The sequence below is a fragment of the Amycolatopsis sp. NPDC003731 genome, assembly GCF_053586895.1.
On the sequence record NZ_JBSFNC010000026.1, the window covers coordinates 6,930 to 62,018 of the forward strand.

General features: G+C 73.0%; 59 protein-coding genes and 1 pseudogene (1 of these 60 cut by a window edge). 33 read left to right on the forward strand and 27 right to left on the reverse strand.

Annotated elements, in window-relative coordinates:
- The 3 genes from ACWDN5_RS13650 to ACWDN5_RS13660 form a co-directional block, all read left to right on the forward strand.
- Positions 1-944: hypothetical protein (locus tag ACWDN5_RS13650; protein WP_449676505.1), on the forward strand; the 944-nt coding region annotated here is incomplete at its 5' end.
- An 88-nt stretch (positions 945-1,032) separates the two neighbouring features.
- Positions 1,033-1,581 carry a hypothetical protein gene (locus ACWDN5_RS13655; RefSeq protein WP_449676506.1) on the forward strand — a complete coding sequence of 183 codons (549 nt, stop codon included), beginning with the start codon at positions 1,033-1,035 and terminating at the stop codon, positions 1,579-1,581.
- Between the two features lie 18 nt (positions 1,582-1,599).
- Entirely contained in the window at positions 1,600-2,004 is a 405-nt protein-coding gene (locus ACWDN5_RS13660; RefSeq protein ID WP_449676507.1) for a VOC family protein, read from the forward strand.
- 25 nt (positions 2,005-2,029) lie between these two features.
- Here ACWDN5_RS13660 and ACWDN5_RS13665 read toward each other — a convergent pair whose 3' ends face one another.
- From ACWDN5_RS13665 to ACWDN5_RS13675, 3 genes are all read right to left on the reverse strand, one after another.
- Positions 2,030-2,428 carry an ATP-binding protein gene (locus ACWDN5_RS13665; protein ID WP_449676508.1) on the reverse strand — a complete coding sequence of 133 codons (399 nt, stop codon included), beginning with the start codon at positions 2,426-2,428 and terminating at the stop codon, positions 2,030-2,032.
- Between the two features lie 86 nt (positions 2,429-2,514).
- Complete coding sequence (locus tag ACWDN5_RS13670) at positions 2,515-3,300, reverse strand: GAF and ANTAR domain-containing protein (RefSeq protein ID WP_449676509.1); 786 nt, start codon at positions 3,298-3,300, stop codon at positions 2,515-2,517.
- Positions 3,301-3,339: 39 nt separating this feature from the next.
- Positions 3,340-3,840 (reverse strand): substrate-binding domain-containing protein, encoded by a 501-nt coding sequence (locus ACWDN5_RS13675; protein ID WP_449676510.1) that lies wholly within the window; start codon positions 3,838-3,840, stop codon positions 3,340-3,342.
- Positions 3,841-3,850: 10 nt separating this feature from the next.
- On the opposite strand from ACWDN5_RS13675, the gene ACWDN5_RS13680 reads away from it, so the two are divergent.
- The 5 genes and pseudogenes from ACWDN5_RS13680 (at position 3,851) to ACWDN5_RS13700 (ending at position 7,036) form a co-directional block, all read left to right on the forward strand.
- Complete coding sequence (locus tag ACWDN5_RS13680) at positions 3,851-4,432, forward strand: hypothetical protein (protein WP_449676511.1); 582 nt, start codon at positions 3,851-3,853, stop codon at positions 4,430-4,432.
- 90 nt (positions 4,433-4,522) lie between these two features.
- Entirely contained in the window at positions 4,523-4,645 is a 123-nt protein-coding gene (locus ACWDN5_RS13685; RefSeq protein ID WP_449676512.1) for a hypothetical protein, read from the forward strand.
- A 17-nt stretch (positions 4,646-4,662) separates the two neighbouring features.
- Positions 4,663-4,974: pseudogene (locus ACWDN5_RS13690) on the forward strand (glycoside hydrolase family 3 N-terminal domain-containing protein); the annotation flags it as partial.
- 285 nt (positions 4,975-5,259) lie between these two features.
- Entirely contained in the window at positions 5,260-5,838 is a 579-nt protein-coding gene (locus tag ACWDN5_RS13695; RefSeq protein WP_449676568.1) for a TetR/AcrR family transcriptional regulator, read from the forward strand.
- A 655-nt stretch (positions 5,839-6,493) separates the two neighbouring features.
- On the forward strand, positions 6,494-7,036 hold the full coding sequence (locus tag ACWDN5_RS13700) for a hypothetical protein (protein WP_449676513.1): 543 nt from the start codon (positions 6,494-6,496) through the stop codon (positions 7,034-7,036).
- A 12-nt stretch (positions 7,037-7,048) separates the two neighbouring features.
- Here the strand turns inward: ACWDN5_RS13700 and ACWDN5_RS13705 are convergent, their stop codons facing one another.
- Positions 7,049-7,651, reverse strand: coding sequence for a response regulator (locus tag ACWDN5_RS13705; RefSeq protein WP_449676514.1), 603 nt, complete (start codon positions 7,649-7,651; stop codon positions 7,049-7,051).
- Positions 7,648-8,769, reverse strand: a complete 1,122-nt coding sequence (locus ACWDN5_RS13710; RefSeq protein WP_449676515.1) for a sensor histidine kinase — start codon at positions 8,767-8,769, stop codon at positions 7,648-7,650. Before ACWDN5_RS13710 ends, ACWDN5_RS13705 begins: the two co-directional genes overlap by 4 nt.
- Positions 8,770-8,923: 154 nt before the next feature.
- Between ACWDN5_RS13710 and ACWDN5_RS13715 the strand changes: the two genes are divergently transcribed.
- The 4 genes from ACWDN5_RS13715 (at position 8,924) to ACWDN5_RS13730 (ending at position 15,595) form a co-directional block, all read left to right on the forward strand.
- Entirely contained in the window at positions 8,924-9,808 is an 885-nt protein-coding gene (locus ACWDN5_RS13715) for an ABC transporter ATP-binding protein (protein ID WP_449676516.1), read from the forward strand.
- A gap of 13 nt (positions 9,809-9,821) precedes the next feature.
- The gene (locus ACWDN5_RS13720) at positions 9,822-10,541 is read left to right on the forward strand and encodes an ABC transporter permease (protein WP_449676517.1); all 720 of its coding nucleotides are present in this window, start codon (positions 9,822-9,824) and stop codon (positions 10,539-10,541) included.
- Between the two features lie 29 nt (positions 10,542-10,570).
- Complete coding sequence (locus ACWDN5_RS13725; protein ID WP_449676569.1) at positions 10,571-12,007, forward strand: alpha/beta hydrolase; 1,437 nt, start codon at positions 10,571-10,573, stop codon at positions 12,005-12,007.
- 426 nt (positions 12,008-12,433) lie between these two features.
- On the forward strand, positions 12,434-15,595 hold the full coding sequence (locus tag ACWDN5_RS13730) for a hypothetical protein (protein WP_449676518.1): 3,162 nt from the start codon (positions 12,434-12,436) through the stop codon (positions 15,593-15,595).
- 9 nt (positions 15,596-15,604) lie between these two features.
- Here ACWDN5_RS13730 and ACWDN5_RS13735 read toward each other — a convergent pair whose 3' ends face one another.
- The 5 genes from ACWDN5_RS13735 to ACWDN5_RS13755 all read right to left on the reverse strand — a co-directional run bounded on the left by ACWDN5_RS13735 (position 15,605) and on the right by ACWDN5_RS13755 (position 19,563).
- Positions 15,605-16,243: an RICIN domain-containing protein gene (locus ACWDN5_RS13735; RefSeq protein WP_449676570.1), complete on the reverse strand. Its 639-nt coding sequence runs from the start codon at positions 16,241-16,243 to the stop codon at positions 15,605-15,607.
- Positions 16,244-16,255: 12 nt separating this feature from the next.
- Positions 16,256-17,281, reverse strand: a complete 1,026-nt coding sequence (locus tag ACWDN5_RS13740; protein ID WP_449676519.1) for a glycoside hydrolase family 27 protein — start codon at positions 17,279-17,281, stop codon at positions 16,256-16,258.
- 250 nt (positions 17,282-17,531) lie between these two features.
- Positions 17,532-17,954 carry a hypothetical protein gene (locus ACWDN5_RS13745; protein WP_449676520.1) on the reverse strand — a complete coding sequence of 141 codons (423 nt, stop codon included), beginning with the start codon at positions 17,952-17,954 and terminating at the stop codon, positions 17,532-17,534.
- A gap of 47 nt (positions 17,955-18,001) precedes the next feature.
- Entirely contained in the window at positions 18,002-18,466 is a 465-nt protein-coding gene (locus ACWDN5_RS13750) for a hypothetical protein (protein ID WP_310970112.1), read from the reverse strand.
- 113 nt (positions 18,467-18,579) lie between these two features.
- The gene (locus ACWDN5_RS13755) at positions 18,580-19,563 is read right to left on the reverse strand and encodes a phosphotransferase family protein (RefSeq protein ID WP_449676521.1); all 984 of its coding nucleotides are present in this window, start codon (positions 19,561-19,563) and stop codon (positions 18,580-18,582) included.
- A 112-nt stretch (positions 19,564-19,675) separates the two neighbouring features.
- Between ACWDN5_RS13755 and ACWDN5_RS13760 the strand changes: the two genes are divergently transcribed.
- The 8 genes from ACWDN5_RS13760 (at position 19,676) to ACWDN5_RS13795 (ending at position 26,963) form a co-directional block, all read left to right on the forward strand.
- A complete protein-coding gene (locus ACWDN5_RS13760) occupies positions 19,676-20,122 on the forward strand; it encodes a hypothetical protein (protein WP_310970114.1) in 447 nt (148 codons plus the stop codon).
- A gap of 25 nt (positions 20,123-20,147) precedes the next feature.
- A complete protein-coding gene (locus tag ACWDN5_RS13765; RefSeq protein WP_449676522.1) occupies positions 20,148-21,338 on the forward strand; it encodes a sensor histidine kinase in 1,191 nt (396 codons plus the stop codon).
- Positions 21,338-21,988: a response regulator transcription factor gene (locus tag ACWDN5_RS13770; protein ID WP_310970117.1), complete on the forward strand. Its 651-nt coding sequence runs from the start codon at positions 21,338-21,340 to the stop codon at positions 21,986-21,988. The genes ACWDN5_RS13765 and ACWDN5_RS13770 overlap by 1 nt, the downstream gene beginning before the upstream one ends.
- Positions 21,985-22,485, forward strand: a complete 501-nt coding sequence (locus ACWDN5_RS13775) for an RDD family protein (RefSeq protein ID WP_449676523.1) — start codon at positions 21,985-21,987, stop codon at positions 22,483-22,485. The genes ACWDN5_RS13770 and ACWDN5_RS13775 overlap by 4 nt, the downstream gene beginning before the upstream one ends.
- 63 nt (positions 22,486-22,548) lie before the next feature.
- Complete coding sequence (locus ACWDN5_RS13780) at positions 22,549-24,240, forward strand: alpha/beta fold hydrolase (protein ID WP_449676524.1); 1,692 nt, start codon at positions 22,549-22,551, stop codon at positions 24,238-24,240.
- An 80-nt stretch (positions 24,241-24,320) separates the two neighbouring features.
- Positions 24,321-24,701 (forward strand): hypothetical protein, encoded by a 381-nt coding sequence (locus ACWDN5_RS13785; RefSeq protein WP_449676525.1) that lies wholly within the window; start codon positions 24,321-24,323, stop codon positions 24,699-24,701.
- 184 nt (positions 24,702-24,885) lie between these two features.
- Positions 24,886-26,199 (forward strand): GH25 family lysozyme, encoded by a 1,314-nt coding sequence (locus ACWDN5_RS13790; protein WP_449676526.1) that lies wholly within the window; start codon positions 24,886-24,888, stop codon positions 26,197-26,199.
- A 23-nt stretch (positions 26,200-26,222) separates the two neighbouring features.
- Complete coding sequence (locus ACWDN5_RS13795) at positions 26,223-26,963, forward strand: D-Ala-D-Ala carboxypeptidase family metallohydrolase (RefSeq protein ID WP_310970122.1); 741 nt, start codon at positions 26,223-26,225, stop codon at positions 26,961-26,963.
- A gap of 51 nt (positions 26,964-27,014) precedes the next feature.
- Here ACWDN5_RS13795 and ACWDN5_RS13800 read toward each other — a convergent pair whose 3' ends face one another.
- Entirely contained in the window at positions 27,015-27,971 is a 957-nt protein-coding gene (locus ACWDN5_RS13800) for a helix-turn-helix domain-containing protein (protein ID WP_449676527.1), read from the reverse strand.
- Between the two features lie 140 nt (positions 27,972-28,111).
- On the opposite strand from ACWDN5_RS13800, the gene ACWDN5_RS13805 reads away from it, so the two are divergent.
- On the forward strand, positions 28,112-28,567 hold the full coding sequence (locus tag ACWDN5_RS13805; protein ID WP_449676528.1) for a hypothetical protein: 456 nt from the start codon (positions 28,112-28,114) through the stop codon (positions 28,565-28,567).
- Positions 28,564-29,418, forward strand: coding sequence for a DUF1963 domain-containing protein (locus tag ACWDN5_RS13810; RefSeq protein WP_310970127.1), 855 nt, complete (start codon positions 28,564-28,566; stop codon positions 29,416-29,418). Before ACWDN5_RS13805 ends, ACWDN5_RS13810 begins: the two co-directional genes overlap by 4 nt.
- Here ACWDN5_RS13810 and ACWDN5_RS13815 read toward each other — a convergent pair.
- The 5 genes from ACWDN5_RS13815 to sigC all read right to left on the reverse strand — a co-directional run bounded on the left by ACWDN5_RS13815 (position 29,415) and on the right by sigC (position 35,309).
- The gene (locus ACWDN5_RS13815) at positions 29,415-29,603 is read right to left on the reverse strand and encodes a hypothetical protein (RefSeq protein ID WP_449676529.1); all 189 of its coding nucleotides are present in this window, start codon (positions 29,601-29,603) and stop codon (positions 29,415-29,417) included. The two genes, ACWDN5_RS13810 and ACWDN5_RS13815, sit on opposite strands and share 4 nt — an antisense overlap.
- A gap of 79 nt (positions 29,604-29,682) precedes the next feature.
- Positions 29,683-32,967 carry a S8 family serine peptidase gene (locus ACWDN5_RS13820; protein WP_449676530.1) on the reverse strand — a complete coding sequence of 1,095 codons (3,285 nt, stop codon included), beginning with the start codon at positions 32,965-32,967 and terminating at the stop codon, positions 29,683-29,685.
- Positions 32,964-34,061, reverse strand: coding sequence for a CU044_5270 family protein (locus tag ACWDN5_RS13825; protein WP_449676531.1), 1,098 nt, complete (start codon positions 34,059-34,061; stop codon positions 32,964-32,966). The genes ACWDN5_RS13820 and ACWDN5_RS13825 overlap by 4 nt, the downstream gene beginning before the upstream one ends.
- Positions 34,058-34,675, reverse strand: a complete 618-nt coding sequence (locus ACWDN5_RS13830; protein WP_310970132.1) for an RNA polymerase sigma factor — start codon at positions 34,673-34,675, stop codon at positions 34,058-34,060. Before ACWDN5_RS13830 ends, ACWDN5_RS13825 begins: the two co-directional genes overlap by 4 nt.
- Positions 34,676-34,742: 67 nt before the next feature.
- On the reverse strand, positions 34,743-35,309 hold the full coding sequence (gene sigC / locus ACWDN5_RS13835; RefSeq protein WP_449676532.1) for an RNA polymerase sigma factor SigC: 567 nt from the start codon (positions 35,307-35,309) through the stop codon (positions 34,743-34,745).
- 62 nt (positions 35,310-35,371) lie between these two features.
- On the opposite strand from sigC, the gene ACWDN5_RS13840 reads away from it, so the two are divergent.
- The 6 genes from ACWDN5_RS13840 to ACWDN5_RS13865 all read left to right on the forward strand — a co-directional run bounded on the left by ACWDN5_RS13840 (position 35,372) and on the right by ACWDN5_RS13865 (position 42,882).
- On the forward strand, positions 35,372-36,103 hold the full coding sequence (locus ACWDN5_RS13840; RefSeq protein ID WP_449676533.1) for a zf-HC2 domain-containing protein: 732 nt from the start codon (positions 35,372-35,374) through the stop codon (positions 36,101-36,103).
- Positions 36,104-36,311: 208 nt separating this feature from the next.
- Positions 36,312-36,536, forward strand: a complete 225-nt coding sequence (locus ACWDN5_RS13845; RefSeq protein WP_310970135.1) for a hypothetical protein — start codon at positions 36,312-36,314, stop codon at positions 36,534-36,536.
- 175 nt (positions 36,537-36,711) lie between these two features.
- A complete protein-coding gene (locus ACWDN5_RS13850) occupies positions 36,712-38,049 on the forward strand; it encodes a PepSY-associated TM helix domain-containing protein (RefSeq protein WP_449676534.1) in 1,338 nt (445 codons plus the stop codon).
- The gene (locus tag ACWDN5_RS13855; protein ID WP_449676535.1) at positions 38,046-38,660 is read left to right on the forward strand and encodes a DUF5134 domain-containing protein; all 615 of its coding nucleotides are present in this window, start codon (positions 38,046-38,048) and stop codon (positions 38,658-38,660) included. The genes ACWDN5_RS13850 and ACWDN5_RS13855 overlap by 4 nt, the downstream gene beginning before the upstream one ends.
- 70 nt (positions 38,661-38,730) lie before the next feature.
- A complete protein-coding gene (locus tag ACWDN5_RS13860) occupies positions 38,731-40,641 on the forward strand; it encodes a cytochrome c oxidase assembly protein (protein WP_449676536.1) in 1,911 nt (636 codons plus the stop codon).
- A 12-nt stretch (positions 40,642-40,653) separates the two neighbouring features.
- Complete coding sequence (locus tag ACWDN5_RS13865; protein ID WP_449676537.1) at positions 40,654-42,882, forward strand: heavy metal translocating P-type ATPase; 2,229 nt, start codon at positions 40,654-40,656, stop codon at positions 42,880-42,882.
- Positions 42,883-42,993: 111 nt separating this feature from the next.
- Here the strand turns inward: ACWDN5_RS13865 and ACWDN5_RS13870 are convergent, their stop codons facing one another.
- The gene (locus ACWDN5_RS13870) at positions 42,994-43,563 is read right to left on the reverse strand and encodes a sigma-70 family RNA polymerase sigma factor (protein ID WP_310970140.1); all 570 of its coding nucleotides are present in this window, start codon (positions 43,561-43,563) and stop codon (positions 42,994-42,996) included.
- Between the two features lie 135 nt (positions 43,564-43,698).
- Here ACWDN5_RS13870 and ACWDN5_RS13875 point away from each other — a divergent pair, with 135 nt between their 5' ends.
- The 3 genes from ACWDN5_RS13875 to ACWDN5_RS13885 all read left to right on the forward strand — a co-directional run bounded on the left by ACWDN5_RS13875 (position 43,699) and on the right by ACWDN5_RS13885 (position 46,415).
- The gene (locus ACWDN5_RS13875) at positions 43,699-43,905 is read left to right on the forward strand and encodes a heavy-metal-associated domain-containing protein (protein ID WP_310970142.1); all 207 of its coding nucleotides are present in this window, start codon (positions 43,699-43,701) and stop codon (positions 43,903-43,905) included.
- A 15-nt stretch (positions 43,906-43,920) separates the two neighbouring features.
- Positions 43,921-44,073: a hypothetical protein gene (locus tag ACWDN5_RS13880; RefSeq protein ID WP_310970143.1), complete on the forward strand. Its 153-nt coding sequence runs from the start codon at positions 43,921-43,923 to the stop codon at positions 44,071-44,073.
- Positions 44,074-44,204: 131 nt separating this feature from the next.
- Positions 44,205-46,415 (forward strand): heavy metal translocating P-type ATPase, encoded by a 2,211-nt coding sequence (locus tag ACWDN5_RS13885; protein ID WP_449676571.1) that lies wholly within the window; start codon positions 44,205-44,207, stop codon positions 46,413-46,415.
- A gap of 12 nt (positions 46,416-46,427) precedes the next feature.
- Here the strand turns inward: ACWDN5_RS13885 and ACWDN5_RS13890 are convergent, their stop codons facing one another.
- The 5 genes from ACWDN5_RS13890 to ACWDN5_RS13910 are packed head-to-tail and all read right to left on the reverse strand — an operon-like array spanning position 46,428 to position 51,003.
- On the reverse strand, positions 46,428-47,333 hold the full coding sequence (locus tag ACWDN5_RS13890; RefSeq protein ID WP_449676538.1) for an acetamidase/formamidase family protein: 906 nt from the start codon (positions 47,331-47,333) through the stop codon (positions 46,428-46,430).
- 25 nt (positions 47,334-47,358) lie between these two features.
- A complete protein-coding gene (locus ACWDN5_RS13895) occupies positions 47,359-47,673 on the reverse strand; it encodes an NIPSNAP family protein (protein ID WP_449676539.1) in 315 nt (104 codons plus the stop codon).
- 20 nt (positions 47,674-47,693) lie between these two features.
- Entirely contained in the window at positions 47,694-48,170 is a 477-nt protein-coding gene (locus ACWDN5_RS13900) for a nuclear transport factor 2 family protein (RefSeq protein ID WP_449676540.1), read from the reverse strand.
- Positions 48,167-49,897: a CocE/NonD family hydrolase gene (locus tag ACWDN5_RS13905; RefSeq protein ID WP_449676541.1), complete on the reverse strand. Its 1,731-nt coding sequence runs from the start codon at positions 49,895-49,897 to the stop codon at positions 48,167-48,169. The genes ACWDN5_RS13900 and ACWDN5_RS13905 overlap by 4 nt, the downstream gene beginning before the upstream one ends.
- On the reverse strand, positions 49,894-51,003 hold the full coding sequence (locus ACWDN5_RS13910; protein WP_449676542.1) for an FAD-dependent oxidoreductase: 1,110 nt from the start codon (positions 51,001-51,003) through the stop codon (positions 49,894-49,896). The genes ACWDN5_RS13905 and ACWDN5_RS13910 overlap by 4 nt, the downstream gene beginning before the upstream one ends.
- 101 nt (positions 51,004-51,104) lie before the next feature.
- On the opposite strand from ACWDN5_RS13910, the gene ACWDN5_RS13915 reads away from it, so the two are divergent.
- Positions 51,105-52,007, forward strand: coding sequence for a LysR family transcriptional regulator (locus ACWDN5_RS13915; protein ID WP_449676543.1), 903 nt, complete (start codon positions 51,105-51,107; stop codon positions 52,005-52,007).
- A gap of 20 nt (positions 52,008-52,027) precedes the next feature.
- Here ACWDN5_RS13915 and ACWDN5_RS13920 read toward each other — a convergent pair whose 3' ends face one another.
- The 4 genes from ACWDN5_RS13920 to ACWDN5_RS13935 form a co-directional block, all read right to left on the reverse strand.
- Positions 52,028-52,288: a hypothetical protein gene (locus ACWDN5_RS13920; protein WP_449676544.1), complete on the reverse strand. Its 261-nt coding sequence runs from the start codon at positions 52,286-52,288 to the stop codon at positions 52,028-52,030.
- 298 nt (positions 52,289-52,586) lie between these two features.
- Positions 52,587-53,120, reverse strand: coding sequence for a pyridoxamine 5'-phosphate oxidase family protein (locus ACWDN5_RS13925; protein WP_449676545.1), 534 nt, complete (start codon positions 53,118-53,120; stop codon positions 52,587-52,589).
- 2 nt (positions 53,121-53,122) lie between these two features.
- Positions 53,123-53,623: a winged helix-turn-helix transcriptional regulator gene (locus ACWDN5_RS13930; protein WP_449676546.1), complete on the reverse strand. Its 501-nt coding sequence runs from the start codon at positions 53,621-53,623 to the stop codon at positions 53,123-53,125.
- A gap of 39 nt (positions 53,624-53,662) precedes the next feature.
- Positions 53,663-54,496, reverse strand: coding sequence for an alpha/beta fold hydrolase (locus ACWDN5_RS13935; protein ID WP_449676547.1), 834 nt, complete (start codon positions 54,494-54,496; stop codon positions 53,663-53,665).
- Between the two features lie 99 nt (positions 54,497-54,595).
- Here ACWDN5_RS13935 and ACWDN5_RS13940 point away from each other — a divergent pair, with 99 nt between their 5' ends.
- Positions 54,596-54,979, forward strand: coding sequence for a winged helix-turn-helix transcriptional regulator (locus ACWDN5_RS13940; protein WP_449676548.1), 384 nt, complete (start codon positions 54,596-54,598; stop codon positions 54,977-54,979).
- Between the two features lie 26 nt (positions 54,980-55,005).
- Here ACWDN5_RS13940 and ACWDN5_RS13945 read toward each other — a convergent pair whose 3' ends face one another.
- A protein-coding gene (locus tag ACWDN5_RS13945; RefSeq protein ID WP_449676549.1) for a TetR family transcriptional regulator crosses the window boundary here: on the reverse strand, positions 55,006-55,089 show its end. Its footprint extends 531 nt past the window's final position; the window shows 84 of its 615 coding nt (coding positions 532-615); its start codon lies off the right edge, out of view — the gene reads right to left on this strand; it ends in the stop codon at positions 55,006-55,008.

A 55,089-nucleotide genomic window follows, 5' to 3' on the forward strand; every position in this document is an offset into this window, starting at 1 on the left:
CGGCGGGTTCGCCGCGGGCGGGCGTGCCGGCCGGTCAGGACCCGGTGGGTTCGTCGCGGGGGAGCGTGTCGGCCGGTCAGGACGCGGCGGGTTCGTCGTGGGTGGGCGTGTCGGCCGGTCAGGACCCGGTGGGTTCGTCGTGGGTGGGCGTGTCGGCCGGTCAGGACGCGGCGGGTTCGTCGTGGGTGGGCGTGTCGGCCGGTCAGGACCCGGTGGGTTCGTCGTGGGTGGGCGTGTCGGCCGGTCAGGACGCGGCGGGTTCGTCGTGGGTGGGCGTGTCGGCCGGTCAGGACCCGGTGGGTTCGTCGCGGGGGAGCGTGTCGGCCGGTCAGGACGCGGCGGGTTCGCCGCGGGCGGGCGTGCCGGCCGGTCAGGACCCGGTGGGTTCGTCGCGGGGGAGCGTGTCGGCCGGTCAGGACGCGGCGGGTTCGTCGTGGGTGGGCGTGTCGGCCGGCCGGGACGCGGCGGGTTCGTCGCGGGCAACCGTGCATGCCCTCCCGCACCGAGGCCGGCGGACTCCGGCGCGCCGGCTGTTCCGGTACGCGGCTGCGGTCGTGGCGGCGGCTTTGGTGGCGGTGACGTGGGTGGTGACCGCCTCCGGCGGCGACCCCGGCCGGGTGGTGGCCGAGGCACCGCTGAGCCGCCAGCCGGCCGCACCGGCCGGGGCCGGCGGGCAGGTGCAGGTCGTCGACGACGGGTCCGGGACGGTGCGGCTGAAGGTGCGGCTGACCGGGATGCCGGCCGCGGAGGGCCTCTACGAGGTCTGGCTCTACGACGGCGTGAACACGATGATCCCGCTCGGTGTGACGGCCGGGGCCGACCTCGAGGTCGCGGTTCCGCCGGGGCTTTCCCTGAGCCGGTTCCCGGTGATCGACGTGTCGGCCCAGGCGCTGGGGCAGCAGGAGCACGGGACGAGCATGCTGCGCGGGAGCGTCCGTGCCTGATCGCCGGGAAACTTCCGCACGGCTGCATCCGATCCGGGGCCCCGGCTCGTATCCCGGGTGTCCAGTCCTCATCGGGAACGGAGTCATCATGCGCGTTCGGATGCTCGGGATGTCCATCGTGGCCGCGGCGGCGCTGGCCGGCGTGGCCGCGGCGCCCGCCCAGGCGGCGCAACCGGCCCACGCCGTCTCGCACCACCACCCGTACCACTTCGGGAAAGGCCGGACCGACCTGACGCTCGACCCGGCGGCCGCGCAGGCGCTCACTTCGCTGGGAGTCAAGGTTTCGCCGGTCCTGGCCCGGGTGAGCCACCCGGGCGGCAAGACGGTCTTCGGGTTCACCATCGTCGGCAACCCCGAGGACGGCACCATCGAGCACCTCGGCGGGCTGCTGCTGCGCGCGGGCGGCAGCTGCCTGTACCTGACCAGCTACACCATCGAGCTCGGGCGCGGGGTGGTGAGCGGCCGGATCGACTTCCGGACCCGCGCCGACCTGTTCACGATCGGCGCGGCGACCCCCGCCGGGGTCACCTTGGCGTTGACGGCACCGGCCGCGGCGCTGCTGAACAAGACGTTCGGCGTCAGCGCGTTCACCGCCGGACTGGTCATCGGCTACGGGAACCCGATGATCCGCAAGTGACCGGAAGGAAAGGGCACCATGGACACACCGGGTCTGCACGCCTACCTCAGCTACCGGGACGCGGCCGCGGCGCTCGGCTGGCTGACCGCGACGGGGTTCGCGATCGTGTCCCGTGTGGACGGTGCCGACGGCGGCGTCGTCCACGCGGAGGTCGGGTTCGGGGCGGTCGTGCTGATGATCGCCACCGCGGACGCGGACTACGACCGGCCGCGGTTGCTCGGCCGCAGCACCGGGGACGGGCTCTACCTGTGGTTCGACCGGCCCGGATCGGTGGACGGCTGGTTCGGCAGCGCCGTCGCGGCGGGTGCACGGGCGGTGATCGCGCCGGAGGACACCGAGTGGGGGACGCGCCGCGCCCGCGTGCTCGACCCGGAGGGCAAGGAGTGGAGCGCCGGGACCCATCGCCCGGGCACGACCTGGTGAGGGCTCTCCTCCGCCGGTGGCCCGGTCAGCGCGGGCGGGTCAGGTCGATCTCGGCCCACACCGTCTTGCCGGTGGGCCGCTGAGACTGACCCCACGACACGCTCATGCCGGCCACCAGCTTGAGCCCGTGCCCGCCCTCGGCGGAGGGCGGCTGCGGGCAGGCCGGATCGATGCACGTGTCGTCGACCTCCACCGAGAGCCAGTTCGGCTTGCGCAGCAGCCGGACCTGGCGGGGCGGCGACCCGTGCCGGAGCGCGTTCGAGGCCAGCTCGTCGACCACCATGAGTGCGTCGACGCGCTGGTCTTCGGGCAGGTCCTGCAGCAACCGGTCGGCCCAGGCGCGCACCCTCGCCAGCTCGGCGAGGTCGTCGGCGACCTCCAGCGCGATCACCCGCAACGAGTCGTCCAGCTGCTCGGTAGGCATCGAGGCCCTTCCTGTCCGTCGAGACGAGTCCGTGTGGGCCAGTGACTACCCGCTCGCCGCGGCGATCAACCCGCCCGCCGGAGAGTTCAGCCGGTGGGCAGGTCGATCTCGGTGTGCCGGTCGGCGAGCGTGCGGGCGAGGTCGGCGAGCTTGACGTTGAGGTCCTGGGACGTGCGCCGCAGGACGTCGAACGCGTCGTCCGCGGAGACGCCCCGGCGCGCCATGATGATGCCCTTGGCCTGGCCGATCACGTCCCGGCTGTCGATGGCTTTGCGCAGGTGGGTGGCCTGCAGCTCGGCTCGGGTGACGGCGTCGGTGGCGGCCAGGGCGAGGGAGGCGTGGGTGGCGAGCAGCAGCAGGACGTCGCGGTCGGCGGCGTCGAGTCCGTGGCGGTCGCGGGAGTAGACGTTGAGCGCGCCGCTCGTCTCGCCGGCCGGTGGCCCGCTGATGAGGGCGGTGGACAGCACCGAGCCCATCCCGAGTTCCGTGGCGGCCGGCGCCCAGCGGGGCCAGCGCGGTTCGGCCGTGAGGTCGGGGGCGATCGCGACGGCCGGGCCGCCGGGTTCGGCGGCATCGACGCAGGGGCCTTCCCGGAACCGGTACTGCAGCCGGTCGAGTTCGGTGGCGACCTCGTCGGTCTCGGCGGGGGTGTGGAAGCCGCCGTCGGCGTCGAGCAGCGTGAAACTGGCGAGGTCGGCGTCCGGGACCATCACCGTGGTGGCTTCGAGCACCCGCTGCAGGACGTCTTCGACGGTCGGGGCGGTGAGCAGGGTGCGCGTCAGCTCGGCGAACTGCCGGGCCAGGGGCCCGGGCGCGAGGAGGTCGGAGACGAACGCCTCTTTGTCGCGCCGCCAGTCCTGGTCACTGCTCATGCCGGTCTCCCCGAGTCGCTGCGGAAGACGGCTGTGTGCTCAACCATCGCGACGACCAACGTAGCCCGCCGAGCCGCCGGCCGCTACGAGCGACGGTTTCCGGCCGGCAACGGTCGCCCGGGTGGCGGCGGGCCGGAGGTGCGGCGCCGCACCAGTTCGGTGGGCAAGGACACGTTCTCCGGCTTCGGATCGCCGCGCAGGAGGGCGAACAACAGCTCGGCGGCCAGCTGTCCTTTTCGGACCATCGGCTGCGGGATGGTGGTCAGGCCGCGGGGATCCGGCCTCCGGCGCATCGTCGAAGCCGACCACCGAGACGTCCTCGGGGACCCGCAACCCGCGCTCGGCCGCTTCGAGCACGGCGATGGCCATCGTGTCCGAGGTGACCACCGCCGCCGTCACGTCGTGGCCGGCCAGGAGGCTGTGCGCCGCCGGGACGCCCGCGGTGAGGTCGAACCCGCCGGCCTCCACCACCGGCAGCCGGTCGAAGTCCAGGCCGGCGGCTTCGGCGGCCTCCTGGTAGCCGGTGATCCGTTCGCGCACCACGCGTTCGGTGCAGGCGGCGCGCGTCGACCGTCTCGCGGAAGCCGTCCGGCACCAGGCGTTCGGCGATCATCCCGAGCCGGCGGTGGCCCAGGCCGAGCAGGTGCTCGACCTGGGTGCGGGCGGCCTCGCGGTCGGGGATGCCGACGAGCGGAACGTCCGGCAGGTGCGGGGCGTCGACGACCACGATCGGGAGGCCGCGCGACCGGAGGGTCAGCAGCGCGGGGTGGTCGTCGGGCAGGCTGTGCACGATCACGCCGTCCACCAGGCCGCGCAACGCTGCCTGGCCGTCGTCGTGGGGGAGCGGCAGGCACCGGGTGGAGGGGTCGGTGAAGGCGTATTCGAGGGTGTCCATCAGCATCACGCCGACCGCGCCGCGGCGGCCGGAGCGGAGGCCGGCGCCGACGGCGTCGGGCCCGGCGTACCCGAGCCGGGCGCCGGCCCGCGTGCCCCGCCCCACCAGGTCACGAAGCCACGGTTCGGGCTGCAGCGCACCGGCGACCGGCAGCAGGACGGCATGCGCGTCGCGTTCGCGGCGGCCGCCAGGATCGACTCGCGCTGGGCCGTCGAGAGCTTCTCCGGCCGGCCGTAGGCGTAAGTCGGCCGCGGACTTCGCGGCGTTCGCCGCCGACCTGGACGACCTCGCCGGGGAGCCGCTGCTGTTCGCGGTCGACCAGGAGCCGTGGGGGATCACCCGGCTGCACGACCTGGTGCCGCTTTCCCGGACGCCGGCACCCTGGCCGGGCTGCCCGACGAGGAGATCGCCGCGGCCGCCGTCGCGCGCGCGCCCGCGCGCTCGGGGTGAGCGTGTTCCTCTCGCCGGTGCTCGACGTCCTCTCCGGCCCGGACCCGTGGCTGACCGGCCGGACGCTGCCCTTCGGCCACGACGAGGCCGGGCGCATCGGAGCCACGTTCGTGACGGGCGTCCAAAGTGCCGGTGTGCTCGCGGTCGCGAAGCACTTCCCCGGCCACCCCGAGCTCGCCCTGGACCCGGCGTTGCACGACACGGCGCTGAAAGAGTCCGTCCCGGCGAACCTGACCCCGTTCCGCCGGGCGGTGGCGGCCGGCGTCGGCGCGATCATGACCGGCCCGGTGGTGGTGCCGGCGATCGACCCGGCCGAACCCGCTTCGACCTCGCCGGCGACGGTGGAGGTGCTGCGCCGCGACCTCGGCTTCACCGGCCTGGTCGTCAGCCGACGACCTGGACACCCCGGCCACGACCAAGGGCCGTCCGGTGCGCGAGACGGTACTGGCGGCACTCGCCGCGGGCGCGGACTTCCTTCTGCTCCCCGGCGGCCCGGAGGTGGTCCGCCGCGCGGCCGGCCCCTTCGCGCGGGGGATGGCTTGACCCCGGTTCGGTCACCTCGTGCGGTAGCATCGATGTGGAGATCATCTCCAGTTGCTACGGCGGGGGAGCGCGTGACTGCCGAGAAGCCGCTGCGGGCCGACGCCCAGCGCAAGCGCGAGGCCCTGCTCGCCAAGGCTCGGGAGGTCTTCGACGCCGGAGGTTTCTTCGACCTGCGCTTCGACGACTTCGCCCGGCTGGCCGGCGTGGGCACCGGCACGCTGTACCGGCACTTTCCCACCCGGGAGGCGCTCGCCGAGGCGGTCTACCGCGGGGAAGTCGCCACGCTGTGCGAGCGCGCCCGCCGGTTGCAGGCCACGCTGCCCCCGGCCGAGGCCTTGGCGACCTTCCTGCGCAGCATGGTCGACCACATCGACGCCCACGCGGGCCTCGCCCGAACGCTGGCCACGCTGTGGGCCGATCGATCGGGTGCCCTCGCCGAAGGCAGCCGCGCGCTCGAAGAGGCGGTCGTCGACCTGGTGGCCGCCGCGGTGCGGGACGGCAGCGTCCGCGACGACGTGGACGCCGGCGCCGTGCTGATGGCCCTGCACGGCATCGGCGCGGCCCACGACCGTCCCGGCTGGCGGACCGAGGCCGACGGTGTCATCACCCTCGTGCTGGACGGGCTGCGCCGCCCGCGCGACGACGGATAGCTCGGAGCTCCGCCGAAGAAGCCGGTGTGTCACCGACGCAATGGCTCCCTGGCCGCCCGTCGGATGACGCCGTCCGGACGAGCCGATCAGGCGTTGGTTTCGTCCGGGTCTGCCGCCTGGAGGGCGGGCCGCGACCTCGACGCCCGCGGAGGAACTCACGCGCGGCGGGGGAGGGGCACAACGTGACGCGGCGGCGACCGGAGGCGCGCGTGGGCCTGTTGGAGGGCCGGAACACCATCGAAACCGGCACCGTCTTCGTCGACGCCGCCGGGCGGGGCCTGGGCGAACCGACCTCCGCCGGCCCGGACGGCGCGCCGCCGAGCTCGAAGTCCCGCGCGGCGATTTCGCCCGGTCGCCGCCACGGTCTCGGTGACCACCACGCTGCGAGCCGACCTCCCGGTCATCGCCGACGGCGTCCGATCCTCGACCCGCGACCGGCTCTTCGGCGACGACCGCTCGCGCTGGTACACCGCCGTGGGCCATCCTGTCCTTCTCCCGCGCGAAGACCTGACACGCCCCGGCCGGCGACGCGGCCCGGTGCGTCACCCCGATCGGCGGCGGCGCGTCACTCGCGCTCGTGACCCACGAGGAGAGGATGCGGCCGCTATTGCTCACCGGCGCTGCGGCCGGGAGCCCCGGCGGTCACGATGGACGGGTGACGCGGTGGACGGTGGGCAAGCGCTTCCGGCAGGTGCTGGTGTTCCTGCACGTGGCGGTGTCGGTCGGCTGGATGGGGGCGGGCGCGGCGAACGTCGTGCTCGCGATGACGGCCGGCTACACCGGGGACGCGGCGGTGCGGCGGGTGTCGTACGTGCTGATCGAGCGGATCGACGATTTCGTGGTCATCCCGGCCGCGTTCGCCACGCTGGCCGGAGGCGTGGTGCTCGGCCTGGTGACGAAGTGGGGGGTCACGCGGTTCTGGTGGGTGCTGGTGAAGCTGGTCCTCACGGTGGCGGTGATCGGCTACAGCACGTTCGGTCTCGGGGTCTGGGTCGAACAGAGCATCGCGGCGGCCGGTTCCGGGGTCGAGAGCCCGGTGGCCGGCCGGCTGGCCTACGGGGCCGGGCTCAACATCCTGGCGTTCTTGTTCATGACGTGGTTGTCGGTGGCCAAGCCCTGGGGCCGCACCCCGTGGGCGCGCCCGCGACCGGCCGGGCGAAGCCGGGCCCTCGCTCCGGCGACGTCCGTGCACCGGTGACGGCCGGGGCGGTCACAGCCAGTCGTGCTCGTGGGCGTAGCGGGCCGCTTCGTGGCGGGTGCGGGTCTGGGTCTTCTGCATCGCGTTGGACAGGTAGTTGCGCACCGTGCCCTCGGCCAGGTGCAGCCGGGCCGCGATCTCGGCCACCGAATACCCCTCGCGGGTCGCGCGCAGGACGTCGAGCTCGCGTTCGGTCAGCGGGCAGTCGTCGACGACGGCGAGCGCCGAGACGTCCGGGTCGATCCAGCGCTTGCCCGCGTGCAGGGTCTGGATCACCGCCGTGATGTGCGCCGGTTCCGCGGCCTTGCTGACGAACCCCTGGACGCCCAGCTTCAGCGCCTTGCGCAGGACGCCGGGGCGGGCGTGCCGGGTCAGCATGAGGACGACCTGCTCCGGGCGGGCCCGCCGGATTTCCGCGACGGCGCCGAGACCGTCCACCGCCGGCATTTCGAGGTCGATGACGAGCACGTCGGGGCGGTGCCGCAGGGTGGCCGCCACCGCCTGCTCGCCGTCTTCGGCCTCGGCGAGCACGGTGATCCCGCCCTCCAGCGGCAGCAGCGCCGCCAACGCCTTGCGCAGCAGCGCTTCGTCGTCGGCGAGCACCACGGTCGTCATCGGACGGCTCCGTCGAGCTCCGGGAACGCCACCGCCGTCAGGAACCGGCCGTCCTCGTGCGACACCTCGAGCTCTCCTCCGTTCTCCGCCAGCCGGTGCCGCAACGCCGAAAGCCCGCCGGGCGGACCGGGTTCGCCCGCGCCGTCGTTGACGATGGCGATCCCGGTGCGGCCGAGCGTGATCCGGACGTGCCGGGCTTCGGCGTGGCGCAGGATGTTCGTCGTCGTCTCGCGCAGGACCTGGCCGAGCAGCTCGCCGACGCGGGCGTCCGGCTCGGCTTCCCGTTCCAGGCGCACGTGGATGCCCGCCGCCTCGAACAGGTTCTTCGCGTTCTCCAGCTCCGCGGACAGGTTGAGCCGCCGCTGCGCGTAGGCGAGCTCCTTGGTCTGGACGATCGTGTCGCCGACGAGCGTGTGCACCTCGCGCAGCTCCTCCCGCGCGCGGTCCGGGTCGGCGTCCAGGAGCTTCTCTGCCAGCGCCACCTTCAGCTTCACCACGTGCAGCGTGTGCCCCTGGATGTCGTGCAGGTCGCTCGCGAAGCGGACGCGTTCCCGGGCGACGGCCAGTTCCGCCTCCCGCTCGCGGGACTGCTCCAGCTCGGCGACCAGGTCGAACAGCCGCTGGGTGGCGAACATGAACCCGGTGGAGAGCAGCACGGCGATCGCCGGGACGGCCACGAACTGCACCAGCCGCGGCCCGGTGGCACCGGGGTGCACGAGCACGTTGGGCAGGCCCAGGGCCGCGACCAGCGCGGCGACCCCGAAGAGGGCCGCGAGCCGGTGGCGGCGCAGCGGGGGGACGAGGAACGACCCGACGACGGACACGCCGAAGAACGCGCCGGTGTCGTCCGTCAGCGCCCCGGCCAGCCAGACCACCGCGGTGACGGCCAGGCTCGGCCGCGCGACGCGCAGGTAGTCGCCCGCCGTCCAGCGTTCGGCCGTCGCCAGCGCCGCGACGAGCCCGACGAGCTGGATGCCGGCGTGCCACCACGACCGGGCGGTGAGCCCCAGCAGGAGCACGCCGACGAAGGCGAGCGGCGGCACCGTCGTGAGGAGGTTGAGCCGGCGCAGCCGGTCCTGCACGGCTCCGCCGGACCACCTCCGGCGGGTCTCGGTCATGGTCCTCCGGGGTCGGCGTGGTACCCGCCAGCATGCCGCACCGGCCGGGGCCCGACCAGTGACGCCACGTCATGCTTCCGGGGCCGGAATGTCACGGTGCGGTGGTGACGCGAGCGCACTGCCGCCCCGCCGCGACCGGCGCTGGAATGGCGGCATGTCCACGACACCGGTCATCGACGTCGATCGCCTCACCCTCACCTACGGCGGCTTCCCCGCCGTGAAGGACCTTTCGTTCCAAGTGGAACGCGGAGAGCTGTACGCCCTGCTCGGCACCAACGGCGCCGGGAAGACCTCGACCCTGGAAACGGTCGAAGGCCACCGCACGCCGACCTCGGGCGCCGTGCGGGTGTTCGGGAAGGATCCCCGCGACCGCGCCGCCGTCCGCCCGCGGATGGGGATCATGCTGCAGGAGAGCGGGTTCTCGCCGGATCTGACGGTGCGCGAGACCGTCGGCCTGGTCGGGCGGCTCACCCAACGCTCCGACGACGTCGGGCGCGTGCTCGGCGTCGCCGGCCTCACCGGCAAGGCCGGGACCAAGGTGGGGCAGCTGTCGGGCGGCGAGAAGCGGCGGCTGGACTTTGCCACCGCCGTGTACGGCACCCCCGAGCTGGTCTTCCTCGACGAACCGACCACCGGCCTGGACATCCAGTCCCGCGACGCGCTCTGGGACGCGGTCGACCGGCTGCGCGAGGACGGCTCGACCGTCGTGCTGACCACCCACTACCTCGAAGAGGCCCAGCAGCGCGCCGACCGCATCGGCCTGATGCACCAAGGCGCCTTCCACCGCGAGGGCACGGTCGCCGAGCTGACCCGGACCCTGCCCGCGACCATCCACTTCGGACTGCCGCCGCACGCGCCGGCGCCGCCGCTGCTGGCTTCGCGGGGCGGCGACGGCAAGTTCCTCGTGGAGACCTTCGGCCTGCAGAAGGACCTGCACACGCTGCTCGGCTGGGCCGAGGACCACGCCGTCGAGCTGCAGGACCTGGCGGCCGGGCCGACCCGGCTCGACGACGTCTTCCGCGCCATCGAACACTCCTGAGAGAAGGACTCCCATGCTCACGATCGCTCGTGGCGAGCTGATCCAGATCTTCCGCAACCGCCTGGTGCTGGTCACCGCCCTGGTGCTGCCGGCCGCGCTGAGCGCGTTCTTCGTCGCCAAGCACGACTTGTTCACCGACGGGGCCGGCATCGGCTACATCGCGACGCTGGCGCTGTTCTTCGTCGCCGGGATCGGCCTTTACACGACGTCGGTGACCACGCTGGCCTCCCGCCGCCAGAACCTGTTCCTCAAGCGCCTGCGCTCCACCGCGGCGGGCGACGCCGGCATCCTCGGCGGACTGCTGCTGCCGATCACCGTGCTCTCGGTGCTGCAGATCGCGGTCATCCTCGGCGTGCTGGCCGGGGTCGCCGGGAAGCCGGCGAACCCGCTGCTGCTGACCGCCGCCGTGGTGGCCACCGTGGTCATGATGCTGGCGCTGGGGCTCGCCACGGCGGGGCTGACGAACTCGCCTGAGCACGCGCAGGTGACGACGTTGCCGGTCAGCATCGGCGTCCTCGCCGTGTCGGGCTGGGTCGGCCTCACCGGCACCGGCGACCTGACGTTGCTCAAGCGCCTGCTGCCCGGTGGTTCGGCGACCGAGCTGGTGCTGAACGCCTGGAACGGCGGCGTCCCGCTCGCCGGCTCGCTCGTCCTCTTCGCGCCGACGCTCGCCTGGGTCGTCGTCGCCGTCGCGCTGGCCGCGCGGCTCTTCCGCTGGGAACCGCGCCGCTGAACCGCGGCCGGACGAAAGGAACAACGATGCTGCGCAAAACCCTGCTCACCACCGCGGTCGCCGTGCTCGGCGCGACGGCCGTGTCCCCGGTGTCCGCCGCGACCGGCCCGGCCTGGGGACCGTGCCCGGCCGGTGCTTTCCCGGTCCCGGACCTGCAGTGCACGACGATGAAGGTGCCGCTGGACTACGGCGACCCGGGTGGCCGCACGATCGATCTCGCCGTGTCGCGCATGCCGAGCAAGCACCCGGAGAAGCGCCGCGGCGTGCTGTTCACCAACCCGGGTGGCCCCGGCGGCGAGGGCCTGGACTACCCGCAGGTGCTGAAGTACCTGAAGCTGCCGGAGAGCGTGCTGGACGCCTACGACGTCATCGGGTTCGACCCGCGGGGCGTCGGGCGCAGCACGCCGGTGACGTGCAACCTGACGCCGGAGCAGCTGGCGATCGGCAACCTGCCCTACGCCGGCGGCCCGGCCGACGTCGTGAAGCAGGCGAAGCTGGCGAAAACCGAGGCACAGCAGTGCCGGGACGCCGCCACCGGCCCGATGCTGCCCCACGTCACCACCGCGAACACCGCACGGGACATGGACCGCATCCGGGCCGCGCTGGGCGAGCCCAGGGTGTCCTACCTCGGTGCGTCCTACGGCACGTACCTGGGCGCGGTGTACGCGACGATGTACCCGGACCGCAGCGACCGCATCGTGCTGGACAGCAATCTCGGCCCGGACGGCTACGACATCACGGCGATGCGCGCCTTCGCGCGGGGCATGGAGGACCGCTTCCCGGACTTCGCGAGGTTCGCCGCGGCGCACCCGGAGTACGGCCTCGGCCGCACACCGGCCGAGGTGACGGCCAAGTTCCACGAGCTGGCGGCGCGCTTGGACCGCACCCCGGTGGCGGAGGTGACGGGCTCGGTCTTCCGCGGCTTGACGTTCAGCGGCCTGTACGCGACGGACCTGGCCCCGCTGGCGGCGGATTGGCAGGCCCTCGACCAGGGCCGGCCACCGAAACCGGCGCCCGTGTGGGGCTCGGTCGAGAACCTCTTCGCCTCTCGGTTCGCGGTGATCTGCGGCGATGCGGCGTGGCCGCGATCGGTGGCGACGTACCAGCTGAACGTGGCGGTCGACCGCCTCCGCTACCCCCTGCTCGGCGCGGCCACGGCGAACATCTCGGCGTGCGCCTACTGGGCACCCCCGAAGGAGCAGCCGGTGCGGATCACCGGCCACGGCCCGGCGAACGTCCTGCTGGTGCAGAACGACCGCGACCCGGCAACGCCGTTGGTGAACGCGGTCAAACTGCGCGCGGCATTCGGCGAGCGCGCCCGGATGGTGACGGCCGACCAGGGCGGCCACGGCGTGTACCTGGGGCCCAACCAGTGCGCGAACACGGCGGTGACGAACTTCCTGGCGACGGGGGAGCGGCCGGTGCGTGACATCCACTGCGCGGCCCAGCCCGGCGGGGGTTCCTGAGGGACCGCTTCCCCCGGTCACCATTCGGGGTGCTGACCCGCAGTGTCGGGTTCGGTGGACGGTCGCGAGCGTCGGGCCAGGCTGCCGTTGCGCGCTGATGAGGAAATCGGCGGTGTGGCCGGGCCATAGCGGCTCGGACTGCGGATTGGATAGTCGAACGCGGGGAGTCGCGCACTCGGGCGGTCGAGCGGCGCGGCGAGTGACCTGTCGAGCTGAAGCTGGGCAACCGCGCGCACCAGGCACCGTGCGTGAGGCGGGGGAAAGCGGGTGAGGGAAACCTCGAGGAAGAACAGTTTGATTTACCCTCTATCGTGGTTCTGATCTTACTTTGAGTATGCCTTCTTGGCTGCAGTGGGCCCCTGGGGGCACCAACGGGTGACATTCGCCGTTCTTTCAGGGGCCCACTGTGCGTGGGTGTTTCGCCGTGTGGAACAGCCGCTCGGCGCAGCAGCTGTCGCCGGACTGGACTGCGTCGCGCCCGCTCGGGCACCGTACGACGCAGCAGTCCTGCTGGGGTGGCGCACCAGTGTCGCGTTCGCGGGACAGCAATCCCCCGAATGGATCGTTGAAGGCGAGAAGTTGAAACGACGCGACGGTGGGCGGGAAGCGGTCTCGTCGACAGATGCGCCAGCGGGTATGCCGTTGACGAACTGCACGCCATCCCAGCTCGAGATCCGCTCGGTCGTCGGCATGGGCCGGGCGAACTCGACCATGCAAACCGAGCTGACGGCGTACTTCCGTCGCAGTCACGATGAAGAGGTACAACGGCGGGTCTCGGCGATCGCGGGTGGCTCGAGCGGCGTGGTGACGTTGGTCGGCCGGCCGAAGTCGGGGATGAAGCGGGCGTTGTGGGAAGCGATCCGGTCGAGCAAGCCGGGTATGCTCGCGCCGTTGCTGGACGGGTGGTGGATCTGGCCGGGAACCAGCCCCAGCAATCCCCGATCGCTGCTGGCACAGCTCGGTGGATTGCCGGCGCGAACGGTGTTGTGGCTCCCCAATGCGGCGCGCTATCTGCTCGACTACGGCCCTGAAGTGGGTGAGCAGGTGGCTCGTGCGTTGCGCGAGTTGGTCTATGACGTCCAGCGTGGGCCGATGATGGTGTTGTTGACCTTGAGCCCACACGACATCCACAGGCTGACCGACTCGTCATCGCCGGTTCAGGCGCCGCTCAGCGGGCATGCGCGTCAGCTCCTGGCCGGCAGTGTGATCAACGTCCCGGATCGCTTCACCGATGCCGAAGTCGTCGCGGCGCGGAATTCGGAGGACCCGCGGATCGTGGAGGCCGCGGAGCGCAGCACCGACGGCTACGTGATCCAGTACCTGGTGGAGGCTCCGGATTTTCAGGCCCGGTTCTCGATGGCCAGCCCGGCCGCCAGAGCGATCATGCAGTGCCTCATCGACGCCCGGATCATCGGCCACGGCCCGTGGATGCGGGCGCAGCTGGTGAAAGCCGGAGCCGTGGAGTACCTGCCGGCGTGGGAGCGGGCCCGGCTGAGCGAGAGCTGGTTCGAGGAGGCGATCGAGCAGCTGACGGCCTGTGGAGTCGGCGACACCGGGATGCTGCTGGCGCGTACCGGCGATGGCTCCGACGCGAGAGTGACGGAGCAGATGTACCGGCTCAACGACTACCTGGAATGCCAGTTTGTCACTGAGGCGGGAAAGCATGCACTACCGGCCCGGCATCTGTGGTCCGCACTGTTCGCTTTTTCGGCACCGAGCAGCTTGATCCCGATGGGACGCGAGTGCCGGCGCCGGGGCCTCCTTCGCGAAGCGGCGCAGTTTTTCAAGCTGGTGCGTAACGGCGCAACGTCGGCCGCGCGCCGCGAACTCGCCGACATGATGCGCAGTTGTGGTCGATTCGACGACGCGCTCGATCTGTACCGCACTCCCGCCAGCAGTCGTGTTCCCGCTGCCGTGCTCGCCGGAGGCCAGATCCTGCTGGAAGCGGGACGGCCCGAGGCGGCGGCGGAGTGGCTCGGCCAGGGCGCGGGACTGGGGGACGCGGAGTCGCTGAAGCTGGAGGCCATCGCCCATGTGGAGGCCGGACAACGGCAGAAGGCGGTAGAGGTCTACCGACGCTTGGCCAAAGGGGGCGACGTCAATGCCGCTGTCGTCGCGGCCGAGATGATCGCCGAGGAATCCGGGTACGAAAAGGGCGTCAGCTTCCTCAGCGTGCTGAGGACGGCGACGGGGTTGAACACCTTGCCCGGGATCGCCGAGCTCGTTGCCGAACACGTCGGCGAAGCACGGGCGGTCCGGTGGCTGTGGGAACACGCGCAAGCCGGCGACGCCGATGCCTACCTGGTCGGGGCGGATCTGCTGCTTGGCCGTGGTGAGATCGAGGAGGCGCTGCGCTGGTGTGACCGAGCGATCGAGCTGAACGTCGCGGGCGCGCGCATCCACGCAGCCAGGATGTACGCCCGCGCCGGCCTCAGCGATACGGCACTGGCGCACGCCCAGCAAGCTGCTCGCCAAGGTGGACCGCAGGCGCTCGCCGAAGTCGCCAAAGTTCATGTGGAGCGCGGCCTTCGCCGTCGAGCGATGGAATGCTACGCAGAGGCCGCAGCACGCGGACACGACGAGTCGTGGGTGTCGGCCGCGGAACAAGCCGCGTTCCTCTCCGAGGTGGGTACCGCTGCCGATTACTACCGGCGGGCCCGCGGCGCGGGATCGCCGCAGGCGGCGGCGCGGATCGCCGTCGCATTGTGTCGTCCCGAGAAGCCGGAGACGATTCACGAGGCGTTGCGGTGGTATCTCGGTGTAGTCGATTCGGCTCACCCGGATACCGCACTGCCGGTGGCGGATTTCCTGGGGGGTGATGCCGCCAAAGTCGCTCTCGAGGCGTACTCGGCTCGCCATGGGGCGGACCCGGGCACGGCGATGAAGTGGCTGGCCGAAGGATTTGCGTTGGCCGCGAGAAGAGCCGCGGCGGCGAACGCGTCGTTGCAGGAATCCACCAACACCGCGAAATTCCTGGGGGAGATGCCCTTGAGGGAGTTCGGTGGTGCGGTGTACTGGTTCGAGCAGGCGGCTTGCCACGGCTACCCCGCCGCACGGGTGCAAGCCGCGGAATTGCTGCTGGAGTTCGATCGCACGTCCGAGGCGTTGGTGCTGCTGCGGGAGGTGCAGTCGACGGGACTGCTGCGCAGGACGGATCCGCGGCTGCTGGTCGCGTTGATCAGGGAGAAGCACTTCGACGAAGCGCTCGCGATGATCGAGTCCGAACTGGACGTCGGGGAGACCGCCCTGATCGGTGATGTGGTGTCGGCGCTGCTCCGGGTCGATCGGACCAAGGATGCGATGAGGCTGCTGTCGCGTGCCGTTGACGCCGGGAATGTGTCCGCTCGAGTCATCCTGGCCGACCGGCAGGTGCGGCAGAACCGGTACGACAAGGCGCTGGATCACTACCTTGTCGCCTTCTGCCGCGGGCGGGCCGATGTCTGGGACAAGGTCGAGCGGATCTTGAAGGCCAACGGTGATGTCACCACTCTTGACGAGCTGCGGATGTACGGCGTGACGGTCGAGGGCAAGCCGAGTCTGCCGTGGACGTTGGAGGACCTGGCTGTGTCCGAGTCGACTCAGGGATGACGCTCACGCTCACGCCGCGGGTGCGGTCCACTGCTGGTTCGCTTGGCCGTTGCACGCCCAGAGGAGCACCTTGGTGCCGTTCGCGGTGCCCTGGCCGCTGGCGTCCAGGCAGAGGTTCGACTGGACGCCGGTGATCGTGCCGTTCGTGTTGACCGTCCACTGCTGGTTGGCCTGGCCGTTGCAGTCCCAGATGACCACCGCCGTCCCGTTGGCGGTGCCCTGGCCGGATGCGTCGAGGCACTTGTTGCCGTAGACCGTCAGCTGGCGGCTCGCCGTGCGGGTCCAGGTCTGCCCCGGGCCGCCCTGGCAGTCCAGCAGCTGCACCTGGGTGCCGTTCGCCGTGGTCGCGTTGGGCACGTCGAGGCAGCGGCCGGACTGCTTGCCGGTGATCGGCCCGCCGCCGGCCGGGGGCGTGCCGTCGGTGCCGGTGATCGTGAGCAGGACCGCCTCGCCGGCCGGGACCGAAGTGGCGTAGCTCGAGGTGAAGGTGCCGCGGTCGGCGCCGGCCCAGACGTCCCGGACGACCGCCGAGCCCGACAGGCCCAGCGCCGACCACCGGGCGGTGATGGTGGCGGCCGAGCCGGTGCGGTTGAGCAGGACGACGGCCCGGCGGCCGGTGCCGGACAGCACCTTCTGGTAGACCTGCAGGCCCGAGGCGTCCTAGGCGACCTTGGTGCCCTGACGGCCGAGCGAGTCCTGGTCGATGGCGATCATCTCGCGGTTGGTCAGCGTCGCGCGGGTGGCCGCGCTCATGTCGCTGGGCTTGTTGCCCGCGATCAGGGGGGCGCCGGAGATCGCCCAGAGGCTCAGGTGGGTGCGGTTCTGCGCGTCGGAGAAGCCGGGCAGGCCGGCGATGAGCATGTCGGGATCGTTGTAGTGGCCGGGACTCTGCGCGCTGGGGTGCTGTGCGGCGTCGAAGTTGGCCAGCATCTTCGACATCGAGGGCCGCTCGCCCCAGTAGATGATGTCGCCGCTGGTGCGCCACAGGTTGGCGATGCCGGGCGCCCAGTTCCAGGGCTGGTTGCCGCCCCATTCGCAGACGGAGAAGGTCATCGGGCGGCCGGTCTGGGCGGTGGCGCGCGAGATGGAGTCGCTGATCTGGGTGTAGGCGGTGCGCGCGTTGAGGCCTTCGGCGTTGCCGCCGCACCAGTCGACCTTCACGTAGTCGAAGCCCCAGCGCGAGAACTGGAGGAAGTCCTGGTCGTAGTGGCCCTCGGCGCCGGTGCCGGGGTAGGCGGGGTGCCCGGTGGGGTAGTAGTAGCCGCAGCCGTTGCGGCCGGCGTCGGTGTAGATGCCCGCCTTCAGGCCCTTGCTGTGGATGTAGGCGGTGATGGCGGACATCCCGCCCGGCCACTTCGCGGTGTCGACGGTGATGTTGCCGCTCGCGTCGCGGCTGCCGGTCCACCAGCCGTCGTCGATGTTGACGTACTCGTAGCCCGCGTCCTTCATGCCGGAGGACACGAGCGCGTCCGCCTGCTGCTCGATGACGGTGTGGTCGATCGCCCCGGCGAAGGAGTTCCAGGAGTTCCAGCCCATCGGCGGCTTGGTGATCGGCGCCGGCGCGGCGGCGGCGCTCGACGGCGTCGCGAGGGAGAAGAGGGCGGCGATCAGTGCGCAGACCGTCCACAGAGGACTCAGCGGGCGCTTGACTCGGCGTGCTTGCGCGTGCGGCAACGGAACCCCCATCGGCAGTGACGGTGGAAGTGTGAACGCTAACACAGGTGCCGCCGAGGAGGCTTTTTCCGCTGAAACTTTCAGTTTTTCGCGCCGGAGTCGGGCGGTGCGCCGCCCCTGGTGGTCGGCGCGCCACCGGACCCACTCCCGCAGGCAGCGAGAACGGCCCGGGCCGCGCCGACCCCGAAGAGCCTTCAGCACCCGGCGGCCTTCGTACGTGGGATTCGGATCGCTCGTGACGGCGAATCTGCCGCGTGAGCGTTCAGTCGCACCAACCCCACCCGCTGGTGGCGACGGCGTCGCCGACCCAGCCCGCGTAGCTGATGCAGTCGGGCGCGTAGCCGCGCACGACCGCGTAGTACTTGAAGTTCCCCTGGTCGATCAGGTTCCGGCTGTGGTCCTCGGAGTCCCGGTACAGCGCGGCCATCGTGTCGGTGGCCACCCCGATGGACGTCCACTTGATGGTCACGACGCAGTTGTAGCCGCCGGACTTGTAGAGCAGGTAGACGCCGCCGTACTCGCGTCCGGCGTCGGTTTTGGCCGGCTTCGAGGAGATGACGCTGTAGCCGCTGCCGCACACCTCCGCCGGGGTGTACGGGTTCGTCGCCGCGGAGGCGGGCGCCGCGGTCGTCACCACGGCCGCGGCGCTCAGCAGCGCGCCGGCGAGGATGGTCCGGGTTTTCATGGCAGTTTCTTCCTTCGGCTCGGCTCGGTACACCTGGTGGGGATCGGCTACGGGCGCCAGACCCGGCGTTCGCCGAGGTCGTCCCGGTGCAGGTTGACGCCGGGGCTGCAGAGTTGCGGCCCGTCCAGGCCGAGCTCGCACACCTGGATGGAGAGGCGGTCGAACCCGCCGACCCGGTCGGGATCGCCGATGGAGAACTTGAACGGCACCGTCTTGCCGGGGCCCGCGGTGCGCCCGTCGCCGTCGACCTTCGTGTCACCGGCGTACGCGGTGAAGTAGACCCTGGTGGCGAAGTTGCCGCCGAAGTCCTCCACGCTGCCCTGCAGGACGGCGCTCCGATTGCTCCAGATGACCCCGCCGGAACTCAGCCCGACCGGGGAGACGTCGTTGCTGATGTCCCACGAGTCGTTGGGGAACGCGGTCGTCGTCGCTCCGGCCTGGCCGGCCAGCACCATCGGCAACGCCGCCGCGGCCGCGGCCACCGCGATTCCCCTGATCCACGTCTTGCCCATCGTGCGTGTCCCCTCGTCAAGATCGACCTGCTGTCGACGGGGAGCCTGGCAGTGTGCACTGCAGTCGCACTGCAGTCTTGCGGAACCCGGCCGGTCGGGCGGAGCGACGGGTGCTACACCGGACGCCGCAGGAGTGCCAGCGCCTCGTTCGCGTTGTGCTCGGCGATCCCGTGCATGAGCGCACGATCCGGGAAGTCCCCGTCGAGCAGCCGCAGGGGGCCGGCCACCAGGGACAGGTGCATCGCGAGCAGGTAGAGGTCGAGCCGCCGCGGGTCCAGGCCGGGCTGGGCCAGCGCGGGGTAGTGCTCGCCGAAGCGGAGCCGGAGGAAGACGTGCTCCCACTCGACGTCGAAGTGCATCAGGCCCTCGATGTCGATCAGCACGGGGTGCCCGCCGGCGTCGATCAGGACGTGGTCGGGACCGAGTTCCCCGTGGATCAGCCCGTACTCGGCGCGAGGAGGCACCCGGCCGGCCAACTCCCGCAGGCGGTCCCGCAGCGCGCCGCCGGCTGCCGCGATGCGTGCGTCGCGCTCCGCCGCCTCGTCGACGTGCCGCAGCGCACGGTCCAGTACCCGCCGCTCGCAGGAGACCTCGGCCCGGTCCGGCAGGCCGACCCGGCCGGGATGCCGGCTCCGGTGCCGGTGCATCACCTGGAGCGCCCCGGCGAGTGCGCCCAGGGCCTTCGCGGCACGCGCGCGATCGGTTTCGAAGAGGGCCTCGAGCGTGCCACCGGAAACGTCCTCGACCACGGCGACGTCCGCGGGGTAGCGGCTCCGGCTGTCGTCCACCCGGTGCACCCGCGGCACCCGCACCCCGAGCCCGGCCATGCTCCGCTGCGCGGCCAGGAACGGGGCCAGGCCCGAGGCCGGCGCGAACGGGTCGGCCGGGTCGGTTCCCCGTTCGCCGGGCCAGAAGTTCTCCGCGTCGGCCCAGCGGTAGACGATCACGCCGGCCGTGCCGGTGCCGTCGAGGCGGAACCGGTACACCCCCTTCTTGGTCCCGCCGCGCAGCCGGTCGACGGCGATCACGCGGCAGCCCGCGCCCAGCGTCTCCCGGACGAGCTCCGACAGCTCTTCGACGTCAGCGAATTGCCGCATCCCCCGAACCTAGGGGAGACGGCGCCGCGCGGGCACTCCCCGCCTCGGCCGAAAGTACGAGACGAGCTCGCTTCGACCGGTGCGGGGGCGCGGTGCGTCCTAACTTCCCGGTATGACTACCGAAACCGCGCGGGAAAACCCGCCCAGCACGATCATCGCCGCCTTCTTCGGCTTCCTGGTGTCCACCGTGTCCGCGATCGCCGGCGGGCTGCTCATCCTCGGCGCGCGCGACGAAATCGCGGCGGCTCTGCGGCGGACCAACCCCACGCTGGCGCCGGAGCAGCTCGACCGGCTCACGCTGGTCGCGCAGGCCGTGCCGATCGCCATCGCCGTGGTCATCGCGCTGGTCTACCTGTGGCTGTCGTTCAAGCTCAAGGCCGGCCGCAACTGGGCCCGCGTCACGCTGACCGTCTTCACCCTGCTGCAGGCGGCGTCGCTGCTCACCACCGAACCGTCGTGGGCGGGCTACCTGAGCTGCGGGGTGGCCGTCGTCGCGACGGTGCTCAGCTACCTGACGCCGTCCAACCGCTACATCGCCGGGGTTCGGCGCGCGGGCTGAGCCGGGGCGCGAGATCATGACGGCCATGCGCAGAGCGGGGGCACGGGCCCGGCGCGGCATGCTCGGCACCGAGCTCGCCGTGCTGGTCGCGGCGATCGTCGCCGACGTGGTGCTGGTGCTGCGCGTCCCCGGCGGGAGCGGGGGCTGGGCGGCGCCGCTCACCGGGCTCCTGGCTTCCACGGGGACGGCGATCCCGGTGCTGGCCGTGCTGCGGCGGCGCTTCCCCCGCCACATCGGCGTGCTGGGGAGCGTCGTCGCCGCGCTGTCGGCGCTCAGCACGGTCGTGGTGGTCACCGCGCACGCCCGGAGCCAGCCGCCGTTCGCCGAGATCGTGGCCGCCGGGCTGCTCACGGCCGCCGCCGGCCGCAAGCTCGAACCGAGGCACGCGGCCGCGCTGGCGCCGGCCCTCGGCGCGGTGATGATCGCCGCGCCCCTGCTCCGCTACGGCGCCGACGAGCCGGAGACGCTGCTGGCGGTGGCGGCCGCGGCGTACTGGGGCGCCTGCCTCGGTGTCGGGTTGATCCTGCGGGCGGCGGACGCCCGGCAGCGGGCCGCGCTGGACCGGGTGCGCAGCCAGGAACGCCTGCAGCTGGCCCGGGAACTGCACGACCTGGTGTCCCACCACGTCAGCGGGATCGTCGTCCGCGTGCAGGCCGCCCGGGCGATCGCCGAGGCGAACGCGGACGTCGGCGGGCACGCGGCGGTGTACCGCGAGATCGAGGAAGCCGGCGGTGCGGCGCTGGCCGCCGCGCGCCGGCTGGTCGGGATGTTGCGGGACACCCGGGACGTCCCTCTGCTGTCCGGCGCCGCCCTCGGCGACGCGGTGCGCGCGGCCGCCGGCTCCGTCGCCCGCGTGGACATCGCCGAGGAACTGGACCAGTTGCCGGTGCCGTCCCAGGTGGCCACGACCGTCCACCGCGTCGTGACCGAAGCGCTGACCAACGCCCGCCGGCACGCGCCGGGCGCGACCGAGGTGGTCGTCTCCGTGCGCGTCGAGGCCGACGAGCTCGTGCTCGAAGTGCGCAACGACGGGGTCGCCGCGCCGGTCCGCGCCGCACCCGGCGGGTTCGGGATCATCGGCATGACCGAGCGGCTCACCATGCTCGGCGGCAGCCTGACCGCCGGGCCCGAACCCGGGGCGCGCTGGCGGGTCGCCGCACGGCTCCCGCTCGCCGGCGAGGACGCGCCCTTCGACGCCTTGCCGAGGGGGCTCTGATGACCATCCGGGTGCTCGTCGCCGACGACCAGGTGCTGGTGCGCACCGGGTTCCGGCTGGTGCTGGACGCCGCGCCGGACATCGAGGTGATCGCCGAAGCCGCCGACGGGGAGACCGCGGTCCGGCTGGCGCGGCAGCTGCGGCCGGACGTCACGCTGATGGACATCCGGATGCCCAAAGTGGACGGTCTGCGGGCCACCGAACTGCTGGCCGGGCCGGGAGTCGCACAACCGCTGCGCGTGGTGGTGGTGACGACCTACGACGCGGACGAGAACGTCTACGCCGCCCTGCTCGGCGGCGCCAGCGGGTTCCTGCTCAAGGACGCCGGCCCGCAGCTGCTGGTGGACGCGGTCCGCGCGGCGGCCGGCGGCGAGGCGATGGTGTCGCCGTCGGTGACCGTGCGCCTGCTGGCCCGGTTCACCGAAAAGGCGCGGCAGCGCGCGCAGGGGACACCGGGCCTGCTGACCGACCGCGAGTCCGATGTGGTGCTCGCGGTCGCGCGCGGCCGGACCAACGCGGAGATCGCCGACGACCTGCGCGTCTCCCTCTCGACGGTCAAGACGCACCTGGCGAGCGTGCAGCGCAAGCTCGAACTCCGGAACCGCACGGAGATCGCCGTCTGGGCGTGGCAGCGGGGATTGCTGGGATGACCTCGACCGGGGGGCGGGACTCGACCGGAGAACTGCCGGAGCGGCTGCGGATGGCGGGACGCCGGGTGGTGCAAGCGGTGCTGGACCAGGCGCTCGCCACCGGGGTGGGGGTGTTCGCCGCGCTCGCGGCCGGCCTCGTCGTGATTCCCTTGCTGCGGTGGGGATGGGTGCCGCCGAAGGTGATCCTGTGGGGTCCGGTCATCACGTTCTTCGCGGTGAACTACGCCTGTGACGCGGTGATCCAGATCTGGATCCCGTTGCGCCGCGGCGGGGTCACCCCGGGCATGCTGGTCATGGGGCTGCGGGTGGAAACCCTGCGCGGCGGGCCGCCCAAGGCGCGCGCCTACGTGATCCGGTGGTTGCTGATGACGGTCGACGGGTTGCTGCTCGGGCTGGTGGCCGTCGTCAGCATCGCGGTTTCCCGGCGGCGGCAGCGGATCGGCGACCTGGTGGCGCGAACCCTCGTGGTGCGGGCCGGTCCTCGTACTTTCGGTTGATCCCGGCGCCGGGAAAGCGCGCCATACTCCGGGTTGATCATTCACCCGGACGAGGGGCGTCACGTGAAAAACAAGACAGCGAGCCGGTTTCTGGTCACCGTCGTGCTGGCGGCGGCGGTTCCCGCGGGCACCGCCGCCGCGGCCACGCCGGACCGCTACACCGGCCAGGAGCTGACCTGGGGAGCGTGCCCGTTCCCCGTCACCGCCGGGGCGAAACCGGCCGAATGCGCGGTGATCACCGTGCCGCGGGACTGGGCGAACCCGGATTCCGGAGTGGACCTGAGCGTGTCCGTCAGCCGCGTCGCGGCGACGGGCGAACGTCTCGGCGCACTGCTGGTGAACCCGGGTGGTCCCGGCGGGCAGGGGAGTTCCCTCGCGGGTGCGCTGGCCGGCCTCGAGCCGAGCGTGAACGAGCGGTACGACATCATCGGCATGGACCCGCGCGGCACCGGGCACGAAGGGACCACCGACGCCGGGTTCGTCTGCCAGGTACCGGCGGGACGGCTGCCGCAGGGACCGCTCGACGCGCGGGACCGCTCGGCGGCGAGCATCGCCGAGCACCAGAAGACGCCGCGGGCGATCGCGGAGGCGTGCCAGAGCGACGCGGTCGCGCCGTTCATCACGACGTGGCAGACCGCGCACGACATGGACCTGATCCGGACCCTGCTCGGGGACGAGAAGCTGAACTACCTCGGGTACTCCTACGGCACCTGGCTCGGCGCCAAGTACGCGTCGTTGTTCCCGGCCCGCGCGGGCAAGGTGGTGCTCGACTCCAGCGTCGACTTCGAAGGCCGGCTCCAGGCCGACTTCGAGGCGTTCCCGAAGATCGGGCAGCGGCAGACCGACGAGGTCTTCGTGCCGTGGCTGGCCCGGCAGTTCCCCGACCAGCTGGGCGCCTCGCCGGCCGAAGTGAAGCTGAAGATCGAGCGGCTGCGCGGGTTCTACGCCGGGCACGGCGTCGCCCCGGACCAGTTCGACGCCCTGTTCGTCGGCAACGGCAACGAAATCCGCTGGATCCTCGTGGCCGCCGTGCTCGTCGCCGGCGCGGGGGAGCTGGACGGCAAGCCGGTCCAGCCCCCGGCGGCGCTGGCCGGGCAGCTGGACACCTGGTCGACGGCCGTGTTCGGCAAGCGGGTGGCCCAGCTGACCAGCGCCGACGTCGCCGCCGGGCTGGCGGCGGCGGAACCGGACTACCGCAAGGTTTCCGGGACGCGCTACGCGGTGGCGTGCGGAGACCAGCCGACCAAGTCCGCCGGGTGGTACCGGCGCCTGTCCGACCGCCAGGGCCCGCAGTACCCGATCTTCGGCTGGGCCTACGGGCTGACCGAGCCGTGCGGGTTCTGGTCCGACCGGCCCCGGCAGGCCCTGGCCGGGCTGCCGCCCGAAGCGGCGGCGAACGTGCTGGTGGTCCAGGGCGAGTTCGACCCGCAGACCGGCTACGAGCAGGCACGTTCGGCGGTCCGCGCCGCCGGGGTCCCGCTGGTGTCGGTCGACGACGCCGCGTTCCACGGCCAGTACGCCCTGGGCGGCAACCCGTGCGTCGACGGCATGGTCAACGTCTTCCTGACGGCGAACTCCCGGCCGGGCTCGGTCACCTGCCCGGGCGTGCCCCTGCCCGGCGAGGAGCGCGTCTTCCCGGTGGCCGGCCCGGTCACCGGCGGTCACGTGGCGACGGCCAGTGCCGCCGAGACGCGCGAGCCGGCGTTGCGTGCTGCCGTGCGCCGCAGCATCGGTGAGCTCAACGACGGGCGTTGACGGGGTTCGTCTGCGAGGGGCGCTCGCCGCGGCGGCAGAGGTCAGGTGGCCTTGCCGCCTGGCGGGCAGCACCGCGTCGGGTGTCCCGGGCGACGCGGCCGCCGGGCCTGCCCGCCGTCGAAGGCCTGCGGTCGCTCGCCGACCTGCCGCTGCCGCGGCCGTACCTCGACGGCATGCGCGTCCAGTTCGGCTTCGAAGACCAGGTGTGGACCACGCCCCTGTTCGGCAGCGTGCACGTCGGTGCGGTGTGGTATTGCCTCCCGGCCGCGCTGCTGGTGAAGACCCCGCTGGGCGCGCCGGCCCTCTGGCAGACCGGCGCCGAGGTGGCCTTGCCGCCCGGCGGGCAGCACCGCGTCGGGTGTCCCGGGCGACGCGGCCGCCGGGGATTTCGCGCCGGTCCGGGCGCCCGTCGCCGGCGCGCCCATGAACTCGTGGACCACTGCGGCGGCAGTCCGGGGTGAGCGCGCAGGCGTCGCGGCGGCCGGTCGCTCGCTCGGCGTGCCGCGGGGCTGAGCCGGCTCGGCGTCCCCGCCGCGTCCCAGGGGCGGGGCGTTCCCGCTGGTCCGGCGGGGTGGGATCGTCCCGGCGTCCCGGGTCGGCCGCCGGAGGGCGATCGGCGGCCCGGCCGCTGCCAGCCTTCTCGCCATGCAAAGACTCGCTCTGGCCGTCGCGGTGCTGCTGGTGTTCCCCGCCGCAGCCGCGGTCGCGGCCGAACCCGTTGCGGTGTGCGGGCACACCAGCAGCCAGCCCACCCTGGCACAAGGGGCGACCGGCGCCGCGGTCGCCGAGGCGCAGTGCGAACTGAACCTGGCGACCAAGGCGAGCCGGTACACGCCCATCGGCGCGGACGGCTCCTTCGGCCCGGCGACCGACGCCCGGGTCCGCGTGTTCCAGAAGTGCGCCGCCCTGAGTGTGGACGGCCGGATCGGGCCGAACACCTGGGCCGCGCTCAACTCCTGGGCCGCGCGGCCGCGCCAGTGCGCCACCCAGGGCACCGCCAGCGCCGCGCAGAGCGTCGTGTGCGGCCTGTCCACCGCCCGCCCGACCCTGCAGAGCGGCTCCAGCGGCACCGACGTCGAGGAACTGCAGTGCCGGCTCAACCTCGCCATGGAGCCGGGGCACTACCCGCCGCTGACGATCGACGGGCAGTTCGGCGACGGCACCCGCACCCGGGTGATCCAGTTCCAGCACTGCGTCAACGCCAGTGCCGACGGCATCGCCGGGCCCACCACCTGGGCGAAGGTCACCGACTGGTCCGGCCGCAACACCTACTGCACGCCGCCGAAGCCCGCCGGGCACCCGATCGACGGCGTCGACACGGCGAAGTACCAGCACCCCGGGGGCGCGCCGATCGACTGGAACGCGGTGAAGGCGTCCGGAGTCGAGTTCGCGACCGTCAAAGCGACGCGCGGCCTGAACGTCACCGACGACTACCTGGCCACCGACCTGCCCGCCGCGCGCAACGCGGGCCTGGCCGTGGGGCCGTACCACTTCTACACGGGCACCACGGCCGGCACCGGCGGCGCGCAGGCCGACCGGTTCATCGCCGCCGTGAAGGCCACCGGGTACACCGGCCGGCGCGCCGGTGACCTGCCGCCCGTGTTCGACCTGGAGTGGAAGGACGACGGCTCCGGCGGCTGCCCGCCGCACGTGACCGTCGCCGACGCCAAGGCGTGGCTGGACAAGGTCCAGGCGGCGTTCGGCCGGACCCCGATCATCTACACCCAGAAGTCGTTCCTGGACGCGTGCCTGGGCGGCACCACGGCGTTTTCGGCCTACCCGATGCAGCTCGCGGACTACCGGCAGTCCGTCACCCAGCCCGCGCTGCCCGCCGGCTCGAAGACCTGGCTGATGTGGCAGTACACCGACGCGGCCATCCCCTCCGGCATCCCCGCGCCGGCCACCGGCGACGTCTTCAACGGCACCCAGGCCGACCTCGACCAGCTCGCCAACCGCTGAATCCCCGCTAGGAAAGGACGAGAATGAGTCTCCCCATGAGCCGCCGTTCGGTGCTCCGCGGCGCGGTGGTGCTCGGCGCGGCCGCCGCCGTGAGCCCGCTGCTGCTGACCGGCACCGCCCAGGCCTACCCGTGGTCCCGCACGCTGAAGGAGGGCAGCACGGGCGCCGACGTCACCGAGCTCCAGATCCGGGTCGCCGGCTGGGCGGCCGACCACGCCGCCCAGAGCCGCGTCTCGATCGACGGCGAGTTCGGGCCCGGCACCGCGGCGGCCGTCCGCCGGTTCCAGGCGGCCTACGGCCTCGGCGCGGACGCCCAGGTCGGTCCGGCCACCCAGGCCGCGCTCAACGCGCTGGAGCAGAGCGACGGGTCCACCGTCCACTTCAACTTCAGCGAGTTCACCGACCGCGACAGCGGCACCTTCAACGGCGGCAAGGTCAGCGCGGCCACCGCCAAGGAGAACGCCCGGCGTTGCATGTACAAGCTGGAGGCGCTGCGCAAGAAGCTCGGGAACAAGCCGATCACGGTGAACTCCGGGTTCCGCAGCATCGCGCACAACGCCGAGATCGGCGGCGCGAGCGACAGCATGCACCTGTACGGCACCGCGGCCGACCTGAACGTGCCGGGCGTGGCCAACAAGACCGTCTACCAGAAGGCCGAGACGTGCGGGTTCTCCGGACTGGAGACCTACAACACCGACCACCAGCACGTGGACAGCCGGGCCGACCTCGGCCGGTCGTGGTGGTGGGAGAACGGCACCGTCTGATCCGGCGGCCGGGCGCCGGGAGACCTGGGGATTCCCGGCCCCCGGCCGTGTTCAGCGCGGCTTGGCGTCCGTCAGCGCCGCCGAGCAGGCCGGCCAGTCGTGGAAGTCGTGGCGCACGCTCCACAGGCGGTGTGCCGCATCGATGTTCCAGACGGGGTCGAACGCCTGCCGCGGCGAGCCGCCCAGCTCCAGCAGGCGGGCGTCGGAAATCTGGAAGACGCCCCAGTTGCGGCTGCCGTTCGTGTTGGGTAGCACCCAGAGCGGATCGAGGAACGAGGCACAGCGCGCGATGGCGACCGCGGTGTCCGGCACTTCGGTGAACACGGCCCGGACCCGCTGCTCCACCATGGCCGCCGGCCAGGTCGCCATGCTGGTCCGGCGGTCGTACAGCGCGGTCTTGGTGGCCTCGTCGACCACCCCGCGGGCGGGCAGGCCCGCCAGCACCTGGAACGCGGTGACCCGGCGCAGCGTCTCCGGCCCGAACGAGCCGTCGACCGAGAGCCGCCCCTGGGCCGCGACCAGCAGGTTCTGCACCTCGGTGACGCACTCGTCGTGCTGCCCCATGCTGACCGGCGGCCGGCACCCCGGGGAGAACAGCATCCGATCGGCGTACCGGCCGGTCGCCGGTGGGGACGCGTCGGCGGTGAGCCAGACCAGACCGGCCGCCAGCAGCACCACGACCGCGATGGCCGTCGCGGGGTAGGCGCGCCGCCGGCGTGGCGGCGCGGCCTCCTCGCCGGGCCCGGCCTGCTCGGCTTCGCCGACGCGGCCGGCGTCGGCCAGGGCCCACAGCTGGTGCAGTTCCCGCAGTTCCGCCGGGGAGGCGCCGCAGACCTTGCCGAACGAGTGGACGACGCGGTAGTCGGCGGGGACGCTCTTGCCGGAGCAGTACCGGTGCAGGCTGGAGCCACTGGCCCCGGCCTGCTTGCCCAGCCGTTCATAGCCCAGCCCACTGCGGTCTTTCAGCATGCGCAGGTAGGCGGCGAACTTGTCCGTGTGCAGTGTCACTGTGACTCGAACACCTCGCTCGGGCAGCGGATGACGGACGGAAGTTAACACCGTCGCGGCGCACTCCGGGCAGAAACTGACGGATTACGCCACCCGGGGGAGCACCGCCGGGCGCGAGCGGGGCATGACATCGTGGACCGGTGAACCAGAGCCGCAAGCGTCGCCCGGGGCCGTCCCGGCGCCGGCCCGAACGCTTCAACTGGCCGGCCTTCGTCGTCGCCGCGGTGCTGTGCGGCGGTCTGGCGGTGGCTCTGCTCGCGATCGGCGTGGTCAAGTGGCAGCAGGCGCCCAGCGAGCCCGCGTCCACCACCGCGACGGTCGTCGCCTGCCACACCGCGACGCCGGGCAACGCCTGCAGCACCGGCGACGCGGTCTTCACCGTCGGCGCCCGGACCTACCACACCGAACGGGCCATTCCCTACGACGCCCACGTCGGGGACCGCTTCGAGATCAACTACGACCCCGGCGACCCCGAGCACAACGGCGACACCCGAACGACCGCCGTCATCTCCTTCGTGGTGGGCGGCCTCGCGCTGGCCCTGTTCGCCCTGGTCCTCACGAGCCTGGTCCGCTACCGCCGGAGGGTGCGCCGGTGAGCTTCGCGGAAGCCTGCGCGAGGGTGCGGGAGCTGTGCGTCGAGCACCTGGGCGAGCACGTCGGGACCCAGGTCGCGGCCCTGGCGGAACCCGGCTTCGGGCTGCGTCCGGTGCAGCCGGGCCGCCCCGCGGCCGGTCTCGGCCGGTGGGGCGGTCCGGCGTTGCTGGACCCCGGCACGCCGTGGCCCGAGCACCACGGCGTTCCGCTCAGCCTGTTCGCCGTCCTGGACGTCGACGCGCTCGGCTCCTGGCTCGGTGACGAGCGCCCGCCCGACGGGCTGCTGAACATCTTCTTCTTCGAGCCGGACGTCCAGCGCGGGTACGTGCTCGCGGGCGCGCCTCTCCTGGACCTGGACGACCCGCGCTGCTGCCGGATCATCCCCGCGGACCCGGCACGGGCGATCGAGCGGGCAGCACCCGCGCCGGCCTCGATCCACGCCCCGGAGCCGTTCTCCGCGGTACCGGTGGTGACGCTGCCGTCGATGCGCGGAGTGTCCTACGACCCGGTCCTCGACACGGTGGACTACGGCGGAGAGACGGAAGACTCCCTCCACTACCGGTCGATGCCCGGCTGGGCGGCTTCGGACCGCCTCGGCGACCCCTGGCTCGAGTTCTGTGAGCGGGAGCAGGGCCTGTACCAGTACGAGGGCGTGTCCTTTTCGCCCGACCAGGCGTTCGGCTGGCCGCACCTGGAGAACAGCTTCCCCCAGCTGGAGGAGCCGTACCGCCACCTCATCACCATCGGCCACCACGACCTCGGCGATGGCGGCTACGTGCACTTCATCCTGCCGCCGAAGGCGTTCCGCGACGGGGACTACGAGCAGGCAGTCGCCTTGTTCGAAGGTTTCTAGGGCGTGTCCTGGTCCAGCCGTTGGACCGGCGGATCACCTTCATCAGCCCGGAACGCGATGACCAGATCGCTCGCCGCGCCGCCAGAGGCTCCCGCGGCGGGCGGCCACGCGCCTCCGCTGCCGAGGTCTATCGGCAGCGCAAGGGGGGCGAACGCTGCTTCGCCCGCCTCGATCCGTTCCGTCACCTGGCCACCCGCTACGCCGAGCGCGCTGCCACCCGGCCCCGCTCACTTCGCGTGAGCGGGGCCGACGGCTGCCGTCCGGCTACCTCAGCCGGTACCCCCGGATGATCGTCTGGTCGACGGTGTTGCCCGCGTCGTCGGTCGCGGTGGCCCGCAGCGAGACGAAGGCGGCCCCGGACGGGTGCCGCAAGGCGGCGAGCCACTGCCCGTCGCCGCGGTGCAGCGGCGCGGTCTGCCAGGTGGCGCCGTCGTCATAGGACACCCGGACCGACAACGAGGTGATGCGGGCGTGCTGGCCGGTGTGCTCCACCCGCACCGGAACGAGAAACGGGACGCCACCCGGCGCGCGGTTGTGGTCGTCCAGCCACGGCGTGAACCGCACCGCCATCAGGGGGAGGGGCCGCGCCTCGGTTCCCGGCACGGTGCCCGACCGGAACGTCCGGTCCGCGATGACCTTCGTGGACAGCTCGGCCGAGCCTGCCCGCACCGACTCGCTGTGCAACCGGTACGTGCTCTCCTCCGGTGGCACGTCGAACTCGCTGTAGCCCGCCCAAGGCCGGCTGCCGATCCGCTCGTCTCCCCGGTACAGCACGGTTTCGGCGGAATCGATCACCGACTGTCCATAGTGGCCGGAAGATGGGTCGCTGAACGGCCACAGGTCGACGTACACCGTGTTGCCGGTCCGGCCCGCCCATTGCGCCGGAGACCCGGGATACGGCGGGAAAGCCGGCCCGAGCACCCCGGTGTTCCAGCGTTCGGAAACGATCTCGCCCCGCCGGAACGTCCTCGGCACGGTCTGCGTGAGCCACTCGTACTGCTGCTTTCCCACGGGCTTGCCGAAGAAACGCTCCCAGGGCGTGTCGGGGCTGTAGAACTCCTGCAGCGTGAACGGAAGCGGCGCCCGCACCGTGTAGTCGCGTTCGCCGGTCTCCCCGCTGCCGCCGCTTGCGGCGTGCGTGGACCGCACGGCGGCGAGGTCGCGATCGGCGAAGTGCCGCACGAGCTCGGCCGGCACGCGGCCCCGCTCCGCCCACCGGAGGTGGTACAGGTACGGACTGCCGGTGAAGCCGCCCTGCCCGTCGCGCCGGGCGAACAGGCCCTCCGCGGTGAACGTGAACTCGGGTGCGCTCGTGGCCGAGGGGCGCACCCACACGTCGTCGAACGAACCGAAGGTGCGGAAGCCCGTCTCGCCGTAGGACGTCGTGCGCAGGAACGACTGGATCGTCTCGGAGTCGCCGGCGTCCGGCCGGTCGACCGTCATGCCGACCGGTCCGGCGTCCCGGGCGTCGATCGCCATCCTGGTGTCCCCGGTGACGGTGATCTCCGGCTCGGCGAACAGCGCCCTGATCAGCTCGTTGCCGGCGTTCCGGCCGAGGACGGTGGCGTGGAAGAAGTACCGGCCGGGTGGCAGCCGGACGACGGCCGACCCGGTCGTCACGGTGGCCAGGTACGCCGCCGGCCGGTCGAGGCCGACGAAGCGGTAGTCGGCGACCTGTGCGGGGTTTCCCTGCCAGTCGAGGAAGTCGAGCTCGACGTCGTGGCTCTCGGCCTCCCGCTGGACACCGAGCGGGGTGCGGACCACGTTCCCGGCACCGGTGGCGACGACCGTGCCGCCGTAGGTGCCGTCCGGGCCGTCGACCGAGGTGTTCGCGGTCAGCGTGGCGGTGGCCTGCCCGCCCGCGGGTACCTCGAGGGTGCGCGGCGCCACGGTGAACATCCCGGCGGGCGCCGGTTGCCCGGCCGCGTCACGCACGGCCACGGCCAGGTCCAGGGTGACCGGGGTGGTGCCGGTGTTCCGGTAGGTGAGGACCGTCGGGAGTGGTTCGTCGTCCCCGTGCGGCCACCTTGCCAGGCCGAGGGACACGCTCGCCGGCGTGGCCGACACGGGCTGGCCGACCGCCCTCGCGACGTCGACCCGGCCGGCGCCCTGCTCGTACACCGTCAGCCCGTCGCGGGGCGCGGCACTGCCCATCAGCGCGGACTTCAGCCGCGCCGGGTCCCAGTCCGGGTGCATCCCGGCGAGGATCGCCGCCGCGCCGGCCACGTGCGGTGCCGCCATCGAGGTACCGGACATGGCCGTGTACGCGTCGTCGACGGGTGTCCCGAGGTGGCCGTTCTTCGCGCGGGCGGCGACGATGCCCACCCCCGGCGCGGTGATGTCCGGTTTGACGGCGCCGTCGCCGGCGCGCGGGCCGCGGCCGGAGAACTCGGCGAGCGCGTCGTCGCCGTCCACCGCCCCGACCGTCAACGCGGCGTCCGCGACACCGGGGGTGCCGACCGACCCGCCGCGCGGGCCCTTGTTCCCGGCGGAGACCACGAACAGCGCGCCCGACTGCGCGGTGAGCCGGTTCACCGCCTCCGCCAGGACGTCCACGCTCGAGTCCTTGCCGGGGGCCACCGACCCGCCGAGGCTCATCGCGACGACGTCGGCCCCCTGCGCGGCCGCCCATTCCATGCCCGCGACGACCGTGGACTCGGTGCCGTTGCCGTTGTCGTCGAGCACCTTCCCCACCAGGAGCCGGGTATCGGGAGCGACGCCCCGGAACCGGCCCGCCGAGGCGGCCCCGCTGCCGGTGATGATCGACGCGACGTGCGTGCCGTGCCCGACCCGGTCGTCGCTGCCGCTGGGGCTTCCGGTGAAGTCCCTGGTCCCGGCCATCGCGTCGGCGAGGTCCGGGTGGGTGGCGTCGATGCCGGTGTCGAGGACGGCGACGGTCGTCCCGCGGCCGGTGTACCCGGCCTGCCAGGCCTGCGGCGCACCGATCTGCGGCACGCTGTGCTCCAGGTCGACCCGCACCGGGCCGTCGAGCGCCACCCGCCGGACACCGGGCGACAGCGTCGTCCCGCCGCCGGCGTCCAGGGCCGCCCACACCGAGGCCAGCGCGTCCTTGGCCGGGCGGATGGCGGTGGCGCTGATGCTGGGCAGCTCGCGGCCGCCGGCGACGGCCGCGAGCCCGGCGCGTTGGCCGCCGCCGGGGTGGGTGACCACCAGCGGCAGATCCCGCCGGGCTTCGTCGTGGTAGCCGGCTTCGACCAGTGACGAGATGTCGAACAGCCGTGGGTCGAGCTGCCCGCTCGCGACGAGCGCGGCGACGTCGTGAGGCACTACGACGCTGTGGCCGTTCTCGTCGATCCGCTGCTCGAAACCGACGTGCTCGCGGCCCGGCGCGGGTCTGACCCGGACGTCGTCCCGGCCGGTGAGCGTCACCCGGTCGCCGGTCACGAGGGTGACGGTCTTCCCGGCCGGCGGCGCCGGTGCGGCGACGGCGCTGCCGTTCGCGGACGCGGCCGGCGGCGAAACCACGACGGCCAGCGCCGTGACGACCGCCAGTGCCGCGTGGCCGAGGCGTCCGCTCCGACGCGTCACGAGGTCGCCCCCACCGAGTCGACGACCACCTGGTCGGTGCTGGACCAGGCGATCACGGTCCCGGCCGGCCAGTCGGCCCCGTCCGTCGCGACCATCCTGGTGCCGATCACCCGGGAGGTCGCCGGGTCGAGGATGAGCTCGGAGCGGAAGCCCTCCGCGTTCCGCCCGATGGCCACGCCGGCGCGGCCGGTCACGTCGACCTGGCCGGCGACCCGCTCGATGCCCGGCAGCAGGGCGATGGCCCGGTACAGCGCCGCGCGGACCGCGGGCGTGAGCAGGGCGTCGGCACGGGCGGCGAAGCTGGCGGCGGTCTTGAACGTCAGGTAGTCGCTGTCGTGCTTGGTGCTCGTGCCCGCGGCGGCGCGGAACACGGCCAGCAGCCGCTCCGGGTCGGTGGGCAGACCCGCCACCCAGGACAGCGTGGGGTGGTCGACGCCCGGTGCCGTCGGCTGGCTGATCGGCAGCTGTTCCTTCGGACCGCCGTTCGGGTTCGGGTACACCTGGGTGTGCGGCCGTGGCAGGGACCGGCCGCCGGCGGCGAGCTTGCGCGCGTCCTCGTCCGTCGACGGGTGTGCGTCGAGGTTCATCGCCATCTCCATGCGGACCGTCCGCAGCCCGTCCGCGGCGAACCACGTCCTGGTCTCGGTCTCCGTGACCACCTGGGCCTCGCCGGCCGCGCCCACCGGGATCCCGGTCACGGCCTGACCGCGCGTGTGCGAGTACACGAACTGGCCGGGCCGGACCGCCAGCGGCCGGAGGTCGCCGGTGTGCGCCGCGAGCGTGATCAGTGCCTCCTGAGCCGGGGTGTCCGCGCCGACGAGCGGTGCGGGGGCGGGGCCGCCGCCGGTCGGCAGCGCGGCCGAGGGGGTGTCGCCGCCGGTCGGCTGCACCGCGATGGCGATGCCCAGTCCCGCGACGAGCGTGACCGACGCGGCGACGAGCACCACGCGCTTCCGATGGCGGGGTGCCGGCGGGGCCTGCATCGACCGGAGCGCCCGGGCGCGCATCCGGGCGCGGCTGAGGTCGTCCGGGGGAGGGGTGTCGAGGACGGACCGGAGCAGGTCGATCTCGTCCCGTGCTTGCTGGGTGCTCACGAGGTCATCTCCTGGGACGCGGATACATCGGCATGGGCGGGAAGGACGTCACGCAGCCGTTTCCTGGCCCGGTGCAGCGCGGACCGCACCGTCCCGACCGGAATCCCGAGAGCGGCGGCGATCTCGGCGTAGTCCAGGTCCGCCAGCGCGAAGAGCAGCAGCACGTCCCGCTGGCGACGCGGCATCTGTTCGAGAGCCGAAGTGATCAGCCGCACGTACTCGGCGGCATCGGTGCGCTCGACGGCCCGCTGCGCGGGCTCATCACCTCCGGCAAGGGGCGGCACCACCTTCGCCATGGCGCGGTACCGCGCGACCTCCTGCCGCCACCGGCGCCGCAAGAGGTTGGTGGCGATCCCGTACAACCAGGGCAGGGCGTTCACCCGGCCGGCGTCGTACCGATCCCGCTGCTTGAACGCCACGCAGAACACGTCGGCGACGACGTCCTCCGCCACCTCGGCCCCGACCCGGCCGGCGCAGTACCGGTGCAACACCCCCGCGTACCGATCGAACAACACGCCGAACTGCTCGGCGTTCCCGGCCACCAGCTCCGCGTCCGAGCCCGGCAACCCGGCCACCGGCGGATCGCTGTCTCCCACGGCACGCAACGATGTCATGCCCCTCTTTGCCACCACCGGCCTTCCGGGTTCCCCGGCTCCGGACCGCGGGTGGAGCCGAACGGGCTCAGACGGCGTTGTCCCGTTCGTCGCGGGCGGCGAGGAGGTCTTCGCGGGCCCGGGCGACGCGGGACCGGACCGTCCCGATCGGACAGTCGCAGATCTCGGCGGCTTCGGCGTAGGAGTACCCGAGGACCTGGGTGAGCACGAGGGCCTCCCGGCGCTGCGGGTCGAGGTCGTCGAGCAGCAGGCCCAGCTCGACGAGGTCCTCGAAGCCGCGGCCGGTGCGGCGCGCGGATGCGGTTTCGGCGGCCGCTTCCCACTCCTGGCCGGACGAGCGCGGGCGGACCGAGCGGGCGCGGAAGTGGTCGACCACGACGCGGCGGGCGATGGACAGCAGCCAGGTGCGGGAGGAGGAGCGGCCGGCGAACCGGGGCAGCGCCGTGACGGCGCGGACGTAGGTCTCCTGGGTGAGGTCGTCGGCGGTGGTCGGGTCGGTGAGGTGCGCCACGAACCGCCACACGTCGGCCTGCGTCGCCCGCACCCACGCCTCGAAGGCACCCTGGTCACCGCGGACGGCGGCCAAGGCGAGCGCGGTGATCCGCTCGTCGTCGCGGTCCCTGCCGGAAGTCACGATCGGACACGGTAGCCGACACCCGCGGGAACCGGGACCGCCCGGTGGGCGACTATTGGGGTGTGGACTGCTCCGAACTGCGCGAATCGATTTCGGCCCGGATCGACGGCGAGCAGCCGGCGGTACCGGACGAACTGCTCGACCGGCACCTGGCCGGGTGCCCGGAGTGCCGGGCCTGGCAGGAGCGCGCGATGGCGCTGCGGCGGTTGACGCTGGTCCGGGAGGCGCCACAGGTCCCCGACCTGACGGCCCGGATCCTGGCCGAGGTGCCCGCGCCGCAGCCGCAGCGGTGGGGCCTGCGGCTGGCGCTCGGCCTGGTCGCCCTGGTGCAGAGCGGGCTCGGGCTGGCCGAGCTGCTGGGCGCGGACGTCGGGCACGCGGGTCACGGCGGGCTCGCCGCGGCGGTGCACCTGGGCAACGAGAGCGCGGCCTGGAACGTCGCGGTCGGGATCGGATTGCTGTGGGCCGCGCTGCGCCCGGCGACCGCGTCGGGGTTGCTGCCCGCGCTGGGTGGGTTCGTGGTGGTGCTCGGTCTCGTGTCGGGGGTCGATCTGTCGACCGGGCAGGTGGCGTTCGACCGGGTCGCGTCGCACGGGCTGGTGGTCGTGGGGGTCGCGTTGCTGTTCGCGGTGCGCAGGCAGCACACGCGGCAGACCGCACCCCCGTCGGCCGACCGGCTCCCGGCGCCGGGTGCTGCGGGCGCGAGCGCTTCGGACGCTCCCGAGCTGGGGTCGGGCGACCGGCCGCAGCGGCGCCGGTTCCCGCAGCGGCCCACCGGCCGGCACGCGGCGTGATGCCGGGGGCTGGGCGACTTCGTGTGGTTCGGCGCAGTTCGGTTCGGTGACTGGTCGCAGCGGGCGTGGGGTTCGCAGTGCCCCACCGGCCGGCACGCGGCCTGATGCCGGGAGCCGCGCGGCCGCGCGGCCGGAAACCCGCGGGAACCGAAGCCGCCCGCCGGCCGACTACCGAGTGAGGGGATCGACCGACGAGGAGCTGATCACCATGTCCGAACGTGGTTCCGGCCTGCGGCACGTCGCGACGTTCTGCGGCCAGTGCAACTGCGGGTGCCCGGAGCTGTTCCTGGCCGACGGTGCGCCCGCGGAACGCGAGGTGGTGATCACCGACGACTTCGGGCAGCGGATCGAGATGAGCCGCGAACAGCTGGCGGTGCTCGTCGCCGACGTGAAATCCGGCGTCCTGGACGCGGTGCTCGCCCCGGCGGGCTGAGCGGGCCGGCGGCGATCCCGGAGCCTCAGGAGGGAAACCAAGTCTCTGGTCGGCCCGTTGCTCGACGCCGTGGCCACCCGGGTGTGGAGGCGGTGAGCCGGGTCACCCGGTTGCCGGGAACCAGCGGCGTTCCCGGGCCGACTCTTTCACCGGGGCGGTGGACGAAGGGAGCCGGATGTCGATCGATCAGAACGCGGAAAAGCTCACGCCGGAGCGGGAAAGCCCGGCCGAGCCTCGGCTCGGCTGGGCCGGGATCCGGCCGCTGCTGCTGCGCCTGCACTTCTACGCGGGTGTCTTCATCGGACCGTTCCTGCTCGTCGCCGCGATCACCGGACTCGCCTACGTGTGGGCGCCGCAGGTGGAACAAGCGGTCTACGACCACGAACTGCACGTCCCGGCCGCGGCCGCCACGGTTCCGCTGGACCAGCAGGCCGCGGCGGCGAAGGCCCTCGTGCCCGACGGCACCCTCACCGGTGTCCGTCCCGGGCTCACCCCGACCGACACGACCCAGGTGATCTTCAACCGTCCCGGCCTGGAGCCCAGCTTCCACTGGACGGTCTTCGTCGACCCGCACACCGGCGACGTCCGCGGCCAGCTGGAAACCTACGGCTCCGGCCAGGCGATGCCGGTGCGCGCCTGGATCGACGTCCTGCACCGCAGCCTGCACCTCGGCGACTTCGGGCGGCTGTACAGCGAACTCGCGGCCAGCTGGCTGTGGGTGGTCGTGCTGGCCGGGCTGGCGCTCTGGTTCGGGCGGGTCCGCCGCAAGCGGGCCGCCGCCGGCCGGCGCGCCAAGCTGCTGACCTGGCACGGCCGGACCGGCCTGGTCCTGGCGATCGGGCTGCTGTTCCTCTCGGCCACCGGCTTGACGTGGTCGGAGTACGCCGGGAACAGCATCAGCGAGCTACGTACGCAGCTGGACTGGACCACTCCGTCGGTGTCCGCGACCGTGCCCGCGTCGAGCGGCCGGGACATCGGTTTCGACGGCGCTCGCGAAGCGACGGTGCGGGCCGGGCTGACCGGTCCGGTCGAAGTGCGGCCGCCGGCCGGGCCCGGCAAGGGCTACGTCGTCGCGCAGACGGGCCGCAGCTGGCCGACGCGGGCCGATTCGATGGCTGTCGACCCGGCGACCGGGACCGTCACCGACACGCTGCGGTTCGCCGACTACAACCTCGCGGCGAAGCTGAGCAAATGGGGGATCGACGCCCACATGGGCTTCCTCTTCGGCATCTGGAACCAGATCGTGCTGACGCTGCTGGCGGTCGCGCTGATCGCGGTGATCGGCTGGGGCTACCGGATGTGGTGGCTGCGCCGGCCGACGCGCGGGGAAGCCCGCGCCGGACGGCCACCGGCCCGGGCCACGTGGCGGAAGATCCCGGGGCGGGCGCTGGCCCCGGCGCTGGTCGTGGTCGCCGTCGTCGGCTACTACCTGCCGCTGTTCGGCCTGTCGCTGCTGGGTTTCCTCATCGTGGACGGCCTGCTCGAGGCCCGGCGGCGGAAGGCGGCGGCATGATCACCGCGGAAGGCCTGCGCTGGATCGTGACGGTCCTGTTCGCGCTGACCGGGGCGTTCTGCGCCTACCGGTGCCTGCAGGACCGGACCGCGGGGGAGCGCACCGGCGACGTGCTGCACGTCGTGATGTGCGTGGCGATGGTCGCGATGGCGTGGCCGGCGACGATGAGCTTCGCCCGCTGGCCGCAGACGGTGTTCTTCGCCTTGGCCGCGGTCTGGTTCGTGGGCGTGGCGGTCACCGGGGCGTCGCACGGGGACCACGGCGGCCGCCGGGCGGCATTCTACCACGTCGTGATGATGGCGGCGATGGCGTGGATGGTGTTCGTGATGCCGCGGGCGATGGCCGGCCTGGCCGGGCCCGGCGGGACGATGGAGATGCCGGGCCACGCCGGGATGTCGATGTCCGTGTCCGGCGTCGCCGGGAGCACGCCCGCGGACGTCACGACCGTCGCGCTGGTGCTCGTGGCCGTGTTCGCCGTGGCCGGGCTGGTGTTCCTGGCCCGGGCGATCGACGAGGCGCGGGTGTCCCGGCCGCCGCTGCGCAGCCTCGGCAGCGGCGCGAACGGCGTGATGGCGCTGGGCATGGCGCTGATGCTGTTGACCATGGCGTGATTGTCCTCAGTGGACTGTGGGGTGGCTCACAGCCGGGAACCGCGGCCGGGTCCGGTCCGACGGCTGAGGGGTGACGACGTCCCGGTTCCGCGCCGCGGTCGTGACGGCGGTGGTGGCCGGGCTCGCCTTGGTGCTGCTCGTCGTCGCCACCGCTGGCGACGTGTACGCGCCCTTGGGCAACGCCGATCCGGGGCCGTTGACCACCTACGGGTTCGCGGTCGTCCGGTTCGCCGCCGACGTGGCCGCGGCCGGGTGCTTCGGCGGCCTGGTGTTCGCCGCGTTCGTGGCGCCGGGCCGCCGGGGCGGCTCGTTGTCGGCGGACGCCTTCGCGGCGAGCCGGTTCGCCGCCGGCTGTGCGGCCTGCTGGCTGGCCGCCGCGGTGGTCGCGGTGCCGTTCTCGACGGCGGTCGCCGCGGGCCTGCCGGTGTCCCGCGTCCTGCGGCCCGAGGTGTTCCTGCCCACCTTCAGCGCCACCGAAGAACCGAAGGCCTGGCTGTGCGTCGTGGCCGCGGCGGCGGTGGCGACGGCGCTGGCCTGGCCGGCGATGGCCTGGCGCACCGTCGTCGCCGCGGCGGCGGTCGCCGGGGTGGGGTTGCTGCCGCTGGTGGCCGTGGGACACGTCTCCGTCGGCGCCGGGCACGACATCGCGACCAACGCGATGTTCTGGCACGTGCCCGCCGCGAGTGCGTGGCTCGGTGCGTCGGTGGCCCTGCTGGCCCGGCTTCGCCGCGGACCCGCGGATCTCGTCCGGCGGCGTTACCACCGGCTGTCGCTGACCTGCTTCGTGGTGACGGTCGTGTCGGGCGCGGTTTCCGGCTTCGCGCTCGCCCGCCCCGACGGGCTGGTGAGCCGCTACGGGCTCGCCCTCGCGATCGAGACCGTCCTGCTGCTCGCCGCCGGGTTCGGCATCGCCGGGTGGCGCCGGCGCCGGACGGGTCTCCGGCCGGCCGTGGCGGAACTGCTCCTGCTGGCCCTGGGCACCGGCGGCTCGGCGGCGCTGACCCTGCTCGTGCCGCCGTCGTTCGTGAACCACCCGGCGACCGTGCCGGAAACCGTCCTCGGCTACGACCTCGACGCACCCCGGACCCTCGCCCGGCTGCTCGGGGCCTGGCGGCCGGACCTGCTGTTCGTTCCGCTCGCCCTGATCGCGGTGACGGCCTACCTGCTCGGCGTCCGGCGGCTGCGGCGCCGCGGTGACCACTGGCCGCCCGGCCGCGTGGCGGCCTGGCTCGCCGGGTGGGCGATCGTCGTGGCCGTCACGTCGTCCGGGCTCGGGGTCTACGCGCCGGGGACGTTCAGCCTGCACATGGTCACGCACATGGCGCTGAACATGTTCGCGCCGGTGCTGCTGGTGCTCGGCGGGCCGGTCACGCTCGCCCTGCGCGCCCTTCCGGCCCGCGGCGACGTTCCCGGTGCCCGCGAGTGGGTGGTCGCGCTGCTGCACGCCCCGGTGACGCGGTTCTTCGCGCACCCGGCGGTCGCGGCGATCCTGTTCACCGGATCGTTCTACGTGCTGTACTTCTCGGACCTGTTCGGCCAGGCGATGCTCTACCACTGGGCGCACCAGCTGATGAAGCTGCACTTCCTGGTGACGGGCTACCTGTTCGCGTGGGTCGCGGTCGGTGCCGACCGGACGCCGCGGCCGCTGCCGCACCTGGCCCGGCTCGGGATGCTCTTCGCGGTGATGCCGTTCCACGCCTTCTTCGGCGTGCTCCTGATGAGCAAGCAGACCCTGATCGCCGCCACCTACTACCACTACCTCGCCCTGCCGTGGGCCGGTGACCTCCTGGCCGATCAGCGGCTCGGCGGCGGGATCGCCTGGGCGAGCGGGGAGATCCCGATGGTGGTGCTGGTCGTCGCGCTGCTCGTGCAGTGGGCGCGCGACGACGAACGCAAGGCCCGTCGCGCCGACCGTCACGGCGAGGGCGACTTCGACGCCTACAACGCGATGCTCGCCGAGCTCGCGGCCCGCAGAAACTGAGGAGAAACCCGCATGTCCACCACCACCCCGGTCGCCGGGGAGGTCCGGACGGTCGAGCTGGCCGTGACCGGAATGACCTGTGCCGCCTGTTCGGCGCGGGTCGAACGCACCCTGAACAAGGTCGACGGTGTCCGCGCGTCGGTCAACTACGCGACCGAGCGCGCCACCGTGCAGGTCCCCGCCGCGGTCGGCGACGACCTGCTGGTCGAGCGCATCCGCAAGGCGGGTTACGGCGCGCGCGTCCGCGGCGAGGACGACGAGGACCGCACCCTGGCCAGGGTGCGTGACCTGCGTCGGCGGCTGTTCGTCGCGGCGCTGCTGGCCGTGCCGCTGGGCAACCTGTCGATCACTCTGTCGCTGGTGCCGTCGCTGCGGTTCCCCGGCTGGCCGTGGCTGTGTCTCGCGCTCGCGGTGCCGGTGGTGTTCTGGGCGGCGCTGCCGTTCCACCGGGCGGCGGTGCGGAACCTGCGGCACCGATCGTCCAGTATGGACACTCTGGTGTCGCTCGGGGTGCTGGCGTCCTTCGGCTGGTCGGCCTGGGCGACGGTGTTCGGGGGCCACGAACCGGGGTATTGGGTCGGGTTCGGCCCGACCGCGGCCGGCGCGGACGCGATCTACCTCGACGTCGCCGCGGGCGTGACGACGTTCCTGCTGGCCGGGCGCTACTTCGAGAGCCGGTCCCGGCGCAACGCCGCCGGGCTGCTGGCCGCGCTCGACGCCCTCGCCGCCAAGGAGGTGCGCGTCCTGCGCGACGGCGCCGAGGCGCTGGTTCCGGTGGGCGAGCTGGCTGTCGGCGACCGGTTCGTGGTGAAGCCGGGGGAGGCGTTCGCCGCCGACGGCATCGCCGAAAGTGGACGATCCACTGTGGACGTCAGCGCGGTCACGGGTGAGCCGGTGCCCGCGGAGGTGGCCCCGGGCGACCGGGTGATCGGCGCGTCGGTCAACCGCGAGGGGCGGCTGGTGGTCCGCGCGACGGCCGTGGGCACCCACACCCAGCTCGCGCAGATGACCGCGCTCGCCGAGCACGCCCAAGCGCGCAAGGCGGCCGTGCAGCGGCTGGTCGACCGGATCTGCGCGGTGTTCGTCCCGGTCGTCCTCGTGCTGGCCGCGCTGACCCTCGGCGCGTGGCTGCTCACCGGGCACCCGGGGCGGGACGCCTTCACCGCGGCGGTGTCGGTGCTGATCATCGCCTGCCCGTGCGCACTGGGCCTGGCGACGCCGACGGCGTTGCTGGCCGGGGTCGGCCGCGGCGCGCAGCTGGGCATCCTGATCAAGGGCCCGGACGCCCTCGAAGCGAGCCGGAAGGTCGACACCGTCGTGCTGGACAAGACCGGCACGGTGACCACCGGCCGGATGACCGTCACCGCCTGCCGCCCGGCGCCCGGCCGCACCCGCGGCGACCTGCTGTGGTTCGCCGGCGCGGTCGAGTCGGGTTCCGAGCACGCGATCGCGGCCGCCGTCGCCGGCGCCGCCCGAGCCGAACTCCCGTCGCTGCCCGAGGTTTCGGGGTTCACCGCCCTTCCCGGCCTGGGCGCCGAGGCCACTGTGGACGGTCACACCGTCCTCGTGGGCAGCCCGCGGCTGTTCGGCGACCGAGGCATCCCGTCGGAGTTCGAGACGCCCGCCGGGGTGGCCGTGCCGGTGCTGGTCGCGGTCGACGGCGAACCCATCGGGCTGATCGAAGTCCGCGACGTCGTCAAACCGTCCGCCGCGGCAGCGGTGGCCGCGTTGCGGGCCCAGGGCCTGCGGACGGTGCTGCTCACCGGCGACCACGAGGTCGCGGCGCAGGCGGTGGCGGCCGAGATCGGCGTCGACGAGGTCCGCGCCGGAGTCCTGCCCGCGGACAAGGCCCGCGCGATCGACGAGCTGCGGGCCACCGGAGCGCGGGTGGCGATGGTGGGCGACGGCATCAACGACGCCCCGGCGCTGGCCACCGCCGACCTCGGGATGGCGATGGCCCGCGGCAGCGACATCGCGTTGCGCTCGGCCGACCTGGTGCTGGTGCGCGAGGACCTGCGGGTGGTGCCGGACGCGATCCGGCTCGCCGACCGGACGCTGCGGATCATCCGCGGCAACCTGGCCTGGGCGTTCGGCTACAACGTGGCCGCCCTGCCGCTCGCGGCCCTCGGTCTGCTCAACCCCCTCATCGCCGGCGCGGCCATGTCGCTGTCCTCGGTGCTGGTGGTGTCCAACAGCCTGCGGCTGCGTTCGTTCGACGGTTCCGGGGAGAAGGAACAGTGACGGCGAAGAAGAAGCCGGACGTGCAGCAGGGTGCGGTCGCGGCGGCGAAGGCGGCGTCGCTGCAGCTGGTCCTGCAGGAGTTCTGGAGCTGCTGGCGGACGCTCCGGTGACTCACCCGGCGGCGGTCCGTCGCACGTTGGTGTCGCGCATCGCCTCCGCGAGGTCGTCGCGGGCCCGGGCGACCCGGGAGCGGATCGTGCCGACCGGGCAGCCGATGATCTCGGCGGCGTCCGCATAGGACAGTCCCAGTGCCTGGGTGAGCACGAACGCGTCCCGCCGGTCGGGTTCCAGCGCGGCGACGAGGTGGTCGAGCAGGACGCGTTCTTCGAACGCGGTGCGTTCGGTGGTCCGGCCCGCGTCGACCCGCCAGTCGGCGAGGGTGGCCGGGCGGGGGCGGGCCTGGGCGGCGCGGATGTGGTCGGCCACGACGCGGCGGGCAATGCTCAGCAGCCACGTCCGCGCCGAGGATTCCGCGCGGAAGCGGCCGAGGCTGCCCAGCGCGCGCAGGTACGTCTCCTGGGTCAGGTCGTCGGCGGACTGGGGGTCGCTCAGGCCGGCGACGAACCGCCAGACGTGCGGCTGGGTCGCCCGCAGGAACCGCTCGAGCGCAACCCGGTCGCCGCGGCCGGCGAGCCGGGCCCAGTGGGTGATGTCGGCGTCATCCGATGACTGTGGCCTCACACCGGCTAGTACGCGGCTCGAGCCGGGATGGTTCAAAAAGAACTCACGGGAACCATTCCGCCGTCCGGGCCGACCTTTGTGGCAGCGAGGCCACTGCCTCGTCACGAGACGGCCACGGGCCCGGAAGGTGTGACGATGACCCAGAGCACATACGTGGTGACGGGAATGACGTGCGGACACTGCGTCGCGTCGGTCAAGGAAGAGGTCGGCGAGCTGCCCGGCGTCCGCGACGTCGAGGTCGACCTGGGCTCGGGCCGCGTCCTGGTGACCAGCGAGGGCGTGCTGGCGCTGGAGCAGGTCGAGGGTGCCGTCCAGGTCGCGGGCTACCAGCTCGTCCGATGAACGAGAGAGGCCGTCATGCCGACTTCGGCCAAGGTGAGCGGGTTCGCGCTGGTGCTGGGACTGGTGTTCGGCCTGGCGTGGCTGCTGGGCAGCCTCGTCGGCCCGAGCCCGTCACCAGCCCCATCCACGCCCTCGATGCCCGGCGTGCACCTGCCCGGCACCCCGTAGGAGCCGCCTCGCCTGCCGTGCGGCCCGCTCCGGCACCGCGTGCCGCACGGTCCGCACCGCCCGCAGCGGTCGCGCAACCCGCACCGGCGCCGCCCGTGCCGGGCACGGAGATCGAACTCGTCATCGGGGGCATGACCTGCGGGTCGTGCGCGGCGCGGATCGAGCGCAAGCTCAACCGGCTCGACGGGGTCGAGGCGTCGGTCAACTACGCCACCGAAAAAGCGCTGGTCTCGGTCCCGGCGGCGCTGACCGTCGACGACATCGTCCGCGCCATCGAGGCCGCCGGCTACACCGCGCAGCCGTCCGCACCGCCGGAACCGGAGGCCGCCGAGCCCGCTGCGGCGGCACCGGATCTGCTGCGGCAGCGGCTGCTGGGCTCGGCCGTGCTGAGCGTGCCGGTGATCGTCCTCGCGATGGTGCCCGCCCTGCAGTTCCCCGCCTGGCAATGGGTGTCGCTCGTGCTGGCCACCCCGGTCGTCGCCTGGGGTGCGTGGCCGCTGCACCGCGCGGCCTGGACCAACCTGCGGCACGCCACCGCGACCATGGACACGCTGGTGTCGATGGGCGTCGCCGCGGCCTTCCTCTGGTCGCTCTACGCGCTGTTCTTCGGCGGCGCGGGCGTGATCGGGATGCGGCACGAGTTCGAACTGACCCTGGCCGCCGACCACAACCTCGACGGCATCTACTTCGAGGTCGCCACCGGCGTCACCCTGTTCATCCTCGCGGGCCGGTTCTTCGAGTCCCGGTCCCGGCGCCGGGCCGGCGCCGCCCTGCGCGCGCTGCTGGACCTCGGCGCGAAGTCGGTCTCGGTGCTGCGAGACGGCCGTGAAGAGCGGATTCCGATCGAGCAGCTGAGGGTCGGCGAGCGGTTCGTGGTCCGGCCCGGCGAAAAGATCGCCACCGACGGCGTCGTCGAGGAAGGCGACTCCGCGGTCGACCTGAGCCTGGTGACCGGTGAGGCCGTCCCGGTCGAGGTCTCCGCCGGCACCCCCGTCGTCGGCGCCACGGTCAGCATGAGCGGCCGCCTGGTCGTGCGGGCGACGCGCGTCGGCTCGGACACCCGGCTGGCCCGGATCGCGGCGATGGTGGAGCGGGCCCAAAGCGGCAAGGCCGACGTGCAGCGACTGGCCGACCGCGTGTCCGCCGTGTTCGTGCCCGTGGTCATGGCGCTTTCCCTGGCCACCCTGGGGTTCTGGCTCGGGACCGGCGCGGACACCGCGGTGGCGTTCACCGCCGCGGTCGCGGTGCTCATCATCGCCTGTCCGTGTGCGCTCGGGCTGGCGACGCCGACGGCGTTGCTGGTCGGCACCGGCCGCGGCGCCCAGCTCGGCGTCCTGGTCAAAGGACCGGAGATGCTGGAGTCGACCCGTCGCGTCGACACCGTCGTGCTCGACAAGACCGGCACCGTGACCACGGGCAAGATGAGCCTGGTCGCCGTCCGCACGGTCGACGGCGTCCCCTCGGACCTGGCGCTGCAGCTGGCCGGAGCGCTCGAAAACGCCTCCGAGCACCCGATCGCCGACGCCGTCGTGTCCGCCGCGCTCCGGCGGTTCGGCTCGGTGGGGGAGGTGCGGGAGTTCCGCAACGTCGCCGGGTACGGGGTGCTTGGCCGGGTCGACGGGCACCGCGTCGTCGTCGGCCGCCCGGAGCTGATGCACCGCCTTTCGGTGCGGCTGCCGAAGTCGCTGCTGGCCGTGAAGCAGAAGGCCGAGCAGGCCGGCCACACCGCGGTGATCCTGGCGTGGGACGGCTTCGCGCACGCCGTGCTCGTGGTGGCCGACACGGTGAAACCGACGTCGGCGCCCGCGGTGTTCCAGCTGCGGCGGCTCGGGTTGACGCCGATCCTGCTCACCGGCGACAACGAGGCGGTGGCGCAGGCGATCGCCCGCGAGGCGGGGATCACCGAAGTCATCGCGGACGTCTCCCCGGAGCAGAAGGTCGACGTGATCACCGGCCTGAAAGCGCAGGGGCACGTGGTGGCGATGATCGGCGACGGCGTCAACGACGCCGCCGCGCTCGCCTCGGCCGACCTCGGGCTGGCGATGGGCACCGGAACCGACGCCGCGATCGAGGCGGGAGACCTGACCCTGGTGCGTGGTGACCTGATGGCCGCGGTGGACGCGATCCGGCTGTCCCGCCGGACCCTCGGCACGATCAAGGCGAACCTGTTCTGGGCCCTGGCCTACAACGTCGCCGCGCTGCCGCTGGCCGCGGCAGGCCTGCTGAACCCGATGATCGCCGGGGCGGCGATGGCGTTGTCGAGCTGCCTGGTCGTGTCGAACAGCCTGCGCCTGACCCGGTTCCAGCCGGCGGGCGACCTGTCGGTGGCGAACGGCCGGTGAACCGGATGCCCGTCAGCGGATCGCGTCGTGCGGGAGGACGGCGTGCACGCCCCACGTCTCGTTGGCGACCTGGGTGATCCGCAGGTCGACGACCGGTGAGGCCAGCGCGAGCGCGGTGGCCCGGTCCAGGTCGTGGAGCCGCTGCAGCCAGGTCACCATGGTGGCCAGCGCGTCGGCCATCGCCTCGTCGAGGCCGGCCCCGAAGCCGAAGGTGACCCGGCCCTCGGGCGTTTCTGCGTGGATGCCCGGCACCGGCGCGTCCGCCGCCAAGGTGAGCGTGACCTCGGTGGTCATCGGGCACTCGATCGCCGTTCCGCCGACTTCGCCGTGGCCCTGGGCCGCGTGCCCGTCGCCCAGGTGCAGCAGCGCACCGGGCACGGTCAGCGGTAGGTACAACGTCGACCCGGCGACGAGGTCCCGGCAGTCGAGGTTGCCGCCGCCGAGAGCCCGCGGCGGGATGGTCGAGTGCGGTCCCGGCTCGGCCGGGGGAACGCCGGCGACACCGAGAAAGGGCGCGATGCCGACGGTGTGGCCGAGGTCGCTGGTCGCGGTTTCGCCGTCGATGTCCCACGTCAGCCACGTCGCCGGGCCGTCGGCGACGCCGAGCCTGCGGTTGAGCGCGGTGTCCTTCACCCCGGCGGTGGTCCAGCCCCAGCCGCCGGGCGTGATCGACGTGAAGTGCACGCCCAGGACCATGCCCGGCTCGGCGCCGCGCACCGCGATCGGCCCGGTCAGGCAGTGCCCGCGCCGCTGCGGGTACATCGCCGGGCCGTTCACCCGCCGGTCCAGGTAGCCGGCGGCGTCGAGGGATTCGACCAGGACGGAGTCGCCCGGATCGACGGTGAGCACGGGCGGGGTGGCCCGGTCGAGGACGTCCACTGTGGTCTCCCGCGTCGCGGGAAGCCGGTACTCGGCCACGGTCCTTCCTTTCCGGTGTGGGTGTTCAGCGGAGCCGGGAACCGGCGGTCGGTGCCAGGCGCACCGTGGACGCGGGCTGCCCGGTCAGCGCGGCCACGGTCTCGGCCAGGGCCGCGCACCGGGGATCCCGGTGGACGGCGTCCAGGATACGTTCGCGGTCGGCGTCGTCGGCGAAGCGCCTGATCCAGACGACGGCGTTCTCGTCGCCGGCCACGGTGAACGAGCCCACCACCTCCATCCCCCGTTCCCGGTGGAGGGGGATGACGGTCTCGTCCAGGTAGCGGGCCAGTTCGCTGCCGTGGCCGGGGCGGGCGTGCTCGGTGCGGATCTCGTAGAACATCGGCGGTCCTCCTCGAGGGGTCAAGAGCGGCGGGCGGCGGCGAGGGCGTAGACGTCGGGGGAGCCGTCCCAGGGCGCGGTGCGCAGGACGGTCCAGTGGTGGACGAGCCACCGCCCGCCGAGCTTGCGCAGCTCCAGCTCCCAGCGGCCGCGCATGGTGCAGTGGTCGACGACGCCGGGCTCGGCGGGGACGTGGTGGTAGGCGACCACGTGCGCGCGGCACGTCGCGTCGTCCCCAGACGACTCCACGACGAGGTCGGTGGCGGTGTGGTGGGTGCTGTCGAAACCCTCCAGGGTCGCGCGGGCCAGCTCGACGAGGGCGTCGGCAGTCACCGTCGTGGGCGGCCTGCCGTGGTAGTGCGTCGACAGATCCAGCGTCACCTCGTCGGCGAACAGCCGCCGCAGCGCCGCCCAGTCGCGATCGTCCTGGGCGTGGGCGAGACCGGTGACGACGTCGGCGATGGCCGCGCGATCGAGCAGATCCTGCAGTGCGCTCATGGGCGTTCCACCACCGGCAGGACCAGCCGGCTGGGGTGCGCGGGGCCGTGGTGGACGTGGTTGACGGCGACCACCACGTCGTCCGGGCCGTCGGTGGCGATCGTCGCGCCGGTGTTGGTGTTGCGGTCGTAACGGGGGAAGTTGCTGCCGGCCACCTCGAGCCGGATGCGGTGCCCCGGCCGGAAGACGTTCGCGGTGACGCCGAGGTCGAGGGTCAGTTCGGCGTCCGTGCCCGGCGCGAGGAGCACCGGTTCGGTGAGGGACTCGCGGTAGCGGACGCGCTGGATGCCTTCGCACAGCAGGATCGCCCGGCCGTCGGGGTGCACGTCGACGAGCTTGCCGGTGAAGTCGGTGTCCGGTGTGGACGATCGGATGTGCAGCACGAGGGTGATGTGCCCGATGACCTCGATGGGACGTTCGAGCACCGGGGTGGTGAAGCACAGGACGTCCTCGCGCGCCTCGGCCGCGGCCTGATCGGCCGGTCCGGGGTAGGTCCCCGGCGCGGCGGCGAGCACGGTGCCGCCCAGGCTGGGCACCGGATCGCGCGGGTCGTACCGAAACGTGTCGGTGGCGTTTTCGGCCGGGGCGTCGGACGTCAGGACGCCGTCGCCGGCCGCGGTGTTGGCTCGGCCGCCGCCGTCGAGGAAGAAGTCGGTGTACCGGGTGCCCGGCAGCGGCCAGTCCGGCTCGTCGCGCCACTCGTCGGTTCCCATGACGAAGATCCGGACCCGGTGGGGGTCGTCGGGCAGCTCGCGGCCGCGGACCCAGCGGTCGAAGAACCGCAGGTGCGCTTCGGTGACGCCGGCGGTCTTGATGCTGCCGGCGAGCCCGAACGACCGGTCGGGGTAGGTGCCGAGGTCGGTCCCGTCGGGGTGGGACCAGGGGCCGATGATCAGCCGCTGGCCGTCGCGGGCGGCGGCACTGCCGGCGCGGCGGCGCAGCAGCCGGTACGACCGCACGGTTTCGCCGACGAAGACGTCGTACCACCCTCCGATGTGGAGCGCCGGGACGGTGATCCGCTCGCACTGGTCGGTCGCCGCGATCTCCCGCCAGAAGGCGTCGCGCTCCGGGTGGGCGAGCACGTCGCCGAGCCAGGGCAGGGAGCGGGTCACCGCGGCGCGATCGGCGATCGGCAACGGCTCGTGCAGCGACCGCGGGTCGGACAGGCCGGACAGCAGCGCTCCGGCGTCACCGTCGAGTCCACGACCCAGGTTGCGCAGGGCCGAGAGGGTGCCCCAGGTCAGGACCGCGTCCTGGGACAGCGCGCCGCCGGGGGAGCGCCACGGCGCCGCGTACGGATCGGCGGAGGTCATCACCGGCGCGATCGCCCGCAGCGCCGGAACGTTCCGCGCGGCGGCCTGCCACTGGCTGAACCCCATGTACGACCCGCCCCACATGCCGACCGCGCCGTCGCACCACGGCTGCGCGGGCAGCCAGGCGAGCGTGTCGACGCTGTCCGGGCCTTCGTGGGTGTGCGGCACGAACGTCCCGGGGGAGCGGGACGTGCCCCGGACGTCCTGCGCCACCACGGCGTACCCGGCTTCGACGAGGGCGAACACGCCGGGGAGTTTCGGATTGCCGTACAGCCCGGCGTCGTCCTTGCCGTAGGGCGTGCGGACCAGCAACGCCGGGAACGGACCGGGCCCGTCCGGGAGCCACACGTTGGTGGCGAGCGCGACGCCGTCGCGCATCGGCACCGGCACGTCCACCTCCACCGTGAAGGTCATGCCGTCACCGGGTTCCCGGCGGACGAGGTGAGCATCCAGTGGCTGAACGCGGCGTAGTGCCGCGCGAACCCCTGCGGCGTGGGGGCGTGCTCCACGGCCGCCGAGAGTTCCGCGGCGCGGGCGTAGCGGGGGATCCGGTCCGCTTCGTAGGCACCCAGCGCCGCGGGCACGTCGCCGCCCGGGCTGAGCAGGCGGCCGAGCAGCGCGGCGTCTTCGATGCCGAGCGTCGCCCCGGCGGTGATGTGCGGCGACATCGCGTGCGCAGCGTCCCCGGCGAGCACGACACGCCCGGACGCCCAGTGCGGCAACGGCGGCACGATCATGATCCGGTTGTGCAGGATCGACTCCTCGGGCGTGGCGTGGATGAGCTCGGCGAGGACCCCGCCGTGCTCGCCGTCGTCCAGGTGCGCGGCCCGGGCCAGCGCCTGCTCCTTGCGGGTGCCGGTCGGTTCCGGCGTGTCGAACTGGTTCACCAGCCAGTAGACGCCGCCGTCGTGGGTGCGCACCCGCCCGCCGCGGCAGCGTTCGCCGCCGAGGATCACCCGGTTCCCGGTCAGGGCGAGACCCGGATCCGGGAGCACCGCGCGCCACGAGTGGTGTCCCGGGTGTTCCTCCGCCGGCTTCCCCGGCACCAGCTGCGCGCGCACCGCCGAGTACGCGCCGTCCGCCCCGACGAGCACGTCGGCGGTGTCCTCGCTGCCGTCGCTCAGCCGGACGGTGACGTGGCCGGCGTGCTCGTCGTACGCGGCGAACCCGGTGGCGAGGCGGATGCCGTCCCGGCCGACGGCGTCGGCGAGCAGGTCGGTGAGCTTCGCCCGGTGCACCAGCAGGAACTGGTGGTCCTCGACGCCGAACTCGGGCGTCTCGAGCAGCCGCCCGGCCGGGTCGTGGAAGTACATCTCCCCGGGTTTGCCGATGGCTCGCACCTGGTCGCCGACGCCGAGTTCGTCGAACACGGCCAGCGCGTTGGCCCACAGGCCCAGCCCCGCCCCGGCCGCGCGGATCTCCGGCGCGCGCTCGTAGACCACCACGTCGATTCCCTTGCGGCGCAAGGCGAGACCGCTCGTCAGTCCCACGATCCCGCCGCCGATCACCACAGCCCGCATCACTGTCCTCCTTCGTCTTCCGAACTCGACGTTAAGGACGGCCGCCGGTTGACTCCAGTGCAACGTTGGTACGGACTCATTTCATCTGTGATAATCGGCAGGTGGACTACGACCTCAACCTCATCGAGGCGCTGGACGCGCTGCTCACCGAAAGCAGCGTCACGAAGGCGGCGGAGTGCCTGCACACGTCGGCCCCGGCGATGAGCCGCACGCTCGCCCGGCTGCGGCGCGCGTTCGACGACCCGCTGCTCGTCCGGGCCGGCCGCGATCTCGTCCCGACCCCGCGCGCGCTCGAGCTGCGCGGGGAGGTGCACGCGGTCGCCGCCCGGGCCCGCGCGCTGTTCGGCCCGTCGACCGCCGCCGACCCGCGGACCGCGGTGCGCCGGTTCGACCTGCAGGTCACCGACATGCTGTCCACGACGGTCATCCCGTCTCTCATCGACGACCTGCGGGCCCAGGCGCCGGGGATCTCCCTGCGGCTACGGCCGGAAACCCTCCAGGACACCCCGGCGCTGCGCGAAGGACTCGTGGACCTCGAGATCGGGACGCTGCGCCCGGGGGACCCCGAAATCCACTCGGAAACCCTCGTCACCGAAACGCTCGTCGGCGCGATCCGCCCGGATCACCCGCTGGCGAAGGTCAAAACGGTCACCGCGAAGAGGTTCGCCGCGGCCGACCACATCGTCGTCTCGCGCCGGGGCCGCGCGCACGGCCCGATCGACGAGCGGCTGGCCGAGCTGGGGCTGAGCCGCCGGGTGATCGCCGTCCTGCCGAGCTTCGCCGGCGCGCTCCAAGTGGCGCGCGGCACCGACGTCGTCTGCGTGACCCCGGCCAAGCTGGGCCGCCCGATGCTGGAAACGCTGGGACTGCGGACGTTCCCGATCCCGGTGGCCGTGCCGGAAGTGGTGCTCGGCATGGCCTGGCACCCCCGCAACCACCACGACCGGACGCACGCGCTGCTGCGCGAGCGAGTCCGCCGGATCATGGCCGCCGCCGCGGGCTGATTCCTCCGGGCCGGTGGGGCTCAGGGAGCGGCGACGAGCCGGTCGGACTGGCCGGCCGGGACCTTGAAGCAGGCGATCGGCTTGAGGTTGCGGCGCACCCGGATGAACCCGTCGTCGCCGGGTGTCGACGGGCAGTCGGCCAGCAGCATGTGGCCGTCACCGGTGATCAGTTCGAAGCCCTGCTCGGCCGGTGCGGTCCCGGCGGCCGCCGAGCCGGCCGTCGGCAGAGTGGCGATGAGCAGACCGGTGGCCGCAGTCAGCACCAGGAACGGCTTGGCCATTCGATCCGACCCGGCCCTGCCGCAGTACCGCGAGGAGGCGAGCGGGCGCTGCCCGGCTGGAACTGATCAGCGCGTTGCCGAAGCTCAAGGACGACCGCGCGGCGGAGGTGGCCATGGGCCTGCTGAACCGCACCGAGGCGAAGCCCCGGATCCAGGCCCTGCTGGACGATCCTCCGTCCACTTGGGACGACGGGCCCCGCACGCTATCCACCGCGTTCAACGACGTGCGGCCGCCGGAAACGCGGAGCCGGCCAGTTCGCGCCGGTCCCGCACAGCTCGTCGCCGGCCCCTCGACCCGTCAGAGCCGGTGGCTGGTGTGCGTGAACTCCACAGTGGACAGCATCGACGTCTCCGAGGGGTTCGTCCGCCGCCGGCCGAAGACCAGGACCTTCGCCGGTTCGACGGCGAAGACCGCGACGTCGTCGTGGCCGCCCTGCCGGAATCCGGTGTCGGTCGCCTCGTAAACCCAGCTGCCGTCCCACTTCCGCCGCCACGCCGCGGCGAGCCGGTCGAGTGCCGGGCGGTCGGTGACACGGCGGGCCACGCCTTCGACGACCACGTCGAGAGCGTCGTCCCAGGCGTTGCGGCCGGTGGTCAGCACGACGTTGGGGTTCGCCGTGAGGTTGCGGTACTTCTGTTCGGTGGCGCCGGTGCTGAAGTGGACCGCACCGTCCAGCCACACCGCGACCAGCGGTGTCACGTGCGGCCGGCCGTCGGCGCGGACGGTCGTGAGCCAGCTGATCTGGGCCTCTTCCAGCGCCCGCGTGGTTTCGGCCCAGCCGGTGGCCTCGGTGCCGGGATCGCTGAACCGTTCGTCGAGCCGGGTTTCCATCGTCACTCCGTTCGGTCGGCCACGGAAGCCGCGTAGGCGGCGTCGAGGCGCTCGGCGACGCTCGGGCCGTCCGGCGCCTCACCGCGGCGGGTGCCGAGGTGAATCTCGCGCAGTTCGTCCATGAAGGCTTCCCACAGCGGGGGGCCGCCGGCGATGAGCACTCCCGCGCGGGCCGCGTAGGCGTCGGCCACGGGCAGGTGCCGCACCCCCCAGGCGCTGAGCTGTACGAGCACCGGGACGAGGTCGATCGCGCGTTCGGTCAGGCTGTAGGTGACCTTCTGCTTGTGCGACGCGTCCCCGGCCCGGGTGAGCAGCCCGTGCTCGACGAGCACGGCCAGCCGGTCGGCCAGCACGTTCGACGAGATCCGTTCCTCACCGCCGAGCAGCTCGCGGAAGTGCCGCGCCCCGCCGAAAACGACGTCACGCAGGACCAGCAGCGTCCACCGGTCGCCGAAGATCTCCAGCGACAGGTTGATCGGACACCGCGACCGGGCTGCCTTCACCGCTCTCACCTCGAAACTGGTTGCGTTACGAGAGCAGTATTACCCGGGCCGGCCGGTGCTGAAACACAGCCGCTCCACCAGGGCGCCGGGGCGGTCCAGCGGGATGATGTGGCCGCAGTCTTCGATGAGGTGCTCCGTGAGGTCGTCGGTCACCGGGCGCAGCTGGCGGGCGAGGGTGTCGCCGACCGGGTGGGCACCGATCGCCACGGTGGGCACGGTGAGCCGGCCGGCGGCGGTGGCGTGCGCGATCTGTGCCGCGCTTTCGGGCATGGCCCGGTAGTGGCCGAAGGCGCTGCGCAGGGCGTCGCGTCCGGTGTACGCCGCGGTGAAGTGGTCTCGGATCGCGGGTGGCACGCCGCGGCCGCGGGTGCCGGCGTCGAGGAACCAGCCGATGTAGTCGGCTTCGCGTCCGGCGAGGACGGTTTCGGCGAGGCCGGGGACGGCGTGGAAGCCGAACCACCACGGCGGCCCGCCGGCGAGGAAGTCCTCGGCGCCGGGCAGGCGCCCGAGCAGCGACTCCATGAGGACGAGCCGGCGGACCCGCTCGGGGCGCCGCATGGCGAGCAGGAACGCCGGCGGGGCGCCCGCGTCGATTCCCACGACGGTCGCGTCCGGTTCGCCCAAGGCGTCGAGGAGCGCTTCGGCGTCGGCGGCGAGGGTTCCGGCGTCGTAGCCGTCTTCGGTGCGGGTGGTGGCACCGAGCCCGCGCAGATCCGGGGCGATGACCCGGTGGTGGCGGGCCAGGTGCGGGATGACCGCGGTCCACAGCCGCCAGGTGTGCGGGAAGCCGTGCAGCAGCAGGAAAGCCGGTCCGTGCCCGGTGACGGCCACGGTGATGTCGATGCCGTTCGCCCTGACCCGCTGCTCGTGCACCCTTGCCTCCTAGTCGGTTACCATTCGTTACCAGCTGAGGCTAGGTAACCGGCCCGGCCTGGCCAAGACGGCACTTTCCCGACAGGTGGTGAGCTCCAGGTGACCCCCTCGCCGAAGGGCGCGCGCGGCGACCTCTTCGACCCCGCCTGCCCCACCCGCCGGCTGCTCGACCGCATCGGCACGAAGTGGACGTCGATGGCGGTCAAGGTGCTGGCCGAGGCCGGCCCGGACGAGGTGCGGTTCGCCGAGCTGCACCGGCGAATGCCCGGCGTCTCGCAGAAGATGCTGTCGGTGACGTTGCAGAGTCTCACCCGCGACGGCCTGGTGGAGCGCCGCGTCGAGCCGACGGTTCCGCCGAAGGTGCACTACCGCCTCACCGAAGTGGGCCACTCCCTCGAAGTGCCACTGGCGGCCCTGCGCACCTGGGCGGAGGAGCACATGCCCGCGATCGACCGGGCCAACGCCGCCGCCGGACCGGGCTAGAGCCTGCTTATCCGGTGGTCCTCGGCCTACTTCGCCGGCGGAGTGGCCGGCGCGCGGCGGCGTCCTCGTGGCGGCCGGGGCGCGGGCACGATGCCGGTGAGCAGAGACGT

Coding starts and splice junctions, on each gene's coding strand:
- ACWDN5_RS13920 (WP_449676544.1), bottom strand. CDS start 52,288: ATGGCCAAGCCGTTCCTGGTGCTGACTGCGGCCACCGGTCTGCTCATC.
- ACWDN5_RS13750 (WP_310970112.1), bottom strand. CDS start 18,466: ATGGGCAAGACGTGGATCAGGGGAATCGCGGTGGCCGCGGCCGCGGCG.
- ACWDN5_RS13895 (WP_449676539.1), bottom strand. CDS start 47,673: ATGTTCTACGAGATCCGCACCGAGCACGCCCGCCCCGGCCACGGCAGC.
- ACWDN5_RS13910 (WP_449676542.1), bottom strand. CDS start 51,003: ATGCGGGCTGTGGTGATCGGCGGCGGGATCGTGGGACTGACGAGCGGT.
- ACWDN5_RS13710 (WP_449676515.1), bottom strand. CDS start 8,769: ATGACCGAGACCCGCCGGAGGTGGTCCGGCGGAGCCGTGCAGGACCGG.
- ACWDN5_RS13925 (WP_449676545.1), bottom strand. CDS start 53,120: ATGGAAACCCGGCTCGACGAACGGTTCAGCGATCCCGGCACCGAGGCC.
- ACWDN5_RS13790 (WP_449676526.1), top strand. CDS start 24,886: ATGCAAAGACTCGCTCTGGCCGTCGCGGTGCTGCTGGTGTTCCCCGCC.
- ACWDN5_RS13885 (WP_449676571.1), top strand. CDS start 44,205: ATGACCTGCGGGTCGTGCGCGGCGCGGATCGAGCGCAAGCTCAACCGG.
- ACWDN5_RS13880 (WP_310970143.1), top strand. CDS start 43,921: ATGCCGACTTCGGCCAAGGTGAGCGGGTTCGCGCTGGTGCTGGGACTG.
- ACWDN5_RS13655 (WP_449676506.1), top strand. CDS start 1,033: ATGCGCGTTCGGATGCTCGGGATGTCCATCGTGGCCGCGGCGGCGCTG.
- ACWDN5_RS13795 (WP_310970122.1), top strand. CDS start 26,223: ATGAGTCTCCCCATGAGCCGCCGTTCGGTGCTCCGCGGCGCGGTGGTG.
- ACWDN5_RS13775 (WP_449676523.1), top strand. CDS start 21,985: ATGACCTCGACCGGGGGGCGGGACTCGACCGGAGAACTGCCGGAGCGG.
- ACWDN5_RS13705 (WP_449676514.1), bottom strand. CDS start 7,651: ATGACGACCGTGGTGCTCGCCGACGACGAAGCGCTGCTGCGCAAGGCG.
- ACWDN5_RS13720 (WP_449676517.1), top strand. CDS start 9,822: ATGCTCACGATCGCTCGTGGCGAGCTGATCCAGATCTTCCGCAACCGC.
- ACWDN5_RS13865 (WP_449676537.1), top strand. CDS start 40,654: ATGTCCACCACCACCCCGGTCGCCGGGGAGGTCCGGACGGTCGAGCTG.
- ACWDN5_RS13660 (WP_449676507.1), top strand. CDS start 1,600: ATGGACACACCGGGTCTGCACGCCTACCTCAGCTACCGGGACGCGGCC.
- ACWDN5_RS13850 (WP_449676534.1), top strand. CDS start 36,712: ATGTCGATCGATCAGAACGCGGAAAAGCTCACGCCGGAGCGGGAAAGC.
- ACWDN5_RS13745 (WP_449676520.1), bottom strand. CDS start 17,954: ATGAAAACCCGGACCATCCTCGCCGGCGCGCTGCTGAGCGCCGCGGCC.
- ACWDN5_RS13740 (WP_449676519.1), bottom strand. CDS start 17,281: ATGGGGGTTCCGTTGCCGCACGCGCAAGCACGCCGAGTCAAGCGCCCG.
- ACWDN5_RS13845 (WP_310970135.1), top strand. CDS start 36,312: ATGTCCGAACGTGGTTCCGGCCTGCGGCACGTCGCGACGTTCTGCGGC.
- ACWDN5_RS13900 (WP_449676540.1), bottom strand. CDS start 48,170: ATGAGCGCACTGCAGGATCTGCTCGATCGCGCGGCCATCGCCGACGTC.
- ACWDN5_RS13665 (WP_449676508.1), bottom strand. CDS start 2,428: ATGCCTACCGAGCAGCTGGACGACTCGTTGCGGGTGATCGCGCTGGAG.
- ACWDN5_RS13715 (WP_449676516.1), top strand. CDS start 8,924: ATGTCCACGACACCGGTCATCGACGTCGATCGCCTCACCCTCACCTAC.
- ACWDN5_RS13765 (WP_449676522.1), top strand. CDS start 20,148: ATGCGCAGAGCGGGGGCACGGGCCCGGCGCGGCATGCTCGGCACCGAG.
- ACWDN5_RS13760 (WP_310970114.1), top strand. CDS start 19,676: ATGACTACCGAAACCGCGCGGGAAAACCCGCCCAGCACGATCATCGCC.
- ACWDN5_RS13875 (WP_310970142.1), top strand. CDS start 43,699: ATGACCCAGAGCACATACGTGGTGACGGGAATGACGTGCGGACACTGC.
- ACWDN5_RS13770 (WP_310970117.1), top strand. CDS start 21,338: ATGACCATCCGGGTGCTCGTCGCCGACGACCAGGTGCTGGTGCGCACC.
- ACWDN5_RS13905 (WP_449676541.1), bottom strand. CDS start 49,897: ATGACCTTCACGGTGGAGGTGGACGTGCCGGTGCCGATGCGCGACGGC.
- ACWDN5_RS13855 (WP_449676535.1), top strand. CDS start 38,046: ATGATCACCGCGGAAGGCCTGCGCTGGATCGTGACGGTCCTGTTCGCG.
- ACWDN5_RS13670 (WP_449676509.1), bottom strand. CDS start 3,300: ATGAGCAGTGACCAGGACTGGCGGCGCGACAAAGAGGCGTTCGTCTCC.
- ACWDN5_RS13830 (WP_310970132.1), bottom strand. CDS start 34,675: ATGACATCGTTGCGTGCCGTGGGAGACAGCGATCCGCCGGTGGCCGGG.
- ACWDN5_RS13755 (WP_449676521.1), bottom strand. CDS start 19,563: ATGCGGCAATTCGCTGACGTCGAAGAGCTGTCGGAGCTCGTCCGGGAG.